51 protein-coding genes and 3 pseudogenes (1 of these 54 running past the window's edge) are annotated in these 57,671 nt (G+C 54.7%); 50 read left to right on the top strand and 4 right to left on the bottom strand.

Annotated elements, in window-relative coordinates:
- Positions 1-1,983: the 5' portion of an FdhF/YdeP family oxidoreductase gene (locus tag LA04_RS15340; RefSeq protein ID WP_047652276.1), read on the bottom strand. Its footprint begins 306 nt before the window's first position; the window shows 1,983 of its 2,289 coding nt (coding positions 1-1,983); it begins with the start codon at positions 1,981-1,983; the stop codon falls past the left edge of the window.
- A gap of 1,002 nt (positions 1,984-2,985) precedes the next feature.
- On the opposite strand from LA04_RS15340, the gene LA04_RS15335 reads away from it, so the two are divergent.
- The 48 genes and pseudogenes from LA04_RS15335 to LA04_RS15110 all read left to right on the top strand — a co-directional run bounded on the left by LA04_RS15335 (position 2,986) and on the right by LA04_RS15110 (position 52,587).
- A complete protein-coding gene (locus tag LA04_RS15335; protein WP_047652275.1) occupies positions 2,986-3,480 on the top strand; it encodes a hypothetical protein in 495 nt (164 codons plus the stop codon).
- A 23-nt stretch (positions 3,481-3,503) separates the two neighbouring features.
- Complete coding sequence (gene tssJ, locus LA04_RS15330; RefSeq protein ID WP_047652274.1) at positions 3,504-4,007, top strand: type VI secretion system lipoprotein TssJ; 504 nt, start codon at positions 3,504-3,506, stop codon at positions 4,005-4,007.
- Positions 4,008-4,035: 28 nt separating this feature from the next.
- Complete coding sequence (gene tssK / locus LA04_RS15325) at positions 4,036-5,379, top strand: type VI secretion system baseplate subunit TssK (protein ID WP_029740099.1); 1,344 nt, start codon at positions 4,036-4,038, stop codon at positions 5,377-5,379.
- 17 nt (positions 5,380-5,396) lie between these two features.
- Positions 5,397-6,635, top strand: coding sequence for a DotU family type VI secretion system protein (locus LA04_RS15320; RefSeq protein WP_033145801.1), 1,239 nt, complete (start codon positions 5,397-5,399; stop codon positions 6,633-6,635).
- Positions 6,636-6,637: 2 nt separating this feature from the next.
- Entirely contained in the window at positions 6,638-10,258 is a 3,621-nt protein-coding gene (gene tssM, locus LA04_RS15315; RefSeq protein ID WP_047652273.1) for a type VI secretion system membrane subunit TssM, read from the top strand.
- 16 nt (positions 10,259-10,274) lie between these two features.
- The gene (gene tagF / locus LA04_RS15310) at positions 10,275-10,991 is read left to right on the top strand and encodes a type VI secretion system-associated protein TagF (protein ID WP_023312158.1); all 717 of its coding nucleotides are present in this window, start codon (positions 10,275-10,277) and stop codon (positions 10,989-10,991) included.
- A gap of 11 nt (positions 10,992-11,002) precedes the next feature.
- Entirely contained in the window at positions 11,003-12,019 is a 1,017-nt protein-coding gene (gene tssA / locus LA04_RS15305) for a type VI secretion system protein TssA (protein ID WP_047652272.1), read from the top strand.
- A gap of 75 nt (positions 12,020-12,094) precedes the next feature.
- Positions 12,095-12,619, top strand: a complete 525-nt coding sequence (gene tssB / locus LA04_RS15300) for a type VI secretion system contractile sheath small subunit (protein WP_008502644.1) — start codon at positions 12,095-12,097, stop codon at positions 12,617-12,619.
- Positions 12,620-12,622: 3 nt separating this feature from the next.
- Positions 12,623-14,122 (top strand): type VI secretion system contractile sheath large subunit, encoded by a 1,500-nt coding sequence (gene tssC / locus LA04_RS15295; protein ID WP_023336028.1) that lies wholly within the window; start codon positions 12,623-12,625, stop codon positions 14,120-14,122.
- A 345-nt stretch (positions 14,123-14,467) separates the two neighbouring features.
- A complete protein-coding gene (locus LA04_RS15290) occupies positions 14,468-14,950 on the top strand; it encodes an Hcp family type VI secretion system effector (protein WP_047652271.1) in 483 nt (160 codons plus the stop codon).
- 246 nt (positions 14,951-15,196) lie between these two features.
- Positions 15,197-16,186, top strand: coding sequence for a hypothetical protein (locus tag LA04_RS15285; protein WP_047652270.1), 990 nt, complete (start codon positions 15,197-15,199; stop codon positions 16,184-16,186).
- A complete protein-coding gene (locus tag LA04_RS15280; protein WP_047652269.1) occupies positions 16,180-16,596 on the top strand; it encodes a hypothetical protein in 417 nt (138 codons plus the stop codon). The genes LA04_RS15285 and LA04_RS15280 overlap by 7 nt, the downstream gene beginning before the upstream one ends.
- Before the next feature lie 87 nt (positions 16,597-16,683).
- Complete coding sequence (tagH, locus tag LA04_RS15275) at positions 16,684-18,447, top strand: type VI secretion system-associated FHA domain protein TagH (RefSeq protein WP_047652268.1); 1,764 nt, start codon at positions 16,684-16,686, stop codon at positions 18,445-18,447.
- A complete protein-coding gene (locus LA04_RS15270; protein ID WP_047652267.1) occupies positions 18,444-19,241 on the top strand; it encodes a PP2C family protein-serine/threonine phosphatase in 798 nt (265 codons plus the stop codon). The genes tagH and LA04_RS15270 overlap by 4 nt, the downstream gene beginning before the upstream one ends.
- Positions 19,242-19,257: 16 nt before the next feature.
- A complete protein-coding gene (locus LA04_RS15265; protein WP_047652266.1) occupies positions 19,258-20,256 on the top strand; it encodes a hypothetical protein in 999 nt (332 codons plus the stop codon).
- 9 nt (positions 20,257-20,265) lie between these two features.
- A complete protein-coding gene (locus LA04_RS15260) occupies positions 20,266-21,078 on the top strand; it encodes a type VI secretion system accessory protein TagJ (RefSeq protein WP_047652265.1) in 813 nt (270 codons plus the stop codon).
- A complete protein-coding gene (gene tssE, locus LA04_RS15255; RefSeq protein ID WP_047652264.1) occupies positions 21,071-21,634 on the top strand; it encodes a type VI secretion system baseplate subunit TssE in 564 nt (187 codons plus the stop codon). Before LA04_RS15260 ends, tssE begins: the two co-directional genes overlap by 8 nt.
- 2 nt (positions 21,635-21,636) lie before the next feature.
- A complete protein-coding gene (gene tssF, locus LA04_RS15250; protein WP_047652263.1) occupies positions 21,637-23,508 on the top strand; it encodes a type VI secretion system baseplate subunit TssF in 1,872 nt (623 codons plus the stop codon).
- A pseudogene (gene tssG / locus LA04_RS15245) lies at positions 23,505-24,507 on the top strand (type VI secretion system baseplate subunit TssG). Before tssF ends, tssG begins: the two are co-directional and overlap by 4 nt.
- A 38-nt stretch (positions 24,508-24,545) precedes the next feature.
- Positions 24,546-27,161 carry a type VI secretion system ATPase TssH gene (tssH, locus tag LA04_RS15240; RefSeq protein WP_047652262.1) on the top strand — a complete coding sequence of 872 codons (2,616 nt, stop codon included), beginning with the start codon at positions 24,546-24,548 and terminating at the stop codon, positions 27,159-27,161.
- Positions 27,162-27,185: 24 nt separating this feature from the next.
- Positions 27,186-28,604 carry a serine/threonine protein kinase gene (locus LA04_RS15235; protein ID WP_047652261.1) on the top strand — a complete coding sequence of 473 codons (1,419 nt, stop codon included), beginning with the start codon at positions 27,186-27,188 and terminating at the stop codon, positions 28,602-28,604.
- A gap of 20 nt (positions 28,605-28,624) precedes the next feature.
- Positions 28,625-29,428: a hypothetical protein gene (locus LA04_RS15230; RefSeq protein ID WP_052119558.1), complete on the top strand. Its 804-nt coding sequence runs from the start codon at positions 28,625-28,627 to the stop codon at positions 29,426-29,428.
- Positions 29,412-29,843, top strand: coding sequence for a hypothetical protein (locus LA04_RS15225; protein ID WP_047652260.1), 432 nt, complete (start codon positions 29,412-29,414; stop codon positions 29,841-29,843). The genes LA04_RS15230 and LA04_RS15225 overlap by 17 nt, the downstream gene beginning before the upstream one ends.
- A gap of 88 nt (positions 29,844-29,931) precedes the next feature.
- Positions 29,932-31,860, top strand: a complete 1,929-nt coding sequence (locus LA04_RS15220; protein WP_047652259.1) for a type VI secretion system Vgr family protein — start codon at positions 29,932-29,934, stop codon at positions 31,858-31,860.
- Positions 31,861-31,871: 11 nt separating this feature from the next.
- Positions 31,872-32,666: a DcrB-related protein gene (locus LA04_RS23135; protein ID WP_052119557.1), complete on the top strand. Its 795-nt coding sequence runs from the start codon at positions 31,872-31,874 to the stop codon at positions 32,664-32,666.
- 2 nt (positions 32,667-32,668) lie between these two features.
- Positions 32,669-33,932, top strand: a pseudogene (locus LA04_RS23130) (polymorphic toxin type 46 domain-containing protein).
- A complete protein-coding gene (locus LA04_RS15205) occupies positions 33,925-34,272 on the top strand; it encodes an immunity protein Tsi6 family protein (RefSeq protein ID WP_045630822.1) in 348 nt (115 codons plus the stop codon). The pseudogene LA04_RS23130 and the gene LA04_RS15205 overlap by 8 nt, the downstream one beginning before the upstream one ends.
- A gap of 204 nt (positions 34,273-34,476) precedes the next feature.
- The gene (gene tri1 / locus LA04_RS15200; protein WP_047652717.1) at positions 34,477-35,547 is read left to right on the top strand and encodes an ADP-ribosylarginine hydrolase Tri1; all 1,071 of its coding nucleotides are present in this window, start codon (positions 34,477-34,479) and stop codon (positions 35,545-35,547) included.
- 192 nt (positions 35,548-35,739) lie between these two features.
- On the top strand, positions 35,740-36,120 hold the full coding sequence (locus LA04_RS15195) for an immunity protein Tsi6 family protein (protein WP_047652258.1): 381 nt from the start codon (positions 35,740-35,742) through the stop codon (positions 36,118-36,120).
- Between the two features lie 348 nt (positions 36,121-36,468).
- The gene (locus LA04_RS15190) at positions 36,469-36,903 is read left to right on the top strand and encodes a hypothetical protein (RefSeq protein ID WP_047652257.1); all 435 of its coding nucleotides are present in this window, start codon (positions 36,469-36,471) and stop codon (positions 36,901-36,903) included.
- A 59-nt stretch (positions 36,904-36,962) separates the two neighbouring features.
- On the top strand, positions 36,963-38,885 hold the full coding sequence (locus tag LA04_RS15185; protein WP_047652256.1) for a type VI secretion system Vgr family protein: 1,923 nt from the start codon (positions 36,963-36,965) through the stop codon (positions 38,883-38,885).
- The gene (locus LA04_RS15180; protein ID WP_233443262.1) at positions 38,878-39,375 is read left to right on the top strand and encodes a hypothetical protein; all 498 of its coding nucleotides are present in this window, start codon (positions 38,878-38,880) and stop codon (positions 39,373-39,375) included. The genes LA04_RS15185 and LA04_RS15180 overlap by 8 nt, the downstream gene beginning before the upstream one ends.
- A 76-nt stretch (positions 39,376-39,451) precedes the next feature.
- Positions 39,452-40,006, top strand: coding sequence for a hypothetical protein (locus LA04_RS15175; RefSeq protein ID WP_233443263.1), 555 nt, complete (start codon positions 39,452-39,454; stop codon positions 40,004-40,006).
- A gap of 3 nt (positions 40,007-40,009) precedes the next feature.
- The gene (locus tag LA04_RS15170) at positions 40,010-41,086 is read left to right on the top strand and encodes a hypothetical protein (protein WP_047652253.1); all 1,077 of its coding nucleotides are present in this window, start codon (positions 40,010-40,012) and stop codon (positions 41,084-41,086) included.
- 75 nt (positions 41,087-41,161) lie between these two features.
- Entirely contained in the window at positions 41,162-41,602 is a 441-nt protein-coding gene (locus tag LA04_RS15165) for a DcrB-related protein (RefSeq protein WP_023330599.1), read from the top strand.
- A 3-nt stretch (positions 41,603-41,605) separates the two neighbouring features.
- The gene (locus LA04_RS15160) at positions 41,606-45,976 is read left to right on the top strand and encodes an RHS repeat-associated core domain-containing protein (RefSeq protein ID WP_047652252.1); all 4,371 of its coding nucleotides are present in this window, start codon (positions 41,606-41,608) and stop codon (positions 45,974-45,976) included.
- A gap of 11 nt (positions 45,977-45,987) precedes the next feature.
- Positions 45,988-46,470 carry an SMI1/KNR4 family protein gene (locus LA04_RS15155; protein ID WP_047652251.1) on the top strand — a complete coding sequence of 161 codons (483 nt, stop codon included), beginning with the start codon at positions 45,988-45,990 and terminating at the stop codon, positions 46,468-46,470.
- A gap of 171 nt (positions 46,471-46,641) precedes the next feature.
- Complete coding sequence (locus LA04_RS15150; protein WP_047652250.1) at positions 46,642-47,115, top strand: hypothetical protein; 474 nt, start codon at positions 46,642-46,644, stop codon at positions 47,113-47,115.
- Between the two features lie 210 nt (positions 47,116-47,325).
- Positions 47,326-48,757, top strand: a pseudogene (locus tag LA04_RS15145) (RHS repeat domain-containing protein); the annotation flags it as partial.
- A gap of 9 nt (positions 48,758-48,766) precedes the next feature.
- On the top strand, positions 48,767-49,210 hold the full coding sequence (locus LA04_RS15140) for a DUF6386 family protein (protein WP_047652248.1): 444 nt from the start codon (positions 48,767-48,769) through the stop codon (positions 49,208-49,210).
- A gap of 242 nt (positions 49,211-49,452) precedes the next feature.
- Complete coding sequence (locus tag LA04_RS24660; RefSeq protein ID WP_161785597.1) at positions 49,453-49,626, top strand: hypothetical protein; 174 nt, start codon at positions 49,453-49,455, stop codon at positions 49,624-49,626.
- Between the two features lie 115 nt (positions 49,627-49,741).
- Positions 49,742-49,816 carry a hypothetical protein gene (locus LA04_RS25275; protein ID WP_396349943.1) on the top strand — a complete coding sequence of 25 codons (75 nt, stop codon included), beginning with the start codon at positions 49,742-49,744 and terminating at the stop codon, positions 49,814-49,816.
- A gap of 63 nt (positions 49,817-49,879) precedes the next feature.
- Positions 49,880-50,236 (top strand): hypothetical protein, encoded by a 357-nt coding sequence (locus LA04_RS15130; RefSeq protein ID WP_047652246.1) that lies wholly within the window; start codon positions 49,880-49,882, stop codon positions 50,234-50,236.
- A 150-nt stretch (positions 50,237-50,386) separates the two neighbouring features.
- Complete coding sequence (locus LA04_RS25115; RefSeq protein WP_268747274.1) at positions 50,387-50,512, top strand: hypothetical protein; 126 nt, start codon at positions 50,387-50,389, stop codon at positions 50,510-50,512.
- A 136-nt stretch (positions 50,513-50,648) separates the two neighbouring features.
- Positions 50,649-51,014: a hypothetical protein gene (locus LA04_RS25045; RefSeq protein ID WP_235211340.1), complete on the top strand. Its 366-nt coding sequence runs from the start codon at positions 50,649-50,651 to the stop codon at positions 51,012-51,014.
- 385 nt (positions 51,015-51,399) lie between these two features.
- Entirely contained in the window at positions 51,400-51,618 is a 219-nt protein-coding gene (locus LA04_RS15120) for a hypothetical protein (protein ID WP_047652244.1), read from the top strand.
- A gap of 211 nt (positions 51,619-51,829) precedes the next feature.
- Positions 51,830-52,156 (top strand): hypothetical protein, encoded by a 327-nt coding sequence (locus LA04_RS15115; RefSeq protein WP_235211339.1) that lies wholly within the window; start codon positions 51,830-51,832, stop codon positions 52,154-52,156.
- 137 nt (positions 52,157-52,293) lie between these two features.
- Entirely contained in the window at positions 52,294-52,587 is a 294-nt protein-coding gene (locus tag LA04_RS15110) for a YciI family protein (RefSeq protein ID WP_047652243.1), read from the top strand.
- Positions 52,588-52,641: 54 nt separating this feature from the next.
- On the opposite strand, the gene ychF is transcribed toward LA04_RS15110, so the two are convergent.
- Positions 52,642-53,736: a redox-regulated ATPase YchF gene (gene ychF / locus LA04_RS15105; protein ID WP_010432886.1), complete on the bottom strand. Its 1,095-nt coding sequence runs from the start codon at positions 53,734-53,736 to the stop codon at positions 52,642-52,644.
- Between the two features lie 126 nt (positions 53,737-53,862).
- Positions 53,863-54,447 carry an aminoacyl-tRNA hydrolase gene (pth, locus tag LA04_RS15100; protein ID WP_047652242.1) on the bottom strand — a complete coding sequence of 195 codons (585 nt, stop codon included), beginning with the start codon at positions 54,445-54,447 and terminating at the stop codon, positions 53,863-53,865.
- 274 nt (positions 54,448-54,721) lie between these two features.
- Between pth and ychH the strand changes: the two genes are divergently transcribed.
- Together ychH and LA04_RS15090 are read left to right on the top strand one after the other, a co-directional pair.
- Positions 54,722-54,997 carry a stress-induced protein YchH gene (gene ychH / locus LA04_RS15095; protein ID WP_023312132.1) on the top strand — a complete coding sequence of 92 codons (276 nt, stop codon included), beginning with the start codon at positions 54,722-54,724 and terminating at the stop codon, positions 54,995-54,997.
- 119 nt (positions 54,998-55,116) lie between these two features.
- A complete protein-coding gene (locus LA04_RS15090) occupies positions 55,117-56,175 on the top strand; it encodes a MerR family transcriptional regulator (protein ID WP_047652241.1) in 1,059 nt (352 codons plus the stop codon).
- On the opposite strand, the gene dauA is transcribed toward LA04_RS15090, so the two are convergent.
- On the bottom strand, positions 56,161-57,671 hold a 1,511-nt coding region (gene dauA / locus LA04_RS15085; RefSeq protein WP_047652240.1), incomplete at its 5' end, for a C4-dicarboxylic acid transporter DauA. The genes LA04_RS15090 and dauA overlap by 15 nt on opposite strands.

Genomic DNA, 57,671 nt, shown 5'->3' with positions numbered 1-57,671 from the left:
GTCCAGAGCGTAAATGGTGGTGTTGTACTGATCGTGGCTGCGCAGCGTGATAAGGCGCAGAACGTGCTCACCTTCGCCGCTGGCGTTCTCGTGAACGCCGTCGAACACCGAGAACATCGCTTTTCCCGTCGCCGTTGGCCAGATACGCTGCGTTGGCGGCAGCGGCATGCGGAAGCCGCCGGGAACGCGGATCCGCGCGTTGTAGTTCTCAAAGCCCGGAATGGTCCGCTCGATCAGATCGCGGATCCGGTCGTAATCCTCAACCAGCGTCAGCCAGTCCACGCGGGTTTCCGGCAGCGTGGCTTTCGCCATGCCGGCGACGATAGCCGGTTCCGAGAGGAGTAACGGTGAGGCGGGCTTCAGCTTGCCGGACGAGGCATGCACCATCGACATGGAGTCTTCGACGGTAATGGACTGACGACCGGTGGCCTGGAGATCCAGCTCGGTGCGGCCGAGGCACGGAAAGATAAAGGTCTCTTTGCCCACCAGCAGATGGGTACGGTTGAGCTTGGTCCCGACGTGCACGCTCAAATCCAGGTTACCCATCGCCGGAAAACCCCGCTCGTGATCGGGCATCGCCACCGCAAAATTACCCCCAAGGCAGATGAGCGCCTTCGCGCGGCCGTCGATCATCGCCTGCGTGGCCTGCACCGCATCGTGTCCGTGGTGAGCCGGTGGCTCAAAGCCGAAAACGTCCTTCAGACGGTTCAGGAAGGCCGGGGTAGGCTTCTCGCTGATCCCGACGGTGCGGTTCCCCTGAACGTTAGAGTGGCCGCGCAGGGGGCAGATACCCGCGCCGGGCTTGCCGATATTCCCGCGCAGCAGCAGCAGGTCGGCGATCAGGCGAACGTTTGCAGTACCTTTATTGTGCTGGGTAATCCCCATCCCGTAGGTAATGATGGTGGCATTTGATTTCGCATAGGCGTCGGCCACCTTTTTGAGCGCCGCCTGGCTCAGGCCCGACTCGCGCTCGATCTCGTCCCAGCGGGTTTGCGCGATATCGGCGGCGAAGTCCTCAATGCCCTGGGTGTGTTCGGCAATAAATGCGTGATCCAGCACGTCACCGCGTTCGGCCTCCATTTCCAGTAGATGTTTGGCAATGCCTTTCAGCGCGGCGGCATCGCCTCCGGCCTTCACCTGGAAATAGGTCGAAGCGATATCCGTGGAGCCGTAGGTCGCCATTTCAATCACGCTTTGCGGATTGGCGAAACGTTCGAGGGCGCGTTCGCGCAGCGGGTTAAAGACGATAATCGGCACGTTGCGACGGGCCAGCTCGTGGAGGGTCCCCATCATGCGCGGATGGTTGGTGCCGGGGTTGTGGCCGATGGAGATCACCAGCTCGGTCTTGTCGAAGTCGTCCAGCGAGACGGTGCCTTTCCCGATGCCAATCGAACGCGGCAAACCGACGCTGGTGGCCTCGTGGCACATATTCGAGCAGTCGGGGAAGTTGTTGGTGCCGTATTCGCGAGCGAACAGCTGGAACAGATACGCCGCTTCGTTAGAGGCGCGTCCGGAGGTATAGAATTCGACCTGGTCCGGTTCGAGCCCGCGCAGTACTTCGCCGATGCGTTCAAACGCCTCTTCCCAGTCGACGGGCCGGAAGGTATCGCTCGCCCGGTCATAGCGCAGGGGATGCGTCAGTCGACCGTAGCCTTCCAGCTCAAAGTCCGATTTTGCCAGCAGCGAGGAGACGCTGTTTTCGGCCAGAAACGCGGGGGTAACGCGTTTGCTGGTGGCTTCCCAGGTCACCGCTTTGGCACCGTTCTCGCAGAACTGGAAGGTCGACTTGTGTTCTTTATCCGGCCACGCGCAGCCCGGGCAGTCAAAACCGTCAGGCTGGTTGGTGCGCAGCAGCGTGGCGGGAGCATCAAGGGTATCCATTTGGGTACGTACCGCGATGGCCGTCGCTTTTAACGCCCCCCAGCCTCCGGCAGGACCGTCATAGTGTCTGATACCCGGCACCGAGCGTCTTTTCTTATTCATACCCACTCCTGATCTCTTCGGTCACACAACGTCTGAACCCCAAAAAAGCGCTGCACAGGACAATAAGCGAAAGCAATGACCACCGGATGGCTACGTGCATACGATGCGGAAAAATGCCTTATCTTAAACTCATTTTATTACAGCGATTTATCGGATCTGATGCTTAAATATTTAAAGAAATTATAACGATTTTTTATCATTTTAATAATAAATCTTATCTATCGCCCGGTAGGCAAGATAGATGGAATGGGCAGGGGAGGATGTAGCAGCAATAAAATTTCGAATGAAGGCTGTGGGCGGCAGCAATAAACACAGTTCGCAGCTGGCGGGCTATTGCGAGCATTTTCGGCTGCGATAATGTCAGGATGGTTAACGCAGGCTTAATGATTAATGGATATAATTTATGCCTGACAGGGTAATTATCACAACGCGAAATATAAAGTTATTTTGAGGCGTAAAATTAACGCCACGCGGAATGGGCGATACAGAACTATTCTAAGCGTAAATTACGATTAATATTAAAGTTACCCTGTTAGTGCAACAAATAATTCATGGTTCATATATTCTGCTGACCTCACCAATACGCGAATTCTACTAATTATGGTAGTGGCGATAATAGCGGTATTGCGTTAATGAAAGTGGTTCTCTTTTGTTGTTTTTCTTTATAATACAATAACATGAGTGGTAATGTGGTGGAAAAATAACAGCGTGTAGGTCGTATCGGCTTTTTTCATAGGATTAATCCTATAATTTTCTGACTGCTTCATTTACCAACAGTTACGTAGCGGTAAATATTGAATTGAGGCGAAGCTCATGTAAACTTGTTTACCGTTTGTCAAAATATGTCAGGAAGACACTGGGCCTTATTCTGAAGGGCTCGTGCGGTAGCTATGCCCTTAAAATAGTAACGCCCCGAAAATATCCTGGCTATTTTAACAATAGCACTTAAGTCAAACTTCACCCCCTTATCTTCATCATCAAAATATCGCTACGGAAAAGCATATGAAAATGCGCGTACTGTTTTCACTTCTGTTTGTAATGGCGGTGGCGGGCTGTAAAGCGCCGCAGAAACCTGTGATCAACGACGATACGATCGAGACCAGCCAGGTCAACGGCGTAACCTTAACCCACCGTCACGCTGTCACGCCGCCGGCGGAGTTCAACCCGGTCAACGAACCGTATCGCGCCATGTATCCGGCCTCCCTGATGAGTCGTCCTGACTTCGGCGGCAAAGTTATCCGTAATCTCGAGACCGGAAAAACCTACGTGGTGCTGGGGCAGGTTGAACACTACTGGATGGCGCTTGCCGATGAAGGTAACGATCAGCTGATTGGTTACGTCCCGATGCGCGCCGTGATCAAGGCCGACATGTACGACGCCGCCGTGCGTAAACAGGCTATTCGTCCGAAGGCGCGTAAAAAAGCGACCTGTGTCGACGTTGACGGCAACAGCAAAGCCTGCAAAGACAGCGCTAACGGTACCTGGATCCTGAACTAAACGGCTTGCATGAGCGCATTTTTATGAATAATAAAAATTTTCATAAGCTGTGGTTATTCTTTTACGCGGTGATTTTTGCCCTGGTCAGTGGCTGTACGTCGTCTTCACACAGCGACCCCTCCCGCTACAATCTGCAGTTTCAGGCTCATCCACAAATCAATGAATCTGCGCCGCTTAAGGTCCGGGTGTTGTTGCTGAAATCCGATGCGGATTTCATGTCCAGCGACTTCTACTCCCTGCAGAACAATGCGTCAGCCACGCTTGGCGCGAATCTGCTGAACAGCGACGTGTTCTTCCTGATGCCGGGACAGCTATCCAAAACCCTCAGCGGACAAAGCTCTCCGGAGGCCCGCTACATCGGCGTGATGGCGGAGTATCAGGTGCTGGATGGCAAAAAATGGCGCGTTTCACTCCCTCTGCCCGTGCCTGGCGAAAATCATATCTACCAGTTCTGGAAATGGTCCGCGGATGAACTTCAGGCCAACGTTTTTCTCGACGTGAACGGCATTCGGGTCATCAGCCAGTAACGCGCTTCAACACAGGAAACACATCATCATGACGAAAGCAGAAAAGGTCGTCTGGACCGAAGGCATGTTCCTGCGTCCACACCATTTTCAGCGGACTGAAAGCTATCTGCTCAACCATGTTCGTGAATGGGGCGCGCTGCAGCGGTCGTATCTCTGGGGCTTTCTTGACGTTGAACTGGATGAAGCGATGCTGCGTCAGGGATGCATTGCCCTGAGCTACTGCAGTGGCCTGCTGCCGGACGGCACCTTTTTCCAGGTCCGTAACGGGCGCAACGGCCCTGTACCGCTGAAAATTCCTGACAATCTCACCAACGAAAAGGTGGTGCTCGCGCTGCCGGTTCGTCGCGGCGAGAGAGAAGAGGTGATTTTTAGCGAAGAGCCGGCCTCGCTGGCGCGCTTCATCGCTTTCGAGCAAGAGGTGGAAGACGACAACGCCATGTCGGTGGGGGATGCCACCGTCCAGTTTGGCCGTCTGCGTCTGACCCTGATGCTGGAAAAAGACCTCACGGCAGAGTGGACCGCCATCGGCGTGGCGTTTGTGACGGAGAAACGTAACGACAACCACGTGCGGCTCGATAACAGCTACATCCCGCCGATGCTCAACGCCAACAACAGCCCGCAGATCTACAGCATGATCAACGATCTGCACGGCCTGCTGGTGCAGCGCAGCCAGCAGATTGGCGGTCGTTTACGCCAGCCCGGCCGCTTTAACACCTCCGAACTGATTGAGTTCACGCTGCTGTCGCTGGTTAACCGTCATCTGGGCGAGGTTTCTCATTTAAAAACCCTCCCGCTGCTGCATCCGGAAACGCTCTGGCGCAGCTGGCTGCCGTTTGCGACCGAGCTCGCCACCTGGACGTCCCAGCGTACCGCCGAAAGCGTGCTGCCGATTTACGATCATGACGATCTGGCTAACTGCTTCAGCAAGCTGATGCTGATGCTGCGTCAGGGACTGTCGCTGGTGATGGAAGACCACGCGATTCAGCTGCCGCTTAACGAACGCTCCCACGGCCTGAACATCGCCACGGTGCCTGAAACCAGCATGGTGCGCGAGTTCGGCTTCGTGCTGGCGGTAAAAGCCAATGTGCCAGGCGAACACCTGCAAACACATTTCCCGGCGCAGATGAAGGTCGCGCCGGTCTCGAAAATCCGCGATCTGGTTCAGCTTCAGCTGCCGGGCATTATGCTGCGCGCCATGCCGGTCGCGCCGCCGCAGATCCCGTGGCATGCCGGCTACAGCTACTTTGAACTGGAGAAGGGCAGCGAGCTGTGGCACGAGATGGATAAGTCCGGCGCATTCGCCCTGCACCTTGCAGGGGAGTTCCCGGGGCTGGATATGGAGTTTTGGGCCATCCGTAGCCCGACAGAATAATAAAGCGAGCGCTTAATATGCAGGAACGACAGGACACCGGCAGCGATGCCGCGTTTACCGGGGCCAGTAGCAACAATCAGCTGGTGGCGGCCGCCAATCCGCTGCTCAATGCGATTCCGCAGATCCGTCATTCGGTCTCCCATGACGATCAGGTGGCGCTGCGCCAGCGCCTGATCGATGAAATTCGCCGTTTCGAAGTCCGCTGCCAGCAGGCGGGGCTGCCCTACGAAGTGATCGTCGGGGCACGCTACTGCCTGTGTACGGCGCTCGATGAGGCTGCCGCGCTTACCCCCTGGGGCAGCAGCGGCGTCTGGTCAAGCAATGGTCTGCTGGTGACGTTCCATAACGAAACCTGGGGCGGCGAGAAGTTCTTCCAGCTGCTGGCGCGCCTGTCGCAGAACCCGCGCGAGCATATCCTGCTGCTGGAGATGATCAACTACTGCCTGCTGCTGGGCTTCGAAGGACGCTATCGGGTGCTGGATAATGGCCGCACCCAGCTTGAAACCATCAAGCAGCGGCTGTGGCAGATGATCCGCGGCGTGCGCGGCAGCTATCCGCCGCCGCTTTCTCCCCATCCGGAAGATCGTCCGGTGCTGCGCAAGCTCTGGCGGCCGATGGTTCCCCTGTGGGCCTGCGTGGCGCTGGCCGGGTTTATCGCCTGTCTGTTTTATATCGTGCTTAACTGGCGCCTTGGCGATAACACCAACCCGGTGCTGGCGAAGATTTACCAGTCCCAGCTGCCGGAAACCACTATTCAGCAGCCGGCCCGTCAGCTTCCGGCGGTGCTGAACCTGCGCGGCTTCCTGAAGCCTGAAATCGAGGCTGGCCTGGTCGCGGTGAAGGACGAAGCGGATCGCAGCGTCGTGATCCTGAAGGGCGACGGGCTGTTTGCCTCTGCCTCAACCGTTGTGCGTGACCGCTATGAACCGGTCATCAACCGTATTGCGCAGGCGATGAATAACGTCAGCGGCAAAATTCTGGTGGTGGGCTACAGCGACAACGTGCCGATCCGTAGCGCGCGCTTTGCTTCTAACTATGAACTCTCTCTGGAACGCGCCCGCTCGGTACAGAAAATGCTGCAGGGAAGCCTCTCTCAGCCTGGCCGCGTGAAAGCGGAAGGGCGGGGCGAGATTAACCCGGTGGCGCCGAACACGACGCCTGAAAATCGCGCCCGTAACCGCCGTGTGGAAATTACTCTGCTGGTGTCGCCTGAAAACACTCAGGCTGAGCTGAACGGATTGCCGCAAGGAAACTAAGGATGCTGACTACACTTCTTTCCATTTTAACCAACCGCATTCTGTGGAGCTTCCTCGGCGTAACGGCGCTTGCGGCGGTGATCTGGATGATTGGTCCCCTGTTGTCCATCGTGGACACCCGACCGCTTGAGTCTGAACAGAACCGTATTATCAGCATTGCCGTGGTCTATCTGCTCTGGGCACAGGGCCACATTCTGCCGCGCCTGTACAATGCCTGGCTGAACCGCAAGCTGATGGACAAGCTCAAAGAGAATACCGCCAGCCCGGAAGCGGCGGATCCGCAGAAGCGACTGAACAGCGAGGAGCAGATCCTCGCCAGCCGCTTTGATGAAGCCGCGCAGATGCTTAAAAAAGCTCACTTCAGCAAAGCGGGCCAGGGCGCCCAGTGGACGCAGCGCTTCAGCACGCAATATCTCTATCAGCTGCCGTGGTACGTCATTATCGGCGCGCCGGGCTCCGGTAAAACCACGGCGCTGGTTAACTCCGGGCTGCAGTTCCCGCTGGCCGATCGCTTCGGTAAGACCGCGCTGCGGGGCATTGGCGGCACGCGTAACTGCGATTGGTGGTTTACCAATGAGGCGGTGCTGCTGGACACGGCGGGCCGCTATACCACCCAGGAGAGCGAGCAGGTGCAGGACGCCGGCGAATGGCTGGAGTTCATCAACCTGCTGCGTAAGTATCGCCGCCGCCAGCCGATCAACGGCGTCATCATCACCATCAGCATTTCTGACCTGCTCACCCAGTCCGCCGAGGCGTCCCGCCAGCAGGCGGTGAACCTGCGCCAGCGTCTGTCCGAGCTGCATGAACAGCTGGGTATTCGCTTCCCGGTCTACGTGATGGTGACCAAGGCCGACCTGCTTAAAGGCTTCCGCGCCTGGTTTGCCGACTACGACAAAGCGCAGCGCGACCAGATCTGGGGCTTTACCCTGCCGTGGGAGCAAACCAAACACGCCGATTACGACCTGATGGGCAACTTCCAGCAGGAGTTTTCTTTGCTGCAGCAGCGCCTCGATGCCGGGCTGCCGGAAACCATGCTGAAAGAGCACGACGCGAAAACCCGCGCCGAAGCGTATCTCTTCCCGCAGGAGTTCGCCGCGCTACGTCCGCTGCTGGCGGATTACCTGAGCACGGTCTTCGCCCGCTCCAACTTTGAAACCGAGTTCTCTCCGCGCGGGATCTACTTCGCCAGCGGGACGCAGGAAGGCATGCCGTTCGACCGCGTGATGGGCGAACTGAACCGCGCGCTGTCGCTGCCGGAAGGGGGTGAGGCGGATAACTGGGATTCGGTCAGCAAAGAAGCGCCGATCCCGGGGGCAAAAGGTCAGAGTTTCTTCATTAAGAACCTGCTGCAAAACGTCATTTTCCAGGAAGCCGGGATCGCGGGCGAAAACCGCTGGTGGGAGCTGCGCAACCGGGCGGTGATCTGGTCCGGCTACGCGGCGCTGCTGGCCCTGCTGGTCATCCTCGGTGGTTTGTGGCTGACCAGCTATGCCAAAAACAAGGCCTATCTGGAAGAGGTGGATGCGAAGGTGCCGCTGCTGGACCAGCAGAGCAAGGCGCTGCAGAACCAGACCCAGCGTGACCTGTTCGATCTGCTGCCGCTGCTGAACGGTCTGGTGGACCTGCCGAAAAGCGACGCGTTTGATGTGAACGATCCGCCCGTATCCCGCCGTATGGGGCTCTACCGCGGAGATGACGTCAGCGACGCCTCGCAGTCGCTGTACCAGAAAGCGCTGGATCAGATGCTTTTGCCTGCCGTCGCCATGCACATCACCACCTGGCTTCGCAACGACAACGGCAGCGATGTGGAATACAGCTATGAAGCTCTGAAAGCCTATCAGATGCTGTATCAGCCGAAGCACTACGACGGCAAATTCCTGCATTCGTGGGTGATGCTCAACCTGCAGCGAAATCTGCCGCAGAACGTCACGAAGGCGCAACTACAGCAGCTTGAATGGCACCTGACGCAGCTGCTGGAACCGAAAATTCAGGCCTCGCCGTACGCGCAGGATGAATCTCTGGTGGCCCGCGAAAGAGCGATGATCGGCCAGCAGCCGCTCTCCACGCGCGTATACGGTCGTCTCAAACGCCTGCTGGAGCATGATGACAACCTCAAGCCGGTCTCCCTTTCCTACCTGGGCGGACCGCAGAGCGAGCTGGTGTTTTCACGCAAAAGCGGCAAGCCGGTGAGCGAAGGCGTGCCGGGCCTGTATACGCCGGACGGCTACTGGAAAAGCTTTAACGGCCAGATTGACAGCGTAACCACCGCCCTGCACGAGGACGACGCCTGGGTGCTGGGGGCCGCGACGGCGCAGGAAGATAAACAGCAGATCGATAACGCCGTGCGCCAGCTCTACATGCGCGACTTTATCGCTAACTGGGATAGCTTCCTCGCCGACATTCAGCTCAATAACAGCGCCGATCTCTCCCAGCGCATCAACACCGCGCGCCTGCTCTCCGGCGCAAACTCGCCGCTGCGCCGTCTGGTGCAGAACCTGAGCCAGGTGCTGACGCTGTCGCGCAATGCGCCAGCGCCGGAAGATGCGGGCAAAGCGCAGGATCAGAGCAACCGCGCCACCCGTACGCTGGAAGCCCTGTTCAGCAACAACGACGCAGCGCCGACCCAGGCCGCCGTGGTCACCCAGGCGCCAGAGCAGCTGGTGACCGACCACTACGCGCCGATGATTGAGCTGGCGCAGCCGCTGGAGAAGGGCGGGAAGACCATCGTGTTTGATGATTTTCTCAAGCAGGTGGATGAGCTTTATCGCTACCTGACCGCCGTCCAGGACGCGGCCAACAGCGGCATGCCGGCACCGGGCGGAGAGGCGATCAGCCGCCTGCAGGCCAGCGCTGGTCGCCTGCCGGGCGGGCTGCAAACCATGTTCAGCAATATGGCGGTGGGCGCCAGCAGCGATACCCAGCGCCGCGACCTCGAAAACGTGCGGAAGCGGATTAACGTTGAGGTGGGCGGATTCTGCCGTCAGGCAATCGCCGGCCGTTACCCGCTGGTGCGCAGCGCCAGCACCGAGGTTACGCCTGACGATCTCGCGCGCATGTTTGCTCCAGGCACCGGGCTGATGGACGCTTTCTTCCGCGACAATCTCACCAATAAAGTGGATACCACGCAGGCAAACTGGCGCTTTATGCCGGGCATCGACGGTAAAACGCTGCCGGGAAGCGAAGGGCTGCTGAGACCGTTCCAGCAGGCCCAGTCGATTCGCGACGCCTTCTTTGCTAATGGCGCCACGACGCCGTCCTTCAAGGTGACGGTTCGCACCGTGCGAATGGATAACACCATTCTGAACCTGACGCTGGACGTTGACGGCCAGTTGCTGCGCTACAGCCACGGTCCGCAGGCCGTACAGATCATGAACTGGCCGGGGCCGGGCGGCACCAACCAGGTACGCATGCAGCTGGGGCTGGCTAACGGCAGCACGGCGACGCTGGTCACCAACGGCGCCTGGGCGCTCAACCGCTTCTTTGATAAAGCGAGCACCAGCCCGGGTGCGGGTAGCCTGAGCCGTCAGGCCACCTTCAGCGTCGACGGACATCAGGTCACGCTGGAGTTTGCGCCAAACAGCATTCGTAACCCGTTCCAGCGTCCCCGTTTCTCATGCCCATAACCGCAAGGACAGCCGTATGACGAATACCCCTGCGATGAACCGCTACAGCTGGTATGGCAAATTACCCAGCGCCGGAGATTTTTTGCAGCGTCGCTTTCCTGACACTTTACAGCGCCAGTGGTCACACTGGTTCCAGGTCGGTCTGCTGGCCTGGCAACAGGAAGAGCAGCGCAGCGGCGAGCGCCAGTTTCACAAAGCGCCAGTCTGGAATTTTGTGGTACCGCCCATGCTGGGCAGCCAGATGATCCAGATGGGCTGTCTGCTGCCCGGCCGCGACAGCGTTGGCCGCCAGTACCCGGTTTGCCTTCAGCTGAGCTTCGCCCCGTCAGAGTGGTCGACCAGCCTGCTCAGCCAGGCCGAAAGCTGGTACCAGCAGATTGGGCGCCTGGGGCTGCACGCGGTGCGCAACAGTTTTTCCGCCTCGCAGCTGGATGAGATGCTGATGACTATCCCGGCACCGCAGCCCGTCGAGCCGCAAAAGCGATCCGACATCCTTGATGTGATTGGTTATGACGAGGACGGCCAGAGCACGCTGGGCTGGCCTCAGGCGGCCGAGTGTTTTGATCCGCTGCGTCAGACCAGCTACTGGTGGACCAACCGCTGCGACGGCTACCCGCTGTACACCCACGTGCACAGCGGTAACTTTACCGGGCAGCTTTTCACCCTGCTGTTCGACCCGGCAGGGGGCGCCCGTCCGGGGCGTCACGGTCTCTATCCGCCCATGTTTGAATAAGCAGGGATCTCATGAATATCGAAGAATTTCTCGCGCCAATCAGTCCCGAAAAACCCTGCGGCGAAAACCTGGAGTACGACGCCGACTTCCAGGCGATGAATCAGGCAAGTCTTGGGAAGGCGGAACAGCAGTTTGGCGACACCATTATCCCGGCAGAGCCCGCTGACTGGAACACGGTGGAAAAATACGCCACCAGCCTGCTGACCCGCACCAAAGATCTTCGCGTACTGCTGGCGTTAACCCATGCCTGGACGCGCCGCCGCGGGCTGGCGGGCTACGCGGACGGTTTGTTGCTGGTGCAGGAGGCGATCGCCCGTTACTGGGAGACGCTCTATCCGCTGCTGGAAGAGTATGGCGAAACCGATCCGTTCTATCGCATTAACGCCCTGGCGGGGCTGAGCGATAAATCCGACCTCACCGTCGCCGTGCGAAACGCCTCGCTTCTGCGTTCAAACGGCGATGAAATTTCGCTCCGGGATGCTCAGGCCCTGCTGGACGGCAGCAAGACGGAATGCCCGGACTATCCCGGCGGTCGTCCACGGCTGATTGACGAGCTGGCCCGCGGCGACCAGCCGGGAACCGAAGCGGTTATCGTCATTAACGAACGTCTGCTGGCGATTCGCGAGCTGCTCACCGGGCATCTCGGTGAAAGCGGCGTGCCCGAGATGGAGCAGCTGCTGAAAACAGTCGGACTGGTCGCCAGCGCGTGTCAGGTAACCGACATCAGCAAGCTGCTGCCGAACCGTGAGGCGCAGGCTGAACCACAGGCCGAGCAGCAGTCGGCGGCAGCGCAGCCCGCTCAGCCGGTCACCGACTGGCGCAGCGTGCAGGTCACCAGCCGCGCCGACGCGCAGCTGATGCTGGAAAAAGCGAAGCAGTATTTTGCGCAGTACGAACCGAGCCACCCCGCACCGCTGATGATTGAACGGGTGCAGCGGCTGTCAGAACTTAACTTTATGGACATTATTCGCGACCTGGCGCCAGACGGCGTTAACCAACTGGAAAACATCTTTGGGCGCCGCGAATAGCGCGTCCAGGCATTATGACGTCAGGCATGGAGCCTGTCGTTTTACCTTCACCGCGCATCTTTGATGGAGAACATCATGGCAATGAGTAACAGTGGGCAGAAATTCATCGCACGTAACCGTGCCCCCCGCGTGCAGATCGAGTACGACGTAGAGATCTACGGTGCAGAACGTAAAATTCAGCTGCCGTTTGTGATGGGCGTCATGGCCGATCTGGTCGGCAAACCGGTGGAAAATCTGCCGGCCGTCGACGAGCGTAAATTCCTCGAAATCGACATCGACAACTTTGACGAACGCATGAAGGCGCTGAAGCCGCGCGTGGCGTTCCAGGTGGATAACACCCTGACCGGCGAAGGTAAGCTCAACGTGGATCTGACCTTTGACAGCATGGACGACTTCCTGCCGGATGCGGTGGCCCGCAAGGTCGAGCCGCTGAACAAGCTGCTGGAAGCGCGTACCCAGCTCTCCAACCTGCTGACCTATATGGACGGCAAAAACGGTGCGGAAGAGCTGATCGCTAAAATTCTGCAGGATCCGACGCTGCTCAAATCCCTGAGCCAGTTGCCGAAAAATGACGAAAGCGCGAAAGGTAGCGAGGAATAATCGATGAGCAACCAGACTCAACAACACGAGCAGCAGGCGGGTCAGGCGTTCAGCCAGGATGAATTCAGCGCGCTGCTGAACAAAGAGTTCCGCCCGAAAACCGATCAGGCCCGTTCAGCCGTAGAAAGCGCGGTCAAAACGCTGGCGCAGCAGGCGCTGGAAAATACCGTCACCTTCTCGAACGACACCTACCGCACCATTCAGAACCTGATCGCCGGTATCGACGAGCAGCTGTCGCAGCAGGTAAATCAGATCATTCACCACGACGAGTTTCAGAAGCTGGAGAGCGCCTGGCGCGGTCTGAGCTATCTGGTGAACAACACTGAAACTGACGAGATGCTGAAGATCCGCTTTATGAGCATCTCCAAGCAGGAGCTGGGCCGCACCCTGAAGCGCTTCAAGGGCGTGGGCTGGGACCAGAGCCCGATCTTCAAGAAAATCTACGAGCAGGAGTACGGTCAGTTCGGCGGCGAGCCGTTTGGCTGCATCGTGGGCGACTACTACTTCGACCACAGCCCGCAGGACGTTGAGCTACTGGGCGAAATGGCGCGCATCGGCTCGGCGGCGCACTGTCCGTTTATCACCGGTACCGCACCGGGCGTGATGCAGATGGAGTCCTGGCAGGAGCTGGCTAACCCGCGCGACCTGACCAAGATCTTCCAGAACACCGAATACGCCGCCTGGCGTTCGCTGCGTGAATCCGAAGATGCCCGCTATCTGGGCCTGGTGATGCCGCGCTTCCTGTCGCGCCTGCCGTACGGCATTCGCACCAACCCGGTCGACAGCTTTGACTTTGAGGAGCAGACCGACGGCGCGAACCACAACAGCTACTCCTGGGCGAACGCCGCGTACGCGATGGCCGCCAACATCAACCGCTCCTTCAAAGAGTACGGCTGGTGCACCTCAATTCGCGGCGTGGAGTCCGGCGGGGCGGTGGAAAACCTGCCGTGCCACACCTTCCCGAGCGATGACGGCGGCGTGGACATGAAGTGTCCGACCGAGATCGCCATCAGCGATCGTCGTGAAGCCGAGCTGGCGAAAAACGGATTTATGCCGCTGGTTCACCGCAAAAACTCCGACTTTGCCGCCTTCATCGGCGCGCAGTCGCTGCAGAAACCGGCTGAGTACCACGACCCGGATGCCACCGCCAACGCGCGTCTGGCCTCTCGTCTGCCGTACCTGTTCGCCTGCTGCCGCTTTGCGCACTACCTGAAGTGCATCGTGCGCGACAAAATCGGCTCCTTCCGCGAGCGCGAAGAGATGGAGCGCTGGCTGAACGACTGGGTCATGAACTACGTCGACGGTGACCCGGCGAACTCCTCTCAGGAGACCAAGTCCCGTAAACCGCTGGCCGCAGCGGAAGTGCAGGTGCAGGAGATTGAAGACAACCCGGGCTACTACGCCGCGAAGTTCTTCCTGCGTCCGCACTACCAGCTGGAAGGTCTGACCGTTTCCCTGCGTCTGGTATCTAAACTGCCGTCGCTGAAGACGAAAGACGCGTGATGAAGACACGGACGCCCCCTCTCCCCTGAGGGAGAGGGTGGGGGGGAGGGGGAAAATACCGCTGCGGTGGTTATCCAGTTTTCCCCAAACATCACTGTCCGTAAGAATTCAAAAATTAATCCCCGGTAATGCCGGGCTTATTCGATTCCAGAATAACGCCCGGTAGTAAAGGCTTCACATTCTTTCCGTTCATTCAGGGGGAATGTAAGACTGTCAAATGACACGGGTCATTTGATATGAGGCAGAGGTAAAATATGGACGGTTTTATTCAGCCCCATGCTTTCCTGTTTGCCATATAAGTGCTTTTTCGAAAGCAATATTGTTCATCCACGAAGAGTAGATATTATGGCTATTGATATGTTTCTGAGGGTCGAGGGTGTTACGGGCGAATCTAAAGATTCTAACCACACCGGCTGGACTGATATTACCTCCTTCTCCTGGGGTGCTTCCCAGCCAGGTAATATGAGCGTTGGCGGTGGCGGCGGTGCCGGTAAAGTTAACTTTAACGACCTGCACGTTAACGCGCTGATCGACAAATCCACCACCGCTATCCTGAAACACTGCGCCAGCGGTAAACACCTGACCAAAGTTGAGCTGTCCGTCTGTAAAGCCGGCGGCCAGCAGGTGGAATACTCCCGCATCACGCTGGAAGATGTGCTGGTCACCTCTGTTCAGTACACCGGTGCAGACAACGGCGATACCGTTGGTGTGACCTATGCATTCCAGGCTGCGAAAGTGAAACAGCAGTACTGGGAGCAGACCACGTCTGGTGGTAAAGGTGCTGAAAGCAGCGCTGGCTGGAACATCAAAGAAAACAAAGAAGCGTAACTGCGTATGTGACCGGGGAGTTTTCCCCGGTCATTATGATTAATTCATTTGTTCGATATGCGGCTCGCTTTATTCTCAGTGTAAATTCTAGAGGCGAATTATCGCTAGCCAGAATAGAATAGGAGCGTTTTCAAATGTTGATGTTTTTAAGAAAGTGTCAACCTTTGGATACTAATTCAACTCCGTTTTTATTTAAATGTGTATGCTTATTTGTGAGCGTTTTTATAAAAATCAAAGGGAATGAATATGGCTAGTCAATCATTAGTTAATCCGGGATATTGTATTGTTCAGCAGCCCGGAACCCTGGATTTCCAGGCAAGGCTTTTATTCAACGATCCAAATAGTGATGCTGCACGTTATTTCATGCAGGTTAATAGTGATGCGCAGTGGTCAAAACCTGGGCAGATGTTGATTCTTGATCCGCCGGGAAGTAATAATTCTGTGCAGCTTATGCAATTACAGCTCGCTAAAAAGAAAGTCAACGGTGCTCTGGCCGATCTTAACTCTGGTGAAGCGAATTTCTTTAATCAACATTTTAGTACCATAGCTGCAGTCACTAATTTTATGGATAAGTCCCTTGGTGTCGTTGCTGATGCAGGTGAAAAATATTTTAGTGAAATAGAAAAAAAACTTAAATCCATTGAATTGGCTTACCAGAATCAGTACAGAGCACAAGGGACATTGATAAGCCAACAGTTTTTCGTTGAGCGTCAGCGCCTCTTTTCTGAGTTGGATGGTTTATTAAACAAATTGTCCCGACTGACCTTAAAGATGAAACCCTATAACGAATTGAAGCATGCATTAGGCTTGTCAAGCAGATCCATTGTACATGAATGGAGTACAGCCGGGGTCGCCTCTATTCGTGGTTATTCAACTTATATCGATAATGCCTCTAAGGCCGCTCGTTTTCTTAAAGCGGGAGGGTGGCTTGCAATAGGTTTTGCAGGTGCAAATACCACTAATGAAGTTTACAATGCCTGCACCGTAGGACGAGAGCAGAGTTGCTCTAAAGTCGCTGTGAAAAAATACAGCAGCTTTGGTGCAAGCCTGGCAGGGGGTATTTACGGTGGTAAATACGGAGCAATGGCAGGTGCTGGTGTCTGCGTTGCGCTTGGTGTTGCGACGGGGGGCGTAGGACTGCTCGCCTGCTCCATTGTTGGGGCTGCTGCTGGTGGATACGTTGGTGGCGAGATAGCGGGCGGAGCGACTGAGTATATGATGGATAAAATATGGTGAATATAGAGAATTTATCATTATTTCTTATCGTGGTTTTATTGCTGGTTGTTGTAATTATGGATCTGTTCAGTTCTCGTTATTTCAAAAAACACGAGGCTGATTATAATCAGTTACTTTCAGACTATCGGCGCAAGGGATATGATCTGGATCTTGTAACTAACTATGCTTCCTTTTTTGGTTCGCTGGCCAATTATCAAAAAATAATCTGGTTTGTCCGCCTTTATAAAGGCGTTGAAATGAAATTCACGCGTGAAAGGCTTGTTCAGGAAGATGCTTATAAATATGTACAGTCGTTACCTGAAGAAAGAATTGGTTGGATGCTAAAATTACATCGCCGTTATAAGTTTCAGGCGCTAATATTCACTCTATGGCTCATTGTTGGATTATATTTTATTACCTTCATTAAATAGTTTTTGATATTCAATTTCTCAAACGCCGCCGTTCTCGCACCGAGAGCGGCAGCGTTTGAGCGCTAATCATACCAGCAGGAATACGCCATGCGATTCACGATTATTTCTACGAAACCCGGTCATCAGCCGCCGCAAAGCAGCTGTGATTTTTACGCCCCGGGCGGCACCATTGGGCGCGGTACGGATAACAATCTGGTGTTGCCGGACAATGACCGCACCATCTCTCGTCTGCAGGCCATTGTTCACGTTGACGCCCAGGGCGAATGCCGCGTGACCAACCGTGGCAGCGTCACCCGCGTGGTATTAAATGACATTCCGCTGGAGCGAGGGCGTCAGGTTGAGTTGCAGGATGGCGACATTCTCGGTATTGATGACTACCGTATCGAAGTCACCGAACTGATCCACGATACCCAGCCCGTGAGCCGTATGGCGGCCAGTATGCATCAGCAGGCGCGTCCGGCAGCCGCGTCCGCGCCCGCTCCGCAACCGAAGCCGGCGAGCGCCGCACCGCGCGGGAAGGCCGAGCCAACCGCCGTGCCAACGGAAATCTGGGATAGCCTGATGCAGGAGTTCTCCATCTCCGACAGCATCTCCAGCAACCGTACAAAACCGCAGCCTGCTGCATCGCAAGATCCGTTCTCCCAGCCTGCGGCCCCGGAGCGTAACGCGGAAGATCCGCTGGCGATGTTTAACGACAGCGATCCAAAGCTTGAGCGTAAGAACGTTGACCCGGACACGCTGTTCAGCGACGAAGCGTTATTCAAAAAAGAGAGTATTTTTGACGACGTCACCCCGTCAACGCTGGTGCCGCCGGGCGAGAATAGCCCCGTGAAGCCAGAAGACGAGGCGACGGACGAGCTCGATCCGCTGGCCCTGTTTGGCGGTAAGACCAGCGCGCCAGCCGCGCGTAATGACGACCCGCTCGGGCTGATGGGCGGCGCGCCATTAACCCATCCGGATGACATTATTGCCGAAAAGCCTGCGCCAGTGCCTGAACCCGAGCAGGAAGAGGACGTGCTGGCCGATTCTCCGCTGTTCGCGCCTGAGCCGCAGGAAGAACCGCGTGCTGAAGAAGAGCCCGCGCGACCAGATTACGCTGGCTTCACCATGCCAACGCCGCAGGCTGTGGCGCGCAGCAGCGCTCAGGCACCGAAAGGCCGTCTGCGCATTGACCCGGTCAATAACGCCGCCGCCCCAACCGCCGCGGCAAACAGCGGTGAGAAGGGCGAAGTGCTGCAGGGCGAGCTGCTGGAGGCGCTGCTGGAGGGGATGGGTCTGAGCGAAATGCAGCCCGTCCCGCAGTTTGACCGTGAAAATATGCGTCAGCTCGGTCAGATCCTCGGCATGTTCTCTCAGGGGACCGTGGCGCTGCTCTCCTCGCGCTCCATCCTCAAGCGTGGCGTGAAGGCCGATATGACCATGGTGCTGGACGATGCCAACAACCCGTTCAAGCTGCTGCCAACCGGCAAAACCGTGCTGATCCAGATGTTCGGCACCCCGATGCCGGGCTTTATGCCGCCGACCAAATCCGTGCGCGACGCGCTGATCGATCTGCAGGCGCACCAGCTGGGCATGATCTCCGGTATCCGCGCCATCATTGCCGCGATGCTGCAGTCCTTTAATCCGGAACAGCTGGAAGAGCAGGCGAAGCAGAACGGGATGACCTCGCGTCTGGCGCTGCCGGGCAGCCGCAAAGCCGCCCTGTGGGACTATTTTGTGCGCAGCTATGGCGAGACGGCTGGCGAGATTGAGGATGACTTCCACACCCTGTTCGGCGAGGCTTTCCTTCATGCGTACGACATGGAGGTGAATCAGTACAAAGACTCACAGAGCGGATCGGAAGACAAATGAATATCGCAACGGCTTCTCTCTCCCGCCAGGGGACGCGCGCCAGCAACCAGGATCAGACGGGAGAAACCATAGGGGAACGTTCAGCCTGCTTTGTCGTCTGCGACGGCATCGCGGGCCTGCCGGGCGGTGAGGTGGCTGCAGAGCTGGCCCGCAACAGCATTATCTCCCGCTTCGATGGCGACAAACATCTCAATGCGCAGCACATCCGCGACTACGTGCAGACGGCTAACCGCACTATCCTCAGCGAACAGCAGGCCGTTCAGAACTATCGCCGGATGGGCACGACGCTGGTCAGCCTGTTCATTGACCGTGATTACGGCCTGGCCTACTGGGCGCACGCCGGAGACAGCCGCCTGTACCTGTTTCGCCGGGGATGGCTGTGGCATGTGACCACCGACCACAGCCTGGTGCAGCAGATGAAAGACGCCGGGCACCAGACCGACGATCTCAACAGCAACCTGCTCTATCTGGCGCTGGGAATTGAAAACGGCGGGCCGGAAGCGAGCTACAGCGACGTGGTGCAGGTTGAAGACGGCGATGCATTCTTACTCTGCACCGACGGGTTCTGGCACGGCGTTAGCGAAGAGCAAATGAAGCAGTCGCTGCATATGGTCAATACGCCGCAGGAGTGGCTGACCTTAATGAACCAAATCATTCAAAAGAATGGCGAACAGGAGGGGAATGCTCAGGATAACTATACTGCCCTGGCGGTATGGATGGGCAACCCTCAGGACACCACTTTGCTGCACACACTCTCTGACGCAGCACAATTTCTTCCCTGCGGAACTGATTAGACACACAAGGAACGATATGAAACTTTGGCTATCGGGTTTGGCACTTCTGGCGGTCACCTCCACCGCGCAGGCTGAGAATTTCCGCATCGTGCAGTCTCCTGCGCAGAAGCTGGATATCTGGATCGACAACATCAAAGACAACACGCCGCAGAGCTGGTGTAAGCCTGAGGTGGCGCTGCGCATTGTGGCGAACGGCAAGAAAGACGTCTCCGTGCTGGAGAACTTTGTGCCGCGCCTTGGCTCCCTGCTGGAACACCAGTGCAGCAAAGTGAATAAGCTTAGCTGGACGCTCAACGATCCGGCGGGTACCACGCTGGCGCAGGGTACGGCAGGCAAAGCGCAGGACTGGGCGCTGGTGGTGAAACAGGAGCAGGCCGCGCCTGCTGCGACCGTCACCGCAACCCCAGCCAGCGGCGCGCTGCTGCCGCCGGACCAGAACGTGGCTTCCCGCACGGTTGCCGCTGACCGCACGCCGTGGCAGGAATTTACCCTGCAGGACGGCTGCCACCTGCGCACCTTCTGGGAAGGTGGCGCTTCCGCTCCGGCGCTCTTTATTCCAGATTCTGACACCACCCGCTGCGGTAACGGCAGCTGGCTGAGCGGACACACCGTGGTTTCGCAGTCCCGCAACGGCGGACAGAAAGAGATGGCGGTGACCTACATCCACGGCTTCCCGGTGACCGGGCTGAATCAAAGCGCCGATCCTGAAAACGCGCTGATCACCTCCGTCAACAAAGAGCGCATGGTATTCAGCACCCCAAACAGCGACCAGAGCTGGATGATCCTGCCTTACGATAGCGCCCTGAACAGCTGGAAAAGCAACGGCACCGTAGCGGTGGAGATTTCCCGCGAAATCGCCAGCGACGATGCAAAACTGCAGGCGCGTATTGCGGCGGTGAAAAAAACCTGGAGCGCCTGGGTTGCACCCGGCACGCCGCTGAATATCGTCCTGATTGACACCCTGCGTCCTCAGCTGCGCGACCCGGCCATCGGCGCATGGCGCGCGGCGAATTAAGGAATGGCTATGAATACGCTCTATCAACACCTGGCGGGCGAGTCGCTCAGCGATGCGCTGGCGCGTCTTGAAGCTGAAATCAAAGCCCGTCCGGCGGATGCCGACCTCCGCGCCGCGTTCGTGCAGTTTTTAACCCTCAGCGGCAACTGGACGCGCGCGCTGACCCAGCTGAAAAGCTGGCTGGCGCTGAAGCCGCAGGCGAAGCCCACCGTCACGCTGCTGGAGCAATCCATTCAGGGCGAGCTGCAGCGCGCCCAGGTGATGGCGGGACAGGCGCGTCCGGCCATGCCAGAAACCCAGTGGCCGTGGCTGACGACCCTGGCCGCGGCGCTGAGCGAGGAGGGCGAGCGCGCCCGGGCGCTGCGTCTGGAAGCCCTCGATCGGGCTGAGGCTACTGCCGGCCAGATTATCCTCGAAAACGAGGAAACGCAGGCTTTCGAGTGGCTGATGGATGGCGATGCCCGTCTCGGCCCGGTCTGCGAAACCATCGTGAACGGCCGTTATTTCTGGCTGCCGTTCAGCGCCATCGCGGAGTTCCGTTTCCAGGCGCCCGCCAGCGTGACCGATCTGGTCTGGCGTCACGCGCTGGTGCGCCTGACGGACGGGACGGAGCAGGTGTGTCAGATCCCGGCGCGTTACCCGTTTGCAGCCGATGCCACTGATGCGGTTAAGCTGGGCCGCACCACCGAATGGCAGCAGCTCGATGAAGATGGCACCCTTTACGAAGGCAGGGGCCAGAAGGCCTGGCTGAGCGATCAAAGCGAATACCCGCTGCTGTCCTTAAGCCTCGTGACGTTTGCGACGGATGGAGCCGATGAGTAATCCCGCTGGCGAAGGCGATCTGCTGCGCAGCGGCTGGCAAGCCCGCAGCAAGCAGGAGAAGGTGGGGGCGCGCGACAAAATGCAGCCCTCGCTGCTGGATCGTCTCACCGATAACGACCCGGACAAAAAGCGCGAGTCGGCCAACAGCAATCTGATCACCCACGCCGCCCTGCGCCGCAACGTCCTGCGCGATCTGCAGTGGTTGTTTAACACCATCAACCACGATGCCTCCGGCGACTTGAGCGCCTTGCCGCACGTGAACCGCTCGGTGGTCAACTTCGGCGTCGCGCCGCTGGCCGGAAAGAGAATGTCGGATATCGAATGGCACGATATCCAGCGCAAGCTCACCGAGGCCATCATCAATTTTGAGCCGCGCATTTTGCCGCAGGGGCTGCAGGTCCGCTGCGTGTCGGATACCTCCTCGTTGGATCTGCACAACGTGCTCTCCATCGAGATCAAAGGGCGTTTATGGTGCGTGCCGTACCCGCTGGAGTTTCTGTTTCGTACCGATGTCGATCTGGAAAACGGCCATTTTGAACTGAAAGATGCGGGGTAATCATGGAAAGTAAACTGCTCGAATATTACAACCGCGAGCTGGCCTACCTGCGCGAAATGGGGGCCGAGTTTGCCGAACGCTATCCTAAAGTCGCCGGCCGGCTGGGCATGCGCGGCATCGAAGTGGCGGACCCGTATACCGAACGTCTGATGGAGGGCTTCGCCTTCCTGACCTCCCGCGTGCAGATGAAAATGGACGCGGAGTTTCCGCGCTTCTCCCAGCGTCTGCTGGAGATGATTGCGCCTAACTATCTCGCGCCCACGCCGTCGATGGCGATCGCGGAGATTGAGCCCGACAGCAGCCGGGGCGACCTGAGCAAGGGCTTCATTGTGCCGCGCGGCACCATGATGGACAGCCTGGCGCTGAAAAAAACCGGCGTGACCTGCAGCTATACCACGGCGCACGAGGTCAACCTGCTGCCGCTGAAAATCGACAAGGTCGAACTGGGCGGCGTGCCAGCCGATTTGCCGCTGGCGCAGCTGGGGCTGAGCCAGCAGGGGATCGGCAGCGCCTTGCGGATCCGCATCGCCTGCGACGGCCCGCAAAACCTCGGGCACCTGGATTTCGACCGTCTGGAATTCTTCCTCGGCGGTCCGGATATTGAAGCGCTGAAGCTGCTGGAGCTGGTGATGGAGCACCACGCCGGGATCGTCTGTCAGACGGTCAGCCCGCAGCCGCAGCGACAGCTGCTGGCGTCGGATGCGCTGCGCCAGGAGGGCTTTGATCCTGACCAGGCGCTGCTTCCGGACGATCTGCGCAACTTTGACGGCTACCGCCTGCTGCAGGAGTACTTTGCGTTTCCGGCCCGCTTCCGCTTCATTAGCCTGAGCGGTCTGGGCAAGCTTATCCAGCGCTGTGAAGGCGAAAAAGCCTTCGACATCTTCATTCTGCTGGATAAGTCGGATGAACAGCTGGAGCGGGTGGTCGATGCCAGCCATCTGGCGCTGCACTGTACGCCGGTCATCAACCTTTTCCCAAAGGTCGCGGCGCGTCAGAAGCTGAATGAAGGCCAGCATGAATACCATCTGGTGGTCGATAACATTCGTCCGCTGGATTATGAAATTTACGCGGTCAAAAAAATCTATGGCAGCGCGGACGGTCAGCGCGATGACCAGACGTTTCGTCCATTCTGGAGCACCTGGAGCGGCGATGCGGGCAACTACGGGGCCTATTTTTCCCTGCGCCGCGAACAGCGCGTGCTGTCCGAGCACGCCCTGCGCTACGGCACCCGCACCGGCTATATCGGCTCGGAGGTGTTTGTTTCGCTGGTGGATGAACAGCACGCTCCGTGGCAGGAAAACCTGCGCTATATCTCTGCCGAGGTGCTCTGCACCAGCCGCGATCTGCCGCTGATGCTGCAGCAGGAGCTCGGGCAGTTCATTGTAGCCGACTCCATGCCGGTGAAATCCCTCACCCTGCGTAAAGGGCCGACGCCACCGCGTCCGGCGCTGGCGGAAGGGTTCAGCACCTGGCGGCTCATCAGCCAGCTGCAGATGAACTACCTCAGCCTGATGGACAGCGAAAACGAAGACGGCGCGGCCGCGCTGCGCCAGCTGTTAGGGCTGTACGCCAACCTGGCAGAAACGCCCGTTGCGCGCCAGGTGGATGGGGTACGCCACTGTGTGCTGGAGCCGGTTCACCGCCGCGTGCCTGAACCCGGCCCGGTCGTTTTCGCCCGCGGGATCGGCATTACCCTGACGGTGGATGAGCGAGCCTTTTCCGGCGCCAGCCCGTGGCTCTTTGGCAGCGTGATGGAGCGTCTCTTTGCCCGCCTGGTATCCATCAACAGCTTTACGGAATTCACCCTGAAGAGTCAGCAGCGCGGCGAGATTGGCTACTGGGCGCCGCGCATGGGTAAAAGGGCGCTGATATGAGTGACGCTGCCACTGCACCGCTGCGCGTGCATCGCCTGACCCGGCTGCCGGACGCGTTCTGGCACGGAGTCCGTGAGACGCCCTGGCGCTACGATCTGTTTCAGCTGTTAAGGCGCATTGATGCCCAGGGCGGCGAGCGCTACCCGCTGGGACGCGCGCCGCTGCCTAAATTTGAACCGCTGCGCATCGGCCAGCAGCCGTCGATGAGCTTTGCGCCGTCGACGCTGGCTCAGGTCCGCCAGCGGGAGGAGAGCGGGCTGCATGATGTATCTATCCTCAGCTTCGGCCTGTTTGGCCCGAACGGCCCGCTGCCGGTCCACATGACCGAATACGCCCGCGAGCGTATTTATCATCATCAGGACACCAGCCTCAGCGCGTTTGCCGACCTGTTCCATCATCGCCTGACGCTGCTGTTTTACCGCGCCTGGGCGGATGCGCAGCCAGCGGTCTCTCTGGATCGCGCCGATAACAGGCGCTTTGAGGGGTACCTGGCGTCGCTGATTGGCATGGGCCAGCCGGGGCAGATGAACAAAGGTAGCCTGAGCTCGCATGCGCGATTTACCCACGCCGGACACCTGACCCGGCTATTTTAAGGCGCCGGTCAAACTGGTCAGCAACGTGCCGCAGTGGATGCCGCTTTCCACGCGCGAGCAGGCGCAGCTGGGAGCAGGGCGCCGCATGCCGCGCATGGGGGAGTCCGCCTTTCTCGGCGTCGCCGTCCGCGACGTGCAGCATAAGTTTCGCATCGAGATTGGCCCGCTGAGCGCGGAGGAGTACAACCGTTTTCTGCCGGGGGAAGCGTGGGTCACCGAGCTGCGCGACTGGGTGCGTCAGTACGCCGGGGTGGAGTTTGAATGGGAAACGCGGGTAATCCTGCGTGAAGACGCGGTGCAGGGCACCACGCTCGGCAGCAATGGGCGATTAGGCTATAACACCTGGCTGGGCCTTCAGCCGCAGCCCGTCCCGCGTGGCGATCTGGTGTATCGCGCAGAGCGGTAATCCTTCCGTATACCGAATCATTGTTAATGGAAACTAACATGTCAGAAATTAGCCGTGCCGTGCTTTTCGGCAAACTGGATACGCTGTTATTTACCTCTCTGGAAAGCGCCACTGCGTTCTGCAAGCTGCGCGGTAACCCGTACGTTGAGCTGGTGCACTGGCTGCATCAGCTGATGCAGCAGCAGGATGGCGATCTGCAGCAGGTCATCCGCCACTTTGCCCTCGATGAACAGCAGCTGACCCGCGATATCGTTGCCGCGCTGGATGTCCTTCCGCGTGGCGCCAGTTCCGTTTCCGATCTCTCCGAGCATATCGACAGCGCCGTGGAGCGCGCCTGGGTGTTTGGATCGCTGAAGTTTGGCGTCAGCCGTATTCGCGGCGGCCATTTGCTGATCGGCCTGCTCAAAACCTGGAACCTGGCTAACGTGCTGAAAAGCATCTCGGCGCAGTTCACCCGCCTTAACGTCGAGGTGCTTATTGAGCAGTTCGACGCTATCTGCGCCAACAGCAAAGAGACGCAGCAGGCCGCTGCCGCCGCAGACGCACCGGCGGGTGCGGTACCGGCGGCGCAGGGGACGCTGGCCCAGTACGGTCAGGACCTGACCGCCCGCGCCCGCGAAGGGAAGATTGACCCGGTTGTCGGGCGCGACGAGGAGATCCGCCAGATGGTGGATATCCTGATGCGTCGCCGCCAGAACAACCCGCTCCTGACCGGGGAAGCCGGGGTCGGGAAAACGGCGGTGGTGGAAGGGCTGGCGCTGCGTATCGCCGACGGCGACGTGCCGGAGCCGCTGCAAAATATTCAGCTGTGGCTGCTGGATATCGGCATGCTGCAGGCAGGCGCAGGCATGAAAGGCGAGTTCGAGGCCCGTCTGCAGGCGCTCATTAACGAAGTCCAGTCCAGCGCCACGCCGATCATTCTGTTTATCGATGAGATCCACACCCTGATTGGCGCAGGCGGCCAGCAGGGAACCGGCGATGCGGCGAACCTGCTGAAGCCCGCCCTGGCGCGCGGTCAACTGCGCACCATCGGCGCCACCACCTGGGCGGAATACAAAAAATACATCGAGAAAGACCCGGCGCTGACCCGCCGTTTCCAGACGGTGCAGGTTCACGAGCCGGACGAAGCGAAAGCCATTCTGATGCTGCGCAGCACCGTGTCACCGCTGGAGACGCACCACCAGGTGCTGCTGCTCGACGAAGCGGTCAGCGCGGCGGTGAAGCTGTCCCATCGCTACATCCCGGCGCGCCAGCTGCCAGACAAAGCCGTAGCCCTGCTCGACACCGCCTGCGCCCGCGTCGCGGTCAGCCAGAGCGCGCCGCCGGCGCAGCTGGAAGACTGCCTGCGCCACCTTGCCGCGCTGGATGTGGAAATTGAGATTGCGGAGCGCGAGGCGCGCGTGGGGGCCGGTGATGCCGATCGCGTGACCGCTTTACTCGCCGATCGCGACGCGTATGAAGCAAAACGCGAAGCCCTGTCCCGGCGCTGGGAAGAAGAGCGCAGCCTGGTGAAGGAGATCATTCGCCTGCGCGCGGCGCTGTTCGCGGCGGGTGAGGAAGATAGCGCTGAGCTGCGCGGCCAGCTGGCGGAACAGCAGCAGGCGCTGAACGCCCTGCAGGGCGATGAACCGCTGCTGTTTGCGGCGGTGGATGAAAACGTGGTTGCCGCGGTGGTCTCTGACTGGACCGGGATCCCGCTGGGCCGGATGGTGAAAAACGAGATCGACGCGGTGCTCAACCTCGCCGACACGCTAAACCAGCGCGTTATCGGCCAGCGTCATGGTCTGGATCTCATTGCCCGCCGCGTGAAAACCTCGCGGGCGAAGCTGGACGATCCGAACAAACCGGTGGGCGTCTTTATGCTGTGCGGCCCGTCCGGCGTCGGTAAAACTGAAACCGCGCTGGCGCTCGCCGAATCCCTCTACGGCGGCGAGCAGAACGTTATCACCATCAACATGAGCGAGTTCCAGGAAGCGCACACCGTTTCCACCTTAAAAGGTGCGCCTCCGGGTTACGTAGGGTATGGTGAAGGCGGGGTGTTGACCGAGGCCGTCCGCCGCCGTCCGTACAGCGTGGTGCTGCTGGACGAAATTGAAAAAGCGCACCCGGACGTCCACGAGATCTTCTTCCAGGTCTTTGATAAAGGCTGGATGGAAGACGGCGAGGGGCGCCACATCGATTTCCGTAACACCATCATTATTCTGACCTCCAACGTTGGCACCGACCTGATTAGCGCCATGTGCGCCGATCCGGAGCTGATGCCGGAGCCGGACGCGTTAAGCGGCGCCCTGCGCCAGCCGCTGCTGGAGGTCTTCCCACCGGCGCTACTGGGCCGCCTTCTGGTGGTGCCGTACTACCCGCTCAGCGACGAGATGCTGGGGCAGATTGTTCGCCTGCAGCTCAAGCGCATTCAGCGTCGTCTGGAAGAGAATCACAGCATTATTTCTGAGTTTGACGACAGCGTGGTGGAACAGATTGTTCAGCGCTGTACCGAGGTGGAGTCCGGCGGCCGCATGGTGGATGCTATTCTGACCAACACCTTGCTGCCTCAGATGAGCCAGATCTTACTTACCGCCAGCCGCAGCGACGAGCAGTACCGACGTCTGCACGTCACCTGCGAGCAGGGCGAGTTTCACTGTCAGTTTGCCGCGTAATAATCATCAAGAGAACTGTAAAAGATGACGGATAATGATAACAATCGGACTGTCCCAAACGCGCTCCCGGTCGGGTACCGCTTCAACGAGTTTGAAATCAAAGAGGTGATCGGCGGCGGCGGTTTTGGCATCGTCTATCGCGCGTGGGATCACCAGCTCGAACGCACTATCGCTATCAAAGAATTTATGCCTTCCTCGCTCGCCGTGCGCGGCGACGACATGACCCTGGTGCTGCGAAGCGAGCGTTTTGGCAAAGCGTTTTCAGCGGGCCTGAACAGCTTTATTCAGGAGGCGCGTCTGCTGGCGCGCTTTAACCACCCGAACCTGCTGCACGTTCTGCGTTTCTGGGTGCAAAACGACACGGCCTACATGGGGACGCTGTTTTACAGCGGCACCACGCTTTCGCGCCTGCGCGAAGAAAAGCCGGAGCTGATTAACGAGGCCTGGATCCGCCGCACGCTGCCGATGCTCTTTGGTGCGATCAAGACCATCCACAACGAAGGCTACCTGCACCGCGACATCTCGCTGGATAACATTCAGATCCAGGATAACGGCCTGCCGGTGCTGCTTGATTTCGGCTCCGCGCGCCGCACCATCGGTAACCTCTCCGACGAAACGGAAACCATGCTGCGCCCGGGCTTTGCGCCGATCGAGCAGTACACCGACGACAACGAAAGCGAGCAGGGCCCGTGGACGGATATTTATGCCCTCGGCGCGGTGCTGCGTACTCTTATTGTGGGTTCTCCGCCGCCGGTCAGCGTGGTGCGCTCTATTCAGGATACCTGCAAACCGCTGGTGGAAATCATGCCGCAGGGCTATTCCATTCCGCTGCTGCAGGCCATCGACCGCGCGCTGGCGCTGCACATGGAGGACCGTCCGCAGTCAATCGACGAGTTCGCCGCGCTGATAGAGATGCCGGTCGCAGGTATCAACGACGTGCTGACGGCGAAAAAGCCCGGCACGATGCTGGTTCCGGTCGAAGACGAAAAACCGGCTTCGCTGCTCGACTGGCGCCGCTACAAGATCCCGGGCATGGTTGCCGCAGGCGTGCTGGTGGGTATCGTCGCCGGGGCGATGCTGTTCAGCGGCGGTAACGATGCTCCCGAGCAGGCTGCACAGGCGCCGGCAGAGACGCGTCCGACTGAGACCGCCGCAAACGCGCCGGACGTGAAGCCGGAAACGGCGAAGGTTAACGAGCAGGCGACTGCCCAGCAGACTCCGCCGCCTGTCGAGAGCCCTGTTGCGCTGGTCTATATCCGCATCCTCGACGGCGAAACGCTGAAAGTGAACGGCGAGCCAAAAGCGCTGCGTCCGGCGACCAACGGCTATGCATCGCTCAAGCTGCCGGCCGGTGAGGTGAAGATTGAACTGCAGGGCAATGGAAGAACGCGTGGCCAGACGCTGGATATTACCAAGCCGGGCACCTGGCTGGTGAATCCGTAAATAGATAAACAGGAGATTTTATGGAAGTGTACGATCTTCGAAACCAAAGGCTTCATCCAAAGGAATTTGAAAAGATTGTCTCTCCTGTTTATGCCCGGAGCGATGTAGGACGCGAGTTTGTTGTGGTACGCGGGGTGTCAAATCCTTTCCACAGCATAGAGGGTTTGACGTTACGACATCGCTACGAATTTAATCCTAACGCGGTTTTTGATCCGCTGTATGCACAAAATCTTAATAAGATCGAGCGCTTAATTGACACGGGTGCAGTAGTGTTAATTGACCGGCGGCAACGGACAAAGGCGACTTATCCTTTTTTCATATCAGAATCAGGAGAGTTATTTTGTGTTGATGAAACGCGTTATAACTCTGCTTATATAAATTATGTCCTTGAGCGTTATCGTAATAATGTTGCTCTGTTCGGCAAACCCGCGCCAACGAGAGATACATTTGTTCCTGTAACGGCTCACTATGGTCCGGGATACTGGAAAACGGTAGACAATGATTATCATGGCACGAAAAATGTTCTGGTAATGGTGATAAACCGTTTAACAAGCATGGGGGATGAGGGGCGAGTTTTTGGATCGGACGGTAAAGATTATATGAATACCTCACGTGACAAAATTCAACAATGGACCCCTTTACCCGCAGAGTTGGATAGCACTTCGCGGGCATTACTCTCTGAACAGTCTGTCATCAGACGTTATGGAGAAAAGCGCTCTATTTACCAAAAGTATCAGGAAGGGGATGATGCCTGGGCTATTGGCGGTAAATCATGGCATTGGATCCCAGGAGTAAGAGAAGAAGATTATGAGTTTAAAAAGTAAGTTATGGTATTTCTGGGGATGTATGGATGTTCTGGCGGTCTTACTTTACTGCATTAATGCACTGCGGCAGGATAGAGTTCCATTTATTTCAGATATTATGGCTTTTAACAGCCTGACAAACGATGTCTCAGGCGGCGGACTGGTAACGCTCTTTTTCATTTTAGATCTGATTCTTTTACTATCGCTTATTGCATCAGCCTGGTTTTTCTTTAAAAGAAAGACCTACGCAATTAAATTTGCACTGTTTCAGGAAGTTTTCCGTCTCATCTCGTTCAGATTTTCAGTGCCACTATTCCCTGTATTAGTAAGCATGTTTGGTGTTTCGAATGTTTGGCTAAATTTGGGGTTGTTTGTGTTGTCGGAATTTTTAAAGATCTATTCGCTGATTTATTTTAATAAAAAACAGCCTGCATAAATTAAATGCCTGGGTTTGAAGAGTATTCAGCACGGCAGGTTTGTTACAGAAATCCTTTGTATCGCATAAGCCATATGGATTAACGATTATGCTCAACCGAATTACCGTTCAGCTCCCGGTGGAGGGGCTTCTGTTCTGGAAACTGACGGGCCGCGAGGCGATGTCCGAGTCGTTCGCGCTGACGCTGACCGTGCTCGGCACGGATGCGCGCATCGACCGCAGCAAACTGCTGGGCCAGCCGGTCACGGTGACCATCCCGATGCAGAGCCTGCTGACGTCCCGCTATGTTAACGGCAAAATTACCCGCGTGGCGGTCAGCGCCGTTGAGCTGACGGGCACCCGCTATGCGGTGTACCAGCTGACGGTGGAGCCGGACCTGTGGCCGATGAAGCGCGACCGTAACCTGCGTATCTTCCAGGGACAGACGGTGCCGCAGATTGTGAAAACCCTGCTGGCTGAGCATCAGGTCAACGTTGAGGACAAACTCACCGGCAGCTACCGGGTGTGGGACTACTGCGTGCAGTATCAGGAGTCGAGCCTGGACTTCATCAGCCGCCTGATGGAGCTGGAGGGGATTGCCTATCACTTCCGCCACGAGGCGGACAAGCACACCCTGGTACTCACCGACGCCGCGACGCAGCATCAGCCGTTCAGCGGCTATGAGGTCATTCCTTACCACCAGACGCCGTCAGGAGGCAGTACGGACGAAGAGGGCATCAGCCAGTGGGCGCTGGAGGACAGCGTGACGCCGGGGATTTACAGCCTCGACGACTATGACTTCCGCAAGCCGAACGCGTGGCTGTTCCAGGCCCAGCAGAACCCGGCGTCGCCGAAGCCGGGCAGCATTGACGTGTACGACTGGCCGGGCCGCTTTGTGGACAAAGGGCACGGGGAGTTCTATGCCCGCATCCGTCAGGAGCGCTGGCAGGTTGAACATCAGCAGATTCAGGCCACCGCGACGGCGGCAGGGATTGCGCCCGGGCACACCTTCACGTTAACCAACGCGCCGTTCTTCAGCGACAACGGGGAGTATCTGGTGACGGCGGCGGGTTACCACTTCGAAGAGAACCGCTACGCCAGCGGCGAGGGGGAAACCCTTCACCGCACCGATTTTACGGTCATCCCGTCGGCGGTGGTGTACCGCCCGGCGCAGTCCACGGCGTGGCCGCGCACCTACGGCCCGCAGACGGCGAAGGTGGTGGGCCCGAACGGCGAGAGTATCTGGACGGACAAATACGGTCGCGTGAAGGTCAAGTTCCACTGGGACCGCCTGGCGAAGGGCGATGACACCAGCTCCTGCTGGGTGCGCGTGTCGAGCGCGTGGGCGGGCCAGGGCTACGGCGGGGTGCAGATCCCGCGCGTCGGCGATGAGGTGGTGGTGGACTTTATCAACGGCGACCCGGACCGTCCGATTATCACCGGTCGCGTGTATAACGACGCGAGCATGCCGCCGTGGGCGCTGCCGGCTGCGGCGACGCAGATGGGCTTTATGAGCCGCACAAAAGACGGTTCCGTCGACAACGCCAACGCCCTGCGCTTTGAGGATAAAGCGGGCGCAGAGCAGGTGTGGATCCAGGCCGAGCGCAATCTTGATATTAACGTCAAAAACGACGAAACACATTCTACTGAAAAAAATCGAACCCAGTTTGTTGGCGAAGATGAAACCTTACGGGTAGCGAAAAATCAGAAATCAGGGATTAAAGGTGATGTGGTATGCCTGACGGGGAACAGTCGAAACGATAAAGTCGTTAATAATTTTATACTTTCCGCAGGAAATACGCTGAGACTGGAATGTGGTGAAAGCGCCATCGAGCTATCAAAAGACGGCAGCGTCCATATCATTGGTAATAACTTTAACTTTACTGCGAAACAGAATGCGCAAATTAATACGCTTTCCGGCGAATTACACTTGAACCCTGATGATGGACAAAATGTCATCGATCCGCCTGGCGCATCCCTTCAGGGTGAAATCCAGCAGGAAGTGGATAGTTTTTTTGTTATTAATGGCAATAAGTAAGAGTAACCCGAATGGCTGAATATATTCTTCAGGAAGCATCCCTTGCCTTACCCGATGTATTTAAAGACAGAACCATGAATTTATTTACCCTGAGTGATAACGGAGCCAGCGAGTTTACTTTTGTTGTTTCTCGTGCGAGTGCTAAAAACGAAGACAAAGTCCATGATGCGGCAACACGGCTGGTACGTGAGCTGGAAATTACGGTGCCCGACTTTCGTCTCGAATCCTCTCAGATGACCTCTGTTGATGGTCTCCCGGCGGTTGAGCTTTTTTATCAATTCAAAAATGATAATGCGATCATTTTCCAGAGGCAGACCGTTATTTTGCTCGGTGACCATCCTGGCGGCCAAAAGATGGTGTGTTATATCGGTACTTGCTCGGGCGAGTTTAGCGATTATTATCATAGTCAATATCAGGAAATTATCCGCAGTATTAAGTTCCACAAACCGGCTCAGACTGAAACTAAAGAAATGCTTGCTGCCGACAGCCAGGGGCCATTTTTTGCGCTTGATAGTGAGAGTAAGGTATTGAGTGTCTTTGAAAACATTCAGGAACTGTATGGACACCTTTCGCTTCAGCGGGCGAAAGAGGGGCAATATTTGCTTTTTGAAAAGCAGGGTAAACCACTCAGTATTGCACCCGTTCCGGACAGCCAACCTCTTCGTTACGCGCTCTGGACGGCTTCCTCAGACAAATCACATCACTTGCTTTCACAGCTTTCCGTATGCCGCCAGGTCTCTGGTTCTGACCAACTTAATACACCCGATCGGATACGTGGGTATCTGATGGCACAGCGAGCCGAATAGCCATGTCCGAATGTCAGGCTGCTCGCGTAGATGATGAGATTGCACATACAGCCTCAAAAGGCCTGGATGATTGCAGGATTGGTGGGCGGAGCCATTCTGGGGGCAGCTGCCGTAGTCGTCACCGGAGGGACCGCGCTGGTTGCTGTTTCCGCCGTTGCGGCTGGGGCGTGTGCTGCGGGTGGCTTGGGTGAGCTCCTCGGCAGTATGTCATGGGCTCCACGCCATACTACCGGTACGCTAAAAGAAGGTTCACCCAATGTCTTTATCAACAGCCGAAAGGCTATCCGCGCTCATCTGTCAGCCGGAGAGTGTGATGAACACAGCGGTAGCCTGCAACGGGTTGCGGAAGGTTCGATAAAAGTTTACATCAACAACTTTCCCGCCTCTCGCACGGGCGATAAGTTGACATGCAGCGCTGAGATTAGCCAGGGATCGCGTAATGTTATCATCGGCGGAAGCAAGGTCCAGACCGATGAAATAAGTCCTGAAATCCCGGAATGGGTGAACTGGACGATGCTCGCCGTTGGTGCCGGAGCCATGGCGGTGCTGGCCAGTCCGGCAATCGCACTTCTGAGTACCCTCGGTGCGATGGGCGGTGGGACAGTCGGTAGTTTTGCGGGGGGAATGCTGTTTGGCGAAGGTAGCGACGGTCAGAAATGGGGGATGCTGATCGGCTCGGTTATCGGCGGCGGGACTGGCATGAAGGGCGGGGCGAGGTTTGATGCGTGGCGGGCTGGTAAGCCTGTTCTCGAACCGGTTAAGCCAAATATCTCGGCCCGAAGAGCTGAACTTAATGAAAAATTTGGACGCACGGGTGATCTCAATAGGGATATTACAGCAAGAGGAAATAAAGAACTGGCAAGAAACTGGCTCGAATCTAAGGGGTTCACACCACAACAGATTCGTGACTTTGATAATGGTATTGATTATACAAACAGAGTGAGTGTTGAAACGATAAATAGAAATAAAACACTCTATCAAAACCAGGTGCCAGGTGGTCGACAGGGAAACTGGTATGCTCTTCGAGAAGATGTTAAACCAACAGAGTTGGGCATCAATCCAAAAGGTACCATTTATGGCACTGATCAAGTTGTTGATAAAGTAGCAAAACCTTATGTTTCACAGCAAAAAGTCGAGATGTTACGTAGTACTTCTTTACCCGCGCTTGATACTTGGTCAGTGAAAGATGTACCCTATCAGACAAAAGGTGGGGCAATACAAATGCTTTCAAGCGAAAAGGATATATTTAAGGTGACTCATGAGTAAAGAAAATTACACCGCGCTGGATTATATCGATGATGCTATTGATGCAATAAATCATCGATTAGAAAAAAATCCTACATTTTCTTTATATGTTATGGCGAAGAATCAGTTGGATTATATTAAATCTATTCTAACTGGTGCTGAAAAAGATAAAAGTAAATTGCACACATTGAATCTTGGAGTGCTTGCATCCAAAGAGTTTGATACCACCGATGCAGAACTTGCTCAGCATTTGTCTAATGCTAATTATATTGCTTCGCAGATGGGGCAAGGATTAAAGATCATTCTTCCGCATGAGCAAGACGTAGAGTACCTGAAAAGGCAAAAAAGATATCGCAAGTGATAAGTAATTTTTGATGAAAGGTTTAAATGTGATTATGCTGATGTCTAAAGATTTTTTTTACTCTGACTATAATAAATACTTGCTATCAATCTCCATATGCAAAGTAATTAAGCAGTTTGATTTCTCGGGGAAATAAGAGGAAGTGATGCATTATAACATCCATGTTAAGTTTCTCTGGATTAATCCGTTTTTAAAGAATGCATGATGGAAGATCTTCACAGCAAAGACTCAGTAATCAATCATTACGCCGATCGTTATCATATCTGCATGCCAATTAATTTCCGTAGAGGAATAAGAAGCAATAGTATAGATGCGTCGAATTCATCTCTCCCATGGGATGTAACATTGCCTTTAGTCACAACTGAAGATGTTTCACGTGATAAAGCGCTTGGGGCGCTGGTGGGTTTGGCTGTTGGGGATGCAGTCGGCACTACTCTTGAGTTTAAGAAAAGAGACAGTGAACATGTAGTGGATATGATTGGCGGTGGGCCTTTTCAATTAAAACCTGGGGAATGGACAGATGATACGTCCATGGCATTATGTCTGGCGGAAACTTATCTTTCAGAAAACAGAATGCATACCGATGTACTTAGACAATATCTCCTGAAATGGTACCTAAATGGGGATAATAGCAGTAATGGTCGTTGTTTTGACATAGGGAACACGACACGATTTGCGCTTGAACAGTATATGCGCGTTGGGCCTTCCTGGTATGGTAATACAGAAAAGCACACGGCTGGTAATGCTGGTGTTATTCGTCAAGCCCCGGTATCTATCTTTCGTCGAAAATCGTTGCGTGCGATTTACTTCGAATCCCAGGCTCAGAGTCGAGCAACTCATGGTGCAGTAGAGTCAATTAATGCATGTCAATTTCTCGGATTAGTATTGCACTATTTAATTAATGGTTATCAAAAAGAACAAGCTTTTTCGCCTCATGTTTTCCCATTATGCGCGCGTGTAATGATCATTAACGCGGGTGAGTATAAGCAAAAAACTCGCGATGAGATTCGTTCAAGTGGTTATGTTATCGATACGCTTGAGGCCGCGATGTGGTCGGTATGGAATACGGATAATTTCCGCGATGCAATTCTGCTGGCCGCCAATCTTGCCGATGACGCTGACAGCGTTGCGGCGGCGGCGGGGCAAATAGCTGGAGCATTATATGGTTATTCCGGTATTCCCCAAGAGTGGAAAAATAAACTCGTGCAACACGAACGTATCGCCACAATGGCAGGTGAGTTATTCGATAGAGCACCTGAGGACAATTTTTTATAATTGTATGATTCCTATTGCACGGCTATTGTAGCGTGCCATTCTTAATGATAATCACTCATTGATAAAAGGTGGTTTTTAATTTGTCCTCTTGCCTCTCTTATTTTCTTAAATAAAAGGCGGTGATTAATATTGTAAAGTGGAAGTGGTAGGATATAATAAACGTATTCTCATCTAATAATTTAACTCAATATAATGAATGAAATAACAGTCTTGGATTATGTTGAAAAAGCATTAACTTTAGCAAAGAAGAGATGTGCTGAGGTCAAAAATCTCAATCCTAATTCCTCGCTTTTACAAATGTACGACTCTATTGTGCAACAATTGTTATTTCTACGGGATTTAATCGAAGGCAAGGAAAAGGATAAGGCGAAATTATGGAAGATGACGTTCGGTATGTATGCAGCGAAGGAGTTTGATAATTCGGATGAGTTGTTTTTTGAAAGGTTGTCGGATGCCTGGTTTATTGTTGATCAAATCCGCCGAGGATTAAAGGTTAGACTCCCGCATGAGGTTGATGCCAATTACAGAATAAAACAACAAAATCTTAAAATGAAATACCCTGATGAATTTTAGCGTTCATATTAAATATATTTTATTATGAGTGAATGGTGATTGATTTACATGCTAATTTGAATGTGTTGTTAAAATATGTAGATAGATATCGTAAGTACTTACCTGTTAGCAATCTTTCAGGTCAGCAGAAAATGCAGTATAAATATAATGACAAACTATTAGAATCATCTTTTGATTGCGATACACAAAAAATAATGGGACTTAACACCATTATGTAACATCTCACTAGCAGAATTGCGAGATCGTGCTGTTAGTGCGCTTATTGGGTTTGGTTTGGCAAAACAGTCTGATGCGAATAGGTTAGATGGATGCCGAAAATGATATGATATATAAATGTGGAATGTTAAGATGCATTGGTTTTTCTTTCTTCTCTTTCTGGTTTGGGCACTAGCGCTTATCTGGAATGGAAAAGATTTGTTCAACAAAAAACAATGGTTCCTTGCTGGGTTGATGTTCGTTCTGGTGCTAGTGGCTACGGTTGTTATTGGTTTTATGTTGAAATGGTTCGCTCAGTCAATGTCATTATTCTCCGTCGCAACGGCGAAACACTATTCGATTATCTTTTCCATGTCTTTCCTGTGCGTATGGGGTTTAAAGATTACCGTTGTGCTGCTCTGCACGATCTTTTCCGGGATTACAGGAGGGCACAAAAAATACAATGCTGAAAATTATGAAGCAATATCGTCTATAACACGCGTCGTTACGCCTGGCTTACTTATCGTTGCTAAAAGCGTCGTTTCCCTGGGTAGCGTCCTTATGTTTTCAGGTTTATGGCTTAAATAAGCACGATTTAAAAAATATCTCAATGAACACCGAGATTAGCCCATAGTGGAATAAAGATTATGCTCAACCGAATTACCGTTCAGCTCCCGGTGGAGGGGCTTCTGTTCTGGAAACTGACGGGCCGCGAGGCGATGTCCGAGTCGTTCGCGCTGACGCTGACCGTGCTCGGCACGGACGCGCGCATCGACCGCAGCAAGCTGCTGGGCCAGCCGGTCACGGTGACCATCCCGACGCAGAGCCTGCTGACGTCCCGCTATGTTAACGGCAAGATTACCCGCGTGGCGGTCAGCGCCGTTGAGCTGACGGGCACCCGCTATGCGGTGTACCAGCTGACGGTGGAGCCGGACCTGTGGCCGATGAAGCGCGACCGTAACCTGCGCATCTTCCAGGGGCAGACGGTGCCGCAGATTGTGAAAACCCTGCTGGCTGAGCATCAGGTCAACGTTGAGGATAAACTCACCGGCAGCTACCGGGTGTGGGACTACTGCGTGCAGTATCAGGAGTCGAGCCTGGACTTCATCAGCCGCCTGATGGAGCTGGAGGGGATTGCCTATCACTTCCGCCATGAGGCGGACAAGCACACCCTGGTGCTGACCGACGCCGCCACGCAGCATCAGCCGTTCAGCGGCTATGAGGTCATTCCTTACCACCAGACGCCGTCAGGCGGCAGTACGGATGAGGAGGGCATCAGCCAGTGGGCGCTGGAGGACAGCGTGACGCCGGGGATTTACAGCCTCGACGACTATGACTTCCGCAAGCCGAACGCGTGGCTGTTCCAGGCCCAGCAGAACCCGGCGTCGCCGAAGCCGGGCAGCATCGACGTGTACGACTGGCCGGGTCGCTTTGTGGACAAAGGGCACGGGGAGTTTTATGCCCGTATCCGTCAGGAGCGCTGGCAGGTTGAACATCAGCAGATTCAGGCCACCGCCACGGCGGCGGGGATTGTGCCGGGCCACACCTTCACCTTAACCAACGCACCGTTCTTCAGCGACAACGGGGAGTATCTGGTGACGGCGGCGGGTTACCACTTCGAAGAGAACCGCTACGCCAGCGGCGAGGGTGAAACCCTTCACCGCACCGATTTTACGGTCATCCCCTCGGCGGTGGTGTACCGTCCGGCGCAGTCCACGGCGTGGCCGCGCACCTACGGCCCGCAGACGGCGAAGGTAGTGGGCCCGAACGGCGAGAGTATCTGGACGGACAAATACGGCCGGGTGAAGGTGAAGTTCCACTGGGACCGTCTGGCGAAGGGCGATGACACCAGCTCCTGCTGGGTGCGCGTGTCGAGCGCGTGGGCGGGCCAGGGCTACGGCGGAGTGCAGATCCCGCGCGTCGGCGATGAGGTGGTGGTGGACTTTATCAACGGCGACCCGGACCGTCCGATCATTACCGGTCGCGTGTACAACGACGCGAGCATGCCGCCGTGGGCGCTGCCGGCTGCGGCGACGCAGATGGGCTTTATGAGCCGCACGAAAGACGGTTCCGTCGACAATGCCAACGCCCTGCGGTTTGAGGATAAAGCGGGCGCAGAGCAGGTGTGGATCCAGGCCGAGCGCAACATGGACACCAGCGTTAAAAACGATGAAACGCACAGCGTCGGCGGGGCGCGCAGCCATTACGTGAAGAAAAATGAACTCCATCGCGTGGAAGCGAACCAGACTCAGGCCGTGAAGGGTGGCACCGAGATCCTGACGGGTAAAGGCAAGCTGGATGCGGCGGTGGAACAGTACGTCATTGCTTCCGGGACGAAGCTGCGGCTGGTCTCCGGCGAGAGCGCCATTGAGCTGAATGCTAACGGCAAGATTAACCTGATCGGCAAAGAGTTTAACTTCTTCGTGGAAGGGGATGGTTATATCACCACGGGCGGTAAGCTGCATCTGAATACCTCTGGTACAAAACCGGGCACCACGGCGCCGGGTTCCGGACATAAAGGGGATATTGATGCGGCGGTGCAGGCGAAATTTACGGCCAAAGATGAGTAAAGCAGGTGCGGTGCTTATCGCGTTACTAACGACGGGAATGGCTGGAGGAGATGCGCAGAAAAAGGATCTTTGGATGTTCATTTCCGGGATGAGTGCATCGCTTAAGACGTTATCCGTTACAACCCTTAGTAATGCGCCGTTATCGTTTAAAATGACCAGGCAAAATGAATATATCAATTTCTACAATGCCGACGATATCAAACTCGCTGATGGAACGAACATAACCGCAATTGGGTTACGTTTAAGCAATGATAACGATGGCATGGCGCCTTTACTGAATTTTTCATCCTCCTCAGGTCAATGCATAACGCTTGATACCGTTAAAAAGCGCTATCCGCAGCTGAGGTTAACTGATTATCCGCGCGGCCATTCGGAGAACGAAGTGACCAGCTATACAGCGCCAAAAGATATGAATGGACAAAAGGTGAGCTTCAGTTTCACCGTGAAAAATCCTGACTGTCTGGGCTCAGTCGTCATAAGCGCCGAATAAGAAACGCTGCTCCCATGTCCTGGCGGTGTTTCCAGTGGTGAGAAGCGCAATAAATATTCATTGAATGACAACTAATGTGAAAAAACACACTCCGACATTTCTTTGTTCTGCCCTGATGTTTATCTGTCTGAGCAGCAATGTGGTTTTGGCAGAAGCTATGTCGCCCGTTCTGACAAAACAGGATTTTTCCGTCAAGGTTAAAGGCCAGCCTGTCGCATTAGGCGACAGATGGACTCCTGATATTGCCCGTAAAATTGACGTGCCGCTTGAAGGCCATTTTGTCGGTGAGGTTCCTTTTGACGGAACCCAATATAAGTTCTTCCAGCATCAAAAGGCTGGTTTAGCAATATTCACTTCCAACCTCTGGTGGGATAAAGCGGAAAGAAGCGTTGATGATTATATCGTCTCCCAGATTACGCTGACTGCCTCAGATATTTTTACGCCGCGTGGAGTTCATGTGGGTTCAACAATCAGAGCACTGAACAATGCATACGGCGATGGCCAGGTTGAAAATGATTCCGGGGAGCTGTGGGTTTCCTATGAATTGGGTAAGAAATTACTCTCTTTTGAGGTTAAAGACAGTAAGGTTGTAAAAATAACAATGAATTATGACAATGGTTCTTCAGAGTGATTTATGACCAAAAAATATCTGGCAGTCGTATTGTTCACCGCTTTATGGACAGGCGTCTTTGAAACGTCATCGGCGCTTGTATTATCGCAATACAATAAGCTCGATACGGTTAGCCGCATCGTTAACGACAGCGAAGTGACAGATAATCTCAGGGTGTTGCTGGGAAATCATTACCAGACCTTTATTGATAACTTTGATGTCTTTGGTGAACCGCATACCACCACAGGTGGCGGATTGTTTGTTGAAGGCTGGCTAAAGGATCTCTACCAGGAGAATGCGTCCGCGCTGGTCATCAATCCTGACGGCAAAATCTTTGCGGCCTGGGTGGTTCCGGAGTCGGACGTTATTCATTACCAGTCTTCTGATAATAGCCCGGTTATAAATGCCGATATTCAGCAGTGGGCCGCCAGATTCAATGCGATGCATTTTGCAACGAACAGCCAGTCAGGCCTCGCGTTTGACGGGGAGTGGGCTGGAGAATTCGGGAGCGACTCGACGTTAACCCTGCGGTTAGCTGAATCAGGCAACCGTATCACCGGGTCTTATTGCTATATCTCCCAGAGAGGAAACCGCATAGATTGCCCGGAAGATGATGAGCGTAATCTTACCGGTACGATCGATGGCAATCGTGCCAATATTGAATTCAACTCATCGTTTGGCGGCACAGGCGGACGTGCTGTTCTGGAAATAAAGGGGGATGAAATGGAATGGCGTTTAGCCACTCCTCCTCAAAATGGAAATTACTATGCTCCGCTGCGTTATACGTTACATAAAGCCGCTTCGGTTCATAACGCTGAAACCAGAAAGCTCGACACCGAAAAGTTCGCTATTTCTCTTATTAACAGGTGCGGCCATTTCGATAGCGAATGTGACCAGATGGTTTATCTCGGCGTGCGCAAAAGTGATAACAGTACGATCTCCTTAAAGGGAAAAACGTTGCACGACTCTGCAGGTAAAATAATCGGCTCAACGTACAAGAATGGCGATATCGCTTACACCGTGACGTATGCACCCGCGAAATTGGTTGTCAGCAAAGGCAGCCAGGTTTTAGTCGAACAGTCAGGTCAATGGCGTAAATAATAAAACAGCCAGCCAAAGGGCCAGCATGGATTGGCCTTTTTGTTTCTCACAATATTAATCATCCCGAGTTCACTTATGAAATACACCCTCCAGGAAGGTTCGTTTTCCCTTTTTCCTGCTGCCTGGCAGGATAACAGCATGAATATTATTCGCGATGACGAAAGCGGGCTGTCCGTGGTGGTCAGTCGCGGCGTTATCCCCGATGGCAGCGACTATGAACAAGAGTTCCACCGCCAGTGGGATGTGCTGCGTCCGCAGATGGGCGAAATTGCCCAGAGCGAATTCCGGAACGTAAAAGCCGGGCCTGACGGAAAAATTAACGGGCTGGAAGTTGAGACCACCTTTGACCGTAACGGGCAGCGCCTGTGGCAAAAACAGCTGGCCGTGCAGACGCCGGGCAAACCGGTATTGATGATTTTTACCCTCTCGGCACTCAGGGCGTTCACCGAAGAGGACGAGGTGCGCTGGAGCGCGCTTAAGCAGAGTCTGACGCTAAACGACAACCGGAATGTGTAAGGCATGAGCGATAACAACGCGGCCCGTAAGGGCGACGAGATTATTCACTCCAGCATTTTTGCTGACATCACCAGCATTGTGGCGGAAGGTGCCGCCTATGCGGTGATCGGCGCGGCGGTAGGCGCAGCAGCAACCGTAGCGGCGCCATTGCTGGGGGCCGGGGCAGCAGCTGCAGGCGTGGCAGCAATTGGATCCAGCTGTCTGTTAAGCGGGATTATCGGTGGCGTGCTGGCGAACGTGGCGGGGATCACCGACGATATCAGCAACGCCGCTGAGGGGTTAGGCAATGCGCTTTTCCCGCCGTCGCCTGCGGGTAAAATCACTACTGGTTCCAGCAACGTTCTCACCAACGCAATCCCCGCCGCGCGGGCGGCAGGCACGCTGACGCCCGCCGATACGCCGTCCCCTGAGCCGCAGTCGCCGGGCAGCTTTGCCGATTACGCGGGCATGCTGCTTTCCGCCGCCGGACAGTTTGGCAGCGAAATGTGGCAGCCGAGCGTGGCCTCTGCCGCCGCGGGAACCTCACCGCTGGAAGAAGACAAGGTGGCGTGCGAAAAGCACTCCGGGCCGCAGTATCTGGCGGAAGGCTCTAAAAGTGTCTTTATCAACGGGCAGCCCGCGGTGCGCGCGAAAGATCGCACCACCTGCGAAGGCACCGTTTCCGACGACGTCTCCCCGAACGTGATCATCGGCGGGGACACGCTCACGGTCCGCGATATCAAAAGCGGTAAAACGCCGGGTCTGGCGCTGGGGATGATTGCGCTCTCCCTGCTGCGAGGGCGTCCGGGTAAGATCCTGAAAAACATGCCTTGTGCGCTGGCGGCGGCCGGCGGCGGGATGCTGGCCGATATGGCGGTGAATGCCGTGTTTGGCTCCTCGCACCCGGTTCACGCCGCCACCGGCGTGAAGGTGCTGAATGACGACGACGAGCTCGATTTCTCGCTGCCGGGGCGCTTCCCGCTTCGCTGGCAGCGCAGCTACAACAGCCTGACCACCCGCGAAGGGCTGTTCGGCCTGGGCTGGGCAACGATCTTTGACAGCTATCTCACGCTGGAAGATAACAATGCGACCTGGTTCGATGAAACCGGGCGCGAGCTGAGCTTTGAACTGCCGCCTGTCGACCGTGCGTTTTACAGCATCAGCGAAGGCATTATCATCCGCCGTAATGAGAACGGCGACGTGGCGATTGCCGACGATGACGGTGCGGTGTGGCGTCTGTATAAACCGACCCGGGCGAATCCATCTATCCTGCGTCTGGCCTCCCTCAGCGACGAATACAGCAACGCGCTGCTGATAGAGTGGGACGAGCACGGCAGGCTGGTCGGCCTTCACGACGAGCCGCGGGCGATAGACGTCACCCTGCGCTATGACGATGAACGTTTCCCGCAGCGCGTTACCGCTGCCAGCCATTTCGACGGCAGCCAAACCTGGCCGCTGATGCAGTGGGGCTATGACGCGCGCGGACAGCTGGCGAGCGCGACGGATGCCTCCGGCGTGGTGACGCGTGAATACCGCTATAACGAGCACGGGCTGATGGTCTGGCACCGGATGCCTGGCGGTCTGGAGAGCGAATACCGCTGGAAAAAATTCGATCACTGGCGCGTGGTGGAAAACCGCACCAGCACCGGCGACGGGTGCCGCTTTAACTACGATTTAGCCGCCGGGCTGACGACCGTCGAGCACTACGACGGCCAGACGCGCCGCCACTACTGGAACGCGCAGAATCTGATTGTCCGCTACGTTGACGAGCGCGGTGAAAACTGGCGCTACGAGTGGGACGACAACGAGCTTCTGACGCGCCGCATCGATCCGCTCGGCAATGCCGTTACCTTCGTCTACGACGAAATGGGTAACCGGGTTCAGGAGATCGACGCTGACGGCAATACCCGCACCACCGCCTGGCTGGAGCACCGCGCGCTTCCCGCGGCCATTATCGAAGCCGACGGCAGCGCCACCCGGTTCTGGTACGACGAACATCACGGGCTGAAGCGCGTGGTGGACCCGATGGGGCAGACCACGCAGCTGCGCCGGGACGCGTTCGGCCAGGTCGTTGAAGAGGTTGATGCCGCCGGAAAGAGCCGCTACCAGGAGTATAACGAGGCCGGGCAGATCGTTCGTTCGACGGACTGTTCCGGGCGTATTACCCGCTACCGCTACCATCCGCTGGGCTGGCTGGTGGCCGAGACTGGCGCCGACGGGGAAGAGACCCGTTATCGCTACGACGCCGCAGGGCGTCCGGTGCAGCTCGATCGCCCGGAAGGCTGGACGGAATCGCTCAAATGGAACGAACGTGGCCTGCCGGTGAAGCATGCGGGCGCCGACGGTAAAGAGAGTGAGTTCAGATATGATGAGGCAGGGCGCTTAACCGCCACCCGTAATACGCAGGGTGAAGAGGTACGCCGCCGCTGGGACAGCCGCGGGCGTCTGATTGCCCTGGAAAACGAAAACGGCGAAGCATATCAGTTCCGCTGGGGCGCGGACTCGCTGCTGCTGGAAGAGGTAGGGCTCGATGGCGTAGCCTCGCAGTATCGCTACGACGCCTGCGGGCGCACGATAGCGCGCACGTTTGCCGCCGGTCATCCGGAGGCCATCACCCACGCCTTCGCCTGGAGCGCGAGCGGCCAGCTGGTCGCCCGCACCACGCCGGAGGGGAAGACCCGCTATCACTACACGCCGTCCGGGCTGTTAAGCCGGATTGGGCTGCATCCTGCGCTTGCAGCCGACGCGTGGACCACCGAAGCAGAGCAGGAGCTCGCCTTTGAGTATGACGCGCTCGGTCGCGTCACGCGCGAGGCGGGCGAGCACGGCGAGCTGGCGTGGGAGTATGACGCGCTGGGCAACCGGACCTCCGTCACGCTGCCCGACGGCCGCGAGCTCAAGCAGTTTTACTACGGCAGCGGGCATCTGCTCAGCATTGTTCTTGATAAGCTGTCGGTCTCCGATTTTACCCGCGACGAACTCCACCGGGAGACCAGCCGCACTCAGGGGCTGCTGACCACCCGCAGCGAATACGATCGTCTTGGGCGACTGCATCGCCGGGACGTCTTTACCGGCAATGCCCAGCGCCCGTCGCCGCGCCGCTGGTCCCGCCGCTGGGATTACGACTATCGCAATAACCTGGTGCGGGAAGAGCGGGACGATAACCCGTTCAGCTGGTACCGCTGGCAGTACGACAGCGCCGGGCGCCTGCTCGTTCAGGACGGCACGCTGCCCGGACAGGAGCAGTGGCGCTGGGACGCTGCCGGTAACCCGCTCGAAGGATCTGCAGAGAAGGTTACGCACAACCGCCTGACGCAGCTGAACGGCGTTCGCTGGCGCTATGACATCCACGGCCGCACCGTGGAAAAAGATAACGGCCAGACCCGCTGGCACTACCGCTACGACGGTGAGCATCGCCTGACGGAGGTCATCAGCCAGCCTCGGGACCGCAATAAACCGCAGACGCAGGTCAGCTTCCGCTACGATCCGCTCGGGCGACGCATCAGCAAAACGCGACGCCAGATGCTGGGCGGACAGCCAACCGGTAAGCTGGTCACCACCCAGTTTGTCTGGGAAGGGTTCCGTCTGCTGCAGGAGCTGCACGGGGATGTGCCGCTGACCTACGTCTACAGCGATCAGGACAGCTACGATCCGCTGGCACGTATTGATGGTGTGGATGCTCCGGAGATCTTCTGGTTCCACTGCCAGCCCAACGGCACGCCGGAGCGGATGACCGATATCGAAGGGCAGGTGCGCTGGGAAGGGGTCAACAGCGCCTGGGGCAAGCTGCTGCGGGAAAGCGAGACGCAGGTATCAGGATATTCTCAGAACCTGCGGATGCAGGGGCAATACCTGGACCGTGAGACAGGGCTGCACTACAATCTGTTCCGGTATTACGACCCGGACTGCGGGCGGTTTACGCAGCAGGACCCGATAGGACTGGCGGGGGGGATAAACCTTTACCAGTATGCGCCGAATGCGCTGGGGTGGGTGGATCCGTGGGGGTTAGCATTAAAGGGAGTTGACTTTACAGGAAGTCCAGATCTTTTCCCTATCAATGGAACGAAACAGAATATTGTATCTATTACAATGCAAGGAACTCGAGATAGAGATTTCACCGAGGCTTTCAAGGCAGCCGGTATTTCTAAAAGCGAAGCAACCGGATATACATGGCATCATGTCGATGATTTTGACCCAGCCACAGGAAGGACAACAATGCAATTAGTAAAAACTTCTGCGCATGAAGCTACTTTCCCACATAAAGGCTCAGTCTCACAATTCGAGAAATATTTTGGCGTAAAATATGGTTCCCAAGAAGCCATTGCTGTTTCTCATTCTAAAGGCTGGTTGAAGGGGCGAGTCCCGAAAAAATTGCGTGCAAACTGTCACCAGTGAGGTATAAATCAATGAATCATTTCAGTAACTGTGAAAAAAATATTGGACGTGCAGATATTGCTAAAGCGGAAGATAAATTATCTATTACTCTTCCGGATGATTTTGTCTCACATTATCTGCAATTTAATGGTGGCACCCCAGAGAAAAGTTGGTGGGACGGTGATGAAGATTTTGAGCCAATAGAGGTGGCTGCGTTTAAGCCGTTTGTTTATAATAGTCATACAAATAATGCCCCTGGCTCTTTAATTGACGGTTGCTATATCAGCATGGTGGATAGGGAAGTGATTCCTAAAAACCTGCTTCCTTTCGCAAATGATTGGGGAGGGAATTTCTTCTGCCTGAATTTAGATAATTACTCAATTGTATATTTTGCTACAGATTCTTTTGATGAGGATTTGACTATGCACGAGAATCACACAAAACTTCAAAGATATCTGACAAATTCATTTGCTAACTTTGTTAACGAATTAGTAGCAGAAGAGGATCTTTCTTAAAGTACACTTAAAAATTTAATCGATTTATTTAATTCGATTGCTGTTATTTTGATATTCATATTGTTAATAAAGCTCTGTGACGCAGTTCATAGAGCTTTATTATAAAGCAGCATGGCTGCTTGGAGTTATGAACATACCTAGGTTCCTAGGTAAAATAAATCAGGTTAAAATATGAAGATATCCTGGTTAGCAATATATAGGTTAAATAATATTAATTGGTTTGTTAATCTTGGTGTGGCAACGACACTCACTGGTGTTATACAAGTTCAGTCCTTTAGCTTATTTATAAAAGGGCTGAATAGCGATGAATGGGAAAGAGCCACCCTGGCGGTTGGTAATGAAATAACGGGTTATCTCGCAAAAAAACACACTAACAAATATCAATATTGGAATTCTTTGGTCAAAGAAGCCAAGAATGTTGTAGAGAATGATATTATCCCAAAAATAACCCTCCCGGAGTCAGTGAAAGGCTCAATGACTGAGACGTTAAAATGGGATCTTGTGAATTACTTGCTTGAAGATGCGTATAGTAATTTTCTTCAAGAGCCATTCTTTTTTGACGGATTAATTAATGTTTATGAAGCTGGGCATATGCCCTGTGGATGGTCAGGTACTTGGCCAGCGGGCAAACTAGTCATCTATTGATAGATCACGCGCAAAAAATCCACGCCAAGGCGTGGATTTTTTTCATTCAAAACAAATCAAACATTAAACAAGAAGTTCTTCACATCGCTATCTTTAACGACTTAATCTTTCCCTTCCGCACGTATCTTGCTTGCTTTTTTTGCACATTGCTTACCCTTAGCGGTCGTTATACTCGCGACGAATATCCCCCCCTGAGAATAGCCCCCGTGGCTGCTGACCACCCGCAGCGAGTACGACCGCCTCGGCCGACTGCACCGCCGGGACGTCTTTACCGGCAATGCCCAGCGCCCGTCGCCGCGCCGCTGGTCCCGCCGCTGGGATTACGACTATCGCAATAACCTGGTGCGGGAAGAGCGGGACGANTAACCCGTTCAGCTGGTACCGCTGGCAGTACGACAGCGCCGGGCGCCTGCTCGTTCAGGACGGTACGCTGCCCGGCCAGGAGCAGTGGCGCTGGGATGCTGCAGGTAACCCTCTCGAAGGATCTGCTGAGAAGGTCACGCACAACCGCCTGACGCAGCTGAACGGCATTCGCTGGCGCTATGACATCCACGGCCGCACCGTGGAGAAAGATAACAGCCAGACCCGCTGGCACTACCGCTACGACGGCGAACATCGCCTGACGGAGGTCATCAGCCAGCCGCGGGACCGCAACAAACCGCAGACGCAGGTAAGCTTCCGCTACGATCCGCTTGGTCGCCGCATCAGCAAAACGCGACGGCAGATGCTGGGCGGACAGCCAACCGGCAAGCCGGTCACCACCCGGTTTGTCTGGGAAGGCTTCCGCCTGCTGCAGGAGGTGCACGGGGATGTGCCGCTGACCTACGTCTACAGCGATCAGGACAGCTTCGATCCGCTGGCGCGTATTGATGGCGTGGATGCTCCGGAGATCTTCTGGTTCCACTGCCAGCCCAACGGCACGCCGGAGCGGATGACGGATATCGAAGGGCAGGTGCGCTGGGAAGGGGTAAACAGCGCCTGGGGCAAGCTGCTGCGGGAAAGCGAGACGCAGGTATCAGGATATTCTCAGAACCTGCGCATGCAGGGGCAATACCTGGACCGTGAGACAGGGCTGCACTACAATCTGTTCCGGTATTATGACCCGGACTGCGGGCGGTTTACGCAGCAGGACCCGATAGGGCTGGCGGGGGGGATAAACCTTTACCAGTATGCGCCGAATGCGCTGGGGTGGGTGGATCCGTGGGGGTTGAGTAGGTGTTCTGGAGGTACCCGCTTAACTGTCAATAAACCGAAGATTTTAAGCAGCACAAAGCTGTCTTCAACCGAGAGAAAATTCCTTGAAAGACAGTTTATGAAAAAAATGAATGTCTTAAACCGAGCGGCTCAACGAGGAGAGTTAGTTTGGTCTCCGGGCACCCATGAGGTTAGGATTTCATCTTTGCAAAGTTCTTACAGGCAGGCTGTTTCTGCGCGCTTTGAAAAAATGTTTGGCTCAGCACCTGATCTAAGTAAGTTAAACGCTGATCATCCTGTTGATTTAATTGTTGGAGGTTCGCCTACACAAAGATTACAAATGCTAAATGAAACTATTAATAAAAGTGTCGGTAGTTCTTTGAAAAATGCAGGCAGAAAGGCGGGGCTTCAGCCCGGAGACGCCATCAGTGAAATAATATTTCAGTAGGGGGGTAAAATGAATAAATCCATTAATATACAGACGGATACTGCCACATTAGTAATTTATGATTTGATGTCATTAAAGCATAGGATAAATGATGATGCAGATTGGTGGAGTCTTCCAGAAGATGAAGTTGAAGAAATAAATAAAGGGAATGTGTTATTTCTCAATCTTGGAGATGATGGTAACTATAAAGTTGATATTAAAAATGATATTGGTGAATATACCGGATCGTTATTTTTAAACGTACCTACGGGAAAGGTTTTCATAGGGGCGGGAGAAGATGTCACTGGCGGAGATCTGGAGCCAGATGATTCAGATGCTATTTCAGGCGAGTTTATTACTTTAGAGCCAGGTAGTTACGAGGTTAAATATAAAAAGCATGGTTCAGATGTGCTAATTTCCTTTACAAAAGCAACGTTTACTGAAAACTCATTAGAAGAGGGTGTTTATCTCTGAATGAAAATCCACGCCCTGGCGTGGATTTTTTCATCCCAAAAAATGTTAAATAATTAATTAGTTCACCACGTAGTCATTTTTAACACTATTCTTTTTTCCTTCTGCACGCATCTTGCTTGCTTGCTTTTTTCGCGCCTTGCTTACCCTTGTCTTCAATAAGCTGTCAGTATAATCGCGACGAACAACTCTACCCTGAGAAAAGCCCCCAGTGGCGGCTGATCCCCGCAGCGAGTAAGACCGCCTTGGGCGACGGCATCGCTGCGGGGATCAGCCGCAGGGATTACTGCTACCGCTATAACTTGGTACAGGAAAAGCGGGACGGTAACCCGCTTGAAGGATCTGAAGAGAAGGTCACGCACAACCGCCTGACGGAAATCATCGCCCAGCCGCGGGTTCGCAACAATCAAGTTACTTAAATCCGCATCAGGTAGTCTATATGCTAATATATGTTCTACTCAGCGAACCCGTGGAGCTTCGCCTGGAGATTAGGATGCAACGCTGAAACAAGAGTTTCATATCAGTTACTAAGAAATGATTGATTCAGGTGTTCCAAAACAGCAGGCAATAAAATCGATTAGGGATTCGTATAAATATTTCGATCAATAGAGAGAGTCTAATAGCAATAATATTTATTTTATATATAACTTATTGGCTTAAAGGTAAGTTGATATGGAAAAACAGGATTTAATTGTTCAGCTAAATGAAATTGAAAAACTCATGCGCATGTCTTTACCTTCTGAATATAAGCGCTTTATGATTGAAAACGTCAAGGACACTGACTCTTATGAAATTCAACGAGCAAATGGTGACCAGCTTTATGTTTTCAATTGTTTTGATTTACTTGAAAGAAATAATACATATACAATTCAAGAGGTTGAGCCTGACGTTTTATTGATTGGTCAAGATGGTGATCTTGGGTACTTTTTGAATTTGCGCAAAGGTACTGATGAGATTTATTCTTTAGATCTTGGAGCGTTAGGAAGCCTAGACATGGATAAAGAAAGTAATAGCATATTTATGCTATAATTTTTTATTTATTAAACAACTTAGTTCAGTATATTGGGAAAATCCACGTTAAATCGTGGATTTTTTTCTTTCAAACAAATCGAACATAAAAAAAGAAGTTCATCACATCGTAATTTTTAATGATGTAATCTTTACCTTTCGCACCCAGCGATGCGCCGCTGGTTTCTCTGCTCGGATTGCGACTACCGCAATAACCTGGTCCGGGAAGAGCGGGACGGTAACCCTTTCAGCTGGTACCGCTGGCAGTACGACAGCGCCGGGCGCCTGCTCGTTTAGGACGGGACGCTGCCGGTAACCCGCTGGAAGGGTCTGCTGAGAAGGTCACACAGAACCGCCTGACGCAGCTGAACGGCATTCGCTGGCGCTATGACATCTGAGGTATCTTGAGGATGACGGTACTATTAACGCATGGGTGCCTAAAACATTTGAATCCAAATCCGCACCAGTCACTTGTTTTGGTTTTGATAAATTAGACTCCGGTCGCACAGTAAGAGATGCATTCCAGATCAAAGGAGCAGATAAATTGAATCCACTTGATCCTTTGGATAAATCATGGAGTGATGGACGTCTTAGAGCTGAGTTTGATACGCTTCAATTATATGAAAATGGTGTTCCGCAAGTGCGAACCCCGAGAATGTTCGGCGATAGACCAGGAGCGCCACTTGAACCGTTTACTAAGGCATACCCTGAATACGGCCAAGGTAATGTTCAACAGCTGCATGCTGAAAATAGAGTTATTAATTTCGACAAGATTGATATTCTGCCAGAGGAACCATGATAAATTTACAATCTTATAATGAAGTGTTAGATTTTCTGGAACTGTTTTTTCAAAAATATATTCTTGATTCTAATTGTCTACAGGATATGCAATCTATTTTAGATGATTGTCGAAAAGAAAAAATGGTGGCTATTCGAGCTATAGATTCATGTTTTATGGAATATAGGCGAAAGACTCAGGATTATAGAGTCCCTACAATTGAGGAACAGCAGATATGGAAGCAGTTGTTCAATGTATGGCAATAAAATATTAAATCAACAACTGGCAAAGATTTTTGGATTCCTGGTGGTAAGACGTCGGGAGGCATCCCTGAGGCCGTAATAGATTAAACACCTATCGGTGATGCTTTGATTACACCAATTATAAATAAATAGAGGTGTGAAAAATGAATGAAGTTATTTTTACAGATTTTGGTGTTGACATAATCAAAAGAAATGGTGAATATTTTATCCAATATGATACCGGAACTATTGCTATGATTAAAAAGGAGTCGAAAATTACTCCGGAAGAGGCATTGAAAGCACAGAAAAGTGAAAATGATGCTTATGAGGTTATTATAGCCACTCAGACTAGAGAAGGAAAAAACAAGCCTTTCTTTTCATAAGGATAATATCTTATTATAGTGCGTGGAAAGTTAATTAATTTAATGTTAAACAATGCTCTTTCATTTAAAATTGAAACTTTTCTAGATTTTAATATTTGAAAAAAGTTATCGTTTTATTTAGTGCGTTGACTATTATTATAGAGTTGATTTCTTTGTAAAACTCGATGGTAACCCGCAGGTTTATAGTTATCAAGTAATTTGAGGTTTATCAATGATTGAAAATCTCATTTGTATTAAAGAAAATGACCTGCTTCAATGGGCATGTGGTGAACGTAACATACTGGTTAGTATGCCATTTTTAGACTATACAATGGTCGACTCGACACGCCAGTTAGTCTTTGCGTTAAGCGAGCCAAAGCCATTACCAACCGTTTTGACCATCTTCAATGCGCAGGGTGAAAAACTATTTTGGTCTGCGCCTCCTGAAGGTGCAGCTTTCTATTACTTAACTTTCAACCTGTCAAAGCAAGTGCTTGTGGTCTGTAGCTATGCGGAAAAGCAAAACGGCTGGCATGATTGGTTTTATTCCTGGATATGAAGCGTAACGCGTTGTCTCTATCGGGCCCTGCGTATTAACATCAAAAGCACCAAAAAATCATAACAATAACCGGTGGCAAAAGAGGGCTGCATAAGCAGTTCCAACAAGCGGTTTAAAACAGAGCTAAGAGGCAAAGGATGAGCGCGGTTTACATTGTCATTTTAACTTATATCAAACCACTCGAAGAGATTGACGCAGCGATACCTGCTCATGTTGAGTGGCTTAAAAAAAGGTACGCAGAGGGGATTTTCCTGGCGTCCGGTAGACGGAACCCAAGAAACGGTGGGGTCATTCTCGCTAAGTGTGAGAGTCTTGCCTCTCTTGAGGAGCGCTTGCGCGAGGATCCTTTTCAGGCGTTAAAGCTTGCGACTGTTGAAATCATTCCCTTTGAACCCAGCATGAAAACAGAACTATTAGAAAATGTGTTTTAACCCCGGAATAAAAAAATCCACGCCAGGGCGTGGATTTTTTTCATTCAAGACGAATCAGACGTTAAACAGGAAGTTCATTACGTCGCCATCTTTAACGATATAATCTTTCCCTTCCGCACGCATCTTGCCTGCTTCTTTCGCGCCTTGCTCACCCTTATAGGTGATGAAGTCTTCAAACGCGATTGTCTGCGCACGAATAAAGCCTTTCTCGAAGTCAGTGTGGATCTTACCGGCCGCCTGAGGCGCAGTTGCACCTACAGGGATGGTCCACGCACGCACTTCTTTCACGCCAGCGGTGAAGTAGGTCTGCAGGTTCAGCAGCTCATAGCCTGCACGAATGACGCGGTTCAGGCCCGGCTCTTCCAGACCCAGCTCGGCCATGAACTCTTCACGGTCAGCGTCGTCCAGCTCGGCGATGTCGGATTCAACGGCAGCGCAAACCGCCACAACCACAGAACCTTCAGCCGCCGCGATTTCACGCACTTTGTCGAGGTACGGGTTGTTCTCGAAACCGTCTTCGTTAACGTTGGCGATGTACATGGTTGGCTTCAGGGTCAGGAAGCTCAGGTATTTGATTGCCGCTTTGTCTTCTTCAGTCAGGTTTTTCAGCGCGCGCAGCATGCCCGCGTTTTCCAGCTGTGGCAGACATTTTTCCAGCGCAGCCAGTTCCGCTTTCGCGTCCTTGTCACCACCTTTGGCTTTCTTCTGCACGCGGTGAATCGCGCGTTCGCAGGTGTCGAGGTCAGAGAGCGCCAGCTCGGTGTTGATGACGTCGATGTCGTCAGCCGGATCCACTTTGTTGTTAACGTGGATGATGTTGTCGTTTTCGAAGCAGCGTACAACGTGGCCGATCGCTTCGGTTTCACGAATGTTGGTCAGAAACTGGTTACCCAGGCCTTCACCTTTGGATGCGCCTTTTACCAGGCCCGCGATGTCCACGAATTCCATGGTGGTTGGCAGAATGCGCTGTGGCTTCACGATTTCCGCAAGCTGGTCCAGACGCGGGTCCGGCATTGGCACAACGCCGGTGTTAGGTTCGATGGTACAGAACGGGAAGTTCGCCGCTTCGATACCCGCTTTGGTAAGCGCGTTAAACAGGGTGGATTTGCCCACGTTTGGCAGACCGACGATACCGCATTTGAATCCCATTTCTAAATCACCTTAATATCTTGATAATCAATCCGTTAACGATAACCGACTGATGAAAAGTAAATAACTACGCCTATTATACACGTAACCCGCATGACGCGCGGTAAAAAAGCCGGATCGGGCGGATTATTGCGCTTTGAAAGCGTGTAAGCGGTTTGTCGCTTTGGTTAACCCATCTTTCAGCCAGATTTCGGTGCAGCGCGCCGCTTCGTCTACCGCCTCGTCAATTAGTTTCTGCTCAGAAACCGGGGGCTTACCGAGTACGAAACCGACAACTTTGTTTTTATCGCCCGGATGGCCTATTCCAACGCGCAAACGGTGGAAATTCGGGTTATTGCCCAGCTTGCTAATGATGTCTTTCAGGCCGTTGTGGCCGCCGTGCCCGCCGCCCAGCTTGAATTTTGCCACGCCGGGCGGGAGATCCAGCTCATCGTGAGCCACCAGAATTTCATCCGGACTGATGCGATAAAACGTTGCCATTGCCGCCACGGCTTTACCGCTCAGGTTCATAAAGGTGGTGGGCACGAGTAAACGAACGTCCGCGCCAGCAAGGTTGATACGAGAGGTATACCCGAAGAATTTAGGTTCTTCACGCAGGGGAGCACGTAACCGCTCGGCCAGCAGATCGACGTACCATGCCCCGGCGTTGTGGCGGGTGGCCGCATATTCTGCGCCCGGGTTGGCGAGGCCGACAATCAGTTTAATCGTCACGATTCAATTCCTAATGGGTTCCAGATCTGGCGCGTAGTTTACTGTCTGGCGCGCCGCTTGACAAAATTCTGCGATCGTCGCAGCGAAATACGAATAATTACTTATTTGAACAATTAGAATTTCAAGCTGTTCAAAGTCTTATTTGTAAACTTTTGTTTGGGACTTATCTGTAATTGTGATCATTCACGCAACTCATAAAAGGGGCGTTGTCTATACTTTACACACAAGGATTAGGGGCTTTTCCCCTGACAACCCAAAGTTCCGGAGGTGACACATGAAACGCAAAAACGCTTCGTTACTCGGTAACGTGCTGATGGGGTTGGGGCTGTTCGTGATGGTAGCCGGCGTAGGTTATTCCATTTTAAACCAGTTACCTCAGATTGACCTCCCGCAATACTTCGCGCATGGCGCGATATTGAGCATCTTCGTTGGTGCGGTATTGTGGCTCGCCGGGGCGCGCGTGAGCGGACATGAGGAGGTCTGCGATAAATACTGGTGGGTGCGCCACTACGACAAACGCTGTCGTCGCGATCAGCACAAGCACAGCTAGTGCCTGATAAAGAACGCCGAAACGGCTCCCGAGGGAGTCGTTTTTTTTGCATCAAGGGTTGACCCTCACGTAACGTAAGGCTCCAGAGTGGCGCCACTGGCAAAGAAAAAGGAGCAGTTATGTTGATTCAGGTGGGTGAGCTGGCGAAACGCGCCGGGATCACCGTGCGGACATTGCACCACTATGAGCAAACAGGGTTGTTGCTGCCTTCTGCCAGAAGCGCGGCAGGTTACCGGCTATACAACCTGGCGGATGTCCAGCGTCTGCATATGATCCAGGCGCTGGCAAAAGCAGGGCTGGAACTTGCTGAAATCAGGGATTTCCTGGAACAGGAGTCGCTGTCGTTAACCGAGCTACTCGATGCGCAAATCACGCTGCTGGATAAACAGCTGCGCAGCATACATACGCTGCGCGACCGGCTGGTGGAGCTGCGAACCGGGCTTCTCGACGATGCGACGCCGGATCTGGAATCCTGGCTACAGACTCTGGAGTTAATGAATATGTACGATCGCTGGTTTAGCAAAGAAGAGTTACAGCAGTTGCCGTTTGCGGTGCATAAGGATGCGCTGGCGGCTATCTGGTCAGGGCTGGTTGCAGAGGCCAACACGCTACTGGAGCAGCGCATACCCGCTACGGACGTGCGGGCGATGGATCTGGCGACGCGCTGGATGGAACGCCTGGAGCAAGACACGGCGGGCAAGCCGGAGTTTCTCACCCGGCTGAACGAGATGCACAGCGTTGAACCGCAGATGCAGGCGCAGACCGGCATCACGCCGGAGATGACGGATTACATCACGCGCGCGTTTGCGGAGTCTAAGCTCTGCATATGGGAGAAGTATCTCACTGCCGAAGAGATAGCCTTTACCCGTGCACACTACTTTGACCGTATGATGGAGTGGCCGCCGCTGGTGGCGAAACTGCATCAGGCTCAGCGGGAAAATACCGATCCCGCCTCGGAGGAGGCGCAAAAGCTGGCTGAAAACTGGCTGGCATTGTTCCAGTCTTACGCGGGCACCAGCCCGGAAACTCAGCAAAAGTTTCGCGCTGCCATGCAGCAGGAGCCGCACCTGATGAAAGGAACCTGGATGACGCCTGCCGTGCTTGCATGGCTCCAGCAGGCGATCGGGGTGATGATGCAGAGACGTTTCTCTGCATCAGGTCACTCACAGATCCGCTAACGCGGCTTCACGGTTAGGGTAGAAGGAGAGTCGGCCAGGGATCGGCTGCACGCCCGCGCGCGCCATGGTGCGCAGCGGCTGAAACTCCAGGTTACTCACCCGCAGCTCGCAGCCTTCCGGCAGACGTTTCACAAAGCGCTGGAAGGCATCCAGGCCGCCTGCATCCAGCACCGGTACGGCATCCCACTTCAGCACCACAACCCGTTTGCCCGCGATGCGGGATTCCAGATCGCTAAACAAACCTTCCGCCGCGGCGAAGAACAGCGGGCCAATCACGCGCAGCACCAGCACATCGTCAGGCACCTCGACGTTAACCGGGGAAAGGCGCGTCATCTGCGCGATGCGGCGCATAAACAGCAGGGATGCCAGCACGATCCCGACGCTGATGGCGATGACCATATCGAACAGCACGGTCAGCGACATGCAGATCAGCATCACGATGATGTCGTCTTTCGGCGCGCGTCGCAGCAGGTTCACCACCTTATGCGCCTCACTCATGTTCCAGGCCACCATCAGCAGCAGGGCGGCCATGGCGGAAAGCGGTAGCCAGGAGAGCAGCGGGGCGAGGATCAGCAGGGCGAGAATCACCAGCACGGAGTGGATAACCGCCGAAACGGGTGACGTTGCCCCCGCGCGCACGTTGGCCGCAGAACGGGCGATGGCTGCCGTTGCGGTAATACCGCCGAAGAACGGCGCGACGAGGTTGCCTAATCCCTGACCGACCAGTTCGCTGTTGGCTTTGTGTTTGGTGCCGGTCATGCCGTCCAGAACGACGGCGCAGAGCAGGGATTCAATCGCCCCCAGCATTGCCATAGAGAACGCGGCGGGAAGCAGGGCTCGCAGGGAATCCCAGCTTAGGGTGAAGCTGGAGCCGGGCATGTCCCACGGCAGCACCAGCTGCGGTAGCAGTTGCGGAATACCGCTACCCTGTGAACCGTCCGCCAGAACATAGTGGAACTGCGAGCCGATAGTCGCGACGTGACCACCGAGCATATTGACGATCGCCATCACCGCGCAGCCCAGCAGCAGCGCGGGCAGATGGCCCGGCAGACGAATACCGAGGCGAGGCCAGACGATCAGCGTGCCCAGCGTCACAATCCCGATGGCGGCGTCGCCCAGGTTGGCCGTCGGCAGCGCCATAAACAGCGCCCCCACTTTTTGCAGATAGTGCTCCGGTACGTGGGGCATCTGCAGGCCGAGGAAATCTTTGATCTGCATGGTTCCGATGGTAATACCAATCCCCGAGGTGAACCCCAGCGTCACGGAAAGGGGAATATATTCAATCAGGCGACCAAAGCGGGCCAGACCAAACAAAATCAAAAAGACGCCGGACATCAGGGTGGCGACCAGCAGGCCTGCCAGACCAAACTGCTGCGAAACCGGGTAGAGGATCACCACGAAGGCGGCGGTCGGGCCGGAGACGCTGAAGCGCGAACCGCCCGTCAGGGCAATGACGATCCCGGCAACGGCCGAGGTGTACAGACCGTACTGCGGCG

This window comes from Enterobacter sp. UCD-UG_FMILLET (assembly GCF_000762975.1).
GTDB lineage: Bacteria > Pseudomonadota > Gammaproteobacteria > Enterobacterales > Enterobacteriaceae > Enterobacter > Enterobacter dykesii.
The sequence above is the reverse complement of the archived record's forward strand: the minus strand, read 5'-3'. Positions and strand labels throughout refer to the sequence as shown.

Coding starts and splice junctions, on each gene's coding strand:
- LA04_RS15335 (WP_047652275.1), top strand. CDS start 2,986: ATGAAAATGCGCGTACTGTTTTCACTTCTGTTTGTAATGGCGGTGGCG.
- tssJ (WP_047652274.1), top strand. CDS start 3,504: ATGAATAATAAAAATTTTCATAAGCTGTGGTTATTCTTTTACGCGGTG.
- tssK (WP_029740099.1), top strand. CDS start 4,036: ATGACGAAAGCAGAAAAGGTCGTCTGGACCGAAGGCATGTTCCTGCGT.
- LA04_RS15320 (WP_033145801.1), top strand. CDS start 5,397: ATGCAGGAACGACAGGACACCGGCAGCGATGCCGCGTTTACCGGGGCC.
- tssM (WP_047652273.1), top strand. CDS start 6,638: ATGCTGACTACACTTCTTTCCATTTTAACCAACCGCATTCTGTGGAGC.
- tagF (WP_023312158.1), top strand. CDS start 10,275: ATGACGAATACCCCTGCGATGAACCGCTACAGCTGGTATGGCAAATTA.
- tssA (WP_047652272.1), top strand. CDS start 11,003: ATGAATATCGAAGAATTTCTCGCGCCAATCAGTCCCGAAAAACCCTGC.
- tssB (WP_008502644.1), top strand. CDS start 12,095: ATGGCAATGAGTAACAGTGGGCAGAAATTCATCGCACGTAACCGTGCC.
- tssC (WP_023336028.1), top strand. CDS start 12,623: ATGAGCAACCAGACTCAACAACACGAGCAGCAGGCGGGTCAGGCGTTC.
- LA04_RS15290 (WP_047652271.1), top strand. CDS start 14,468: ATGGCTATTGATATGTTTCTGAGGGTCGAGGGTGTTACGGGCGAATCT.
- LA04_RS15285 (WP_047652270.1), top strand. CDS start 15,197: ATGGCTAGTCAATCATTAGTTAATCCGGGATATTGTATTGTTCAGCAG.
- LA04_RS15280 (WP_047652269.1), top strand. CDS start 16,180: ATGGTGAATATAGAGAATTTATCATTATTTCTTATCGTGGTTTTATTG.
- tagH (WP_047652268.1), top strand. CDS start 16,684: ATGCGATTCACGATTATTTCTACGAAACCCGGTCATCAGCCGCCGCAA.
- LA04_RS15270 (WP_047652267.1), top strand. CDS start 18,444: ATGAATATCGCAACGGCTTCTCTCTCCCGCCAGGGGACGCGCGCCAGC.
- LA04_RS15265 (WP_047652266.1), top strand. CDS start 19,258: ATGAAACTTTGGCTATCGGGTTTGGCACTTCTGGCGGTCACCTCCACC.
- LA04_RS15260 (WP_047652265.1), top strand. CDS start 20,266: ATGAATACGCTCTATCAACACCTGGCGGGCGAGTCGCTCAGCGATGCG.
- tssE (WP_047652264.1), top strand. CDS start 21,071: ATGAGTAATCCCGCTGGCGAAGGCGATCTGCTGCGCAGCGGCTGGCAA.
- tssF (WP_047652263.1), top strand. CDS start 21,637: ATGGAAAGTAAACTGCTCGAATATTACAACCGCGAGCTGGCCTACCTG.
- tssH (WP_047652262.1), top strand. CDS start 24,546: ATGTCAGAAATTAGCCGTGCCGTGCTTTTCGGCAAACTGGATACGCTG.
- LA04_RS15235 (WP_047652261.1), top strand. CDS start 27,186: ATGACGGATAATGATAACAATCGGACTGTCCCAAACGCGCTCCCGGTC.
- LA04_RS15230 (WP_052119558.1), top strand. CDS start 28,625: ATGGAAGTGTACGATCTTCGAAACCAAAGGCTTCATCCAAAGGAATTT.
- LA04_RS15225 (WP_047652260.1), top strand. CDS start 29,412: ATGAGTTTAAAAAGTAAGTTATGGTATTTCTGGGGATGTATGGATGTT.
- LA04_RS15220 (WP_047652259.1), top strand. CDS start 29,932: ATGCTCAACCGAATTACCGTTCAGCTCCCGGTGGAGGGGCTTCTGTTC.
- LA04_RS23135 (WP_052119557.1), top strand. CDS start 31,872: ATGGCTGAATATATTCTTCAGGAAGCATCCCTTGCCTTACCCGATGTA.
- LA04_RS15205 (WP_045630822.1), top strand. CDS start 33,925: ATGAGTAAAGAAAATTACACCGCGCTGGATTATATCGATGATGCTATT.
- tri1 (WP_047652717.1), top strand. CDS start 34,477: ATGGAAGATCTTCACAGCAAAGACTCAGTAATCAATCATTACGCCGAT.
- LA04_RS15195 (WP_047652258.1), top strand. CDS start 35,740: ATGAATGAAATAACAGTCTTGGATTATGTTGAAAAAGCATTAACTTTA.
- LA04_RS15190 (WP_047652257.1), top strand. CDS start 36,469: ATGCATTGGTTTTTCTTTCTTCTCTTTCTGGTTTGGGCACTAGCGCTT.
- LA04_RS15185 (WP_047652256.1), top strand. CDS start 36,963: ATGCTCAACCGAATTACCGTTCAGCTCCCGGTGGAGGGGCTTCTGTTC.
- LA04_RS15180 (WP_233443262.1), top strand. CDS start 38,878: ATGAGTAAAGCAGGTGCGGTGCTTATCGCGTTACTAACGACGGGAATG.
- LA04_RS15170 (WP_047652253.1), top strand. CDS start 40,010: ATGACCAAAAAATATCTGGCAGTCGTATTGTTCACCGCTTTATGGACA.
- LA04_RS15165 (WP_023330599.1), top strand. CDS start 41,162: ATGAAATACACCCTCCAGGAAGGTTCGTTTTCCCTTTTTCCTGCTGCC.
- LA04_RS15160 (WP_047652252.1), top strand. CDS start 41,606: ATGAGCGATAACAACGCGGCCCGTAAGGGCGACGAGATTATTCACTCC.
- LA04_RS15155 (WP_047652251.1), top strand. CDS start 45,988: ATGAATCATTTCAGTAACTGTGAAAAAAATATTGGACGTGCAGATATT.
- LA04_RS15150 (WP_047652250.1), top strand. CDS start 46,642: ATGAAGATATCCTGGTTAGCAATATATAGGTTAAATAATATTAATTGG.
- LA04_RS15140 (WP_047652248.1), top strand. CDS start 48,767: ATGAATAAATCCATTAATATACAGACGGATACTGCCACATTAGTAATT.
- LA04_RS15130 (WP_047652246.1), top strand. CDS start 49,880: ATGGAAAAACAGGATTTAATTGTTCAGCTAAATGAAATTGAAAAACTC.
- LA04_RS25115 (WP_268747274.1), top strand. CDS start 50,387: ATGCGCCGCTGGTTTCTCTGCTCGGATTGCGACTACCGCAATAACCTG.
- LA04_RS15120 (WP_047652244.1), top strand. CDS start 51,400: ATGAATGAAGTTATTTTTACAGATTTTGGTGTTGACATAATCAAAAGA.
- LA04_RS15115 (WP_235211339.1), top strand. CDS start 51,830: ATGATTGAAAATCTCATTTGTATTAAAGAAAATGACCTGCTTCAATGG.
- LA04_RS15110 (WP_047652243.1), top strand. CDS start 52,294: ATGAGCGCGGTTTACATTGTCATTTTAACTTATATCAAACCACTCGAA.
- ychF (WP_010432886.1), bottom strand. CDS start 53,736: ATGGGATTCAAATGCGGTATCGTCGGTCTGCCAAACGTGGGCAAATCC.
- ychH (WP_023312132.1), top strand. CDS start 54,722: ATGAAACGCAAAAACGCTTCGTTACTCGGTAACGTGCTGATGGGGTTG.
- LA04_RS15090 (WP_047652241.1), top strand. CDS start 55,117: ATGTTGATTCAGGTGGGTGAGCTGGCGAAACGCGCCGGGATCACCGTG.